At 64.8% G+C, this 57,671-nt stretch carries 44 protein-coding genes and 2 tRNA genes (2 of these 46 cut by a window edge); 17 read left to right on the forward strand and 29 right to left on the reverse strand.

The window, feature by feature from the left end:
- Positions 1 to 723 carry the start of a ferredoxin--nitrite reductase gene (gene nirA, locus FKZ61_RS15275; protein WP_170199792.1) on the reverse strand. 798 nt of this gene lie to the left of the window's left edge, so the window shows 723 of its 1,521 coding nt (coding positions 1-723); the start codon lies at positions 721 to 723; its stop codon lies beyond the left edge, outside the window.
- A gap of 779 nt (positions 724 to 1,502) precedes the next feature.
- On the opposite strand from nirA, the gene FKZ61_RS15280 reads away from it, so the two are divergent.
- The 4 genes from FKZ61_RS15280 (at position 1,503) to rph (ending at position 3,862) form a co-directional block, all read left to right on the forward strand.
- Entirely contained in the window at positions 1,503 to 2,366 is an 864-nt protein-coding gene (locus FKZ61_RS15280) for a hypothetical protein (protein ID WP_141610996.1), read from the forward strand.
- Between the two features lie 119 nt (positions 2,367 to 2,485).
- A tRNA-Ala gene (locus tag FKZ61_RS15285) sits at positions 2,486 to 2,558 on the forward strand.
- A 208-nt stretch (positions 2,559 to 2,766) separates the two neighbouring features.
- Positions 2,767 to 2,839, forward strand: a tRNA-Ala gene (locus FKZ61_RS15290).
- A gap of 270 nt (positions 2,840 to 3,109) precedes the next feature.
- Complete coding sequence (gene rph / locus FKZ61_RS15295) at positions 3,110 to 3,862, forward strand: ribonuclease PH (RefSeq protein WP_141610997.1); 753 nt, start codon at positions 3,110 to 3,112, stop codon at positions 3,860 to 3,862.
- Positions 3,863 to 3,866: 4 nt separating this feature from the next.
- Here rph and FKZ61_RS15300 read toward each other — a convergent pair whose 3' ends face one another.
- From FKZ61_RS15300 to FKZ61_RS15320, 5 genes are all read right to left on the reverse strand, one after another.
- Entirely contained in the window at positions 3,867 to 4,787 is a 921-nt protein-coding gene (locus tag FKZ61_RS15300) for a helix-hairpin-helix domain-containing protein (RefSeq protein ID WP_141610998.1), read from the reverse strand.
- 359 nt (positions 4,788 to 5,146) lie between these two features.
- Positions 5,147 to 8,398: a S8 family serine peptidase gene (locus FKZ61_RS15305; RefSeq protein WP_170199793.1), complete on the reverse strand. Its 3,252-nt coding sequence runs from the start codon at positions 8,396 to 8,398 to the stop codon at positions 5,147 to 5,149.
- 102 nt (positions 8,399 to 8,500) lie between these two features.
- Positions 8,501 to 11,302 (reverse strand): diguanylate cyclase, encoded by a 2,802-nt coding sequence (locus tag FKZ61_RS15310; RefSeq protein WP_170199795.1) that lies wholly within the window; start codon positions 11,300 to 11,302, stop codon positions 8,501 to 8,503.
- Positions 11,303 to 11,418: 116 nt separating this feature from the next.
- Positions 11,419 to 13,341 carry an ATP-binding response regulator gene (locus FKZ61_RS15315; protein ID WP_170199797.1) on the reverse strand — a complete coding sequence of 641 codons (1,923 nt, stop codon included), beginning with the start codon at positions 13,339 to 13,341 and terminating at the stop codon, positions 11,419 to 11,421.
- A gap of 496 nt (positions 13,342 to 13,837) precedes the next feature.
- On the reverse strand, positions 13,838 to 16,075 hold the full coding sequence (locus FKZ61_RS15320) for an HD domain-containing phosphohydrolase (protein WP_141611002.1): 2,238 nt from the start codon (positions 16,073 to 16,075) through the stop codon (positions 13,838 to 13,840).
- Between the two features lie 383 nt (positions 16,076 to 16,458).
- Between FKZ61_RS15320 and FKZ61_RS15325 the strand changes: the two genes are divergently transcribed.
- On the forward strand, positions 16,459 to 17,802 hold the full coding sequence (locus FKZ61_RS15325; RefSeq protein WP_141611003.1) for a universal stress protein: 1,344 nt from the start codon (positions 16,459 to 16,461) through the stop codon (positions 17,800 to 17,802).
- Between the two features lie 18 nt (positions 17,803 to 17,820).
- Here FKZ61_RS15325 and FKZ61_RS15330 read toward each other — a convergent pair whose 3' ends face one another.
- Together FKZ61_RS15330 and FKZ61_RS15335 are read right to left on the reverse strand one after the other, a co-directional pair.
- Positions 17,821 to 19,419 carry a sensor histidine kinase gene (locus tag FKZ61_RS15330; protein ID WP_141611004.1) on the reverse strand — a complete coding sequence of 533 codons (1,599 nt, stop codon included), beginning with the start codon at positions 19,417 to 19,419 and terminating at the stop codon, positions 17,821 to 17,823.
- Positions 19,406 to 20,194, reverse strand: coding sequence for a response regulator transcription factor (locus tag FKZ61_RS15335; protein ID WP_229964273.1), 789 nt, complete (start codon positions 20,192 to 20,194; stop codon positions 19,406 to 19,408). The genes FKZ61_RS15330 and FKZ61_RS15335 overlap by 14 nt, the downstream gene beginning before the upstream one ends.
- A gap of 324 nt (positions 20,195 to 20,518) precedes the next feature.
- Here FKZ61_RS15335 and FKZ61_RS15340 point away from each other — a divergent pair, with 324 nt between their 5' ends.
- Positions 20,519 to 21,034, forward strand: coding sequence for a hypothetical protein (locus tag FKZ61_RS15340; RefSeq protein ID WP_141611005.1), 516 nt, complete (start codon positions 20,519 to 20,521; stop codon positions 21,032 to 21,034).
- Positions 21,035 to 21,137: 103 nt separating this feature from the next.
- Here FKZ61_RS15340 and FKZ61_RS15345 read toward each other — a convergent pair whose 3' ends face one another.
- Both FKZ61_RS15345 and FKZ61_RS15350 read right to left on the reverse strand, forming a co-directional pair.
- Entirely contained in the window at positions 21,138 to 21,923 is a 786-nt protein-coding gene (locus tag FKZ61_RS15345) for a hydroxypyruvate isomerase family protein (RefSeq protein ID WP_170199799.1), read from the reverse strand.
- Positions 21,924 to 22,158: 235 nt separating this feature from the next.
- Positions 22,159 to 23,076 carry a histone deacetylase family protein gene (locus FKZ61_RS15350; RefSeq protein WP_141611007.1) on the reverse strand — a complete coding sequence of 306 codons (918 nt, stop codon included), beginning with the start codon at positions 23,074 to 23,076 and terminating at the stop codon, positions 22,159 to 22,161.
- Positions 23,077 to 23,421: 345 nt separating this feature from the next.
- Between FKZ61_RS15350 and FKZ61_RS15355 the strand changes: the two genes are divergently transcribed.
- From FKZ61_RS15355 to FKZ61_RS15370, 4 genes are all read left to right on the forward strand, one after another.
- Complete coding sequence (locus FKZ61_RS15355; protein ID WP_141611008.1) at positions 23,422 to 24,207, forward strand: SDR family NAD(P)-dependent oxidoreductase; 786 nt, start codon at positions 23,422 to 23,424, stop codon at positions 24,205 to 24,207.
- 27 nt (positions 24,208 to 24,234) lie between these two features.
- A complete protein-coding gene (locus FKZ61_RS15360) occupies positions 24,235 to 25,890 on the forward strand; it encodes an amidase (protein WP_141611009.1) in 1,656 nt (551 codons plus the stop codon).
- Positions 25,891 to 26,074: 184 nt separating this feature from the next.
- Positions 26,075 to 26,425 (forward strand): TraR/DksA family transcriptional regulator, encoded by a 351-nt coding sequence (locus FKZ61_RS15365; RefSeq protein WP_141611010.1) that lies wholly within the window; start codon positions 26,075 to 26,077, stop codon positions 26,423 to 26,425.
- 587 nt (positions 26,426 to 27,012) lie between these two features.
- The gene (locus FKZ61_RS15370; RefSeq protein WP_229964274.1) at positions 27,013 to 30,051 is read left to right on the forward strand and encodes a S8 family serine peptidase; all 3,039 of its coding nucleotides are present in this window, start codon (positions 27,013 to 27,015) and stop codon (positions 30,049 to 30,051) included.
- Positions 30,052 to 30,339: 288 nt separating this feature from the next.
- On the opposite strand, the gene FKZ61_RS15375 is transcribed toward FKZ61_RS15370, so the two are convergent.
- The 6 genes from FKZ61_RS15375 to FKZ61_RS15400 all read right to left on the reverse strand — a co-directional run bounded on the left by FKZ61_RS15375 (position 30,340) and on the right by FKZ61_RS15400 (position 36,670).
- Complete coding sequence (locus tag FKZ61_RS15375; protein ID WP_141611012.1) at positions 30,340 to 30,837, reverse strand: hypothetical protein; 498 nt, start codon at positions 30,835 to 30,837, stop codon at positions 30,340 to 30,342.
- Positions 30,838 to 31,058: 221 nt separating this feature from the next.
- The gene (locus tag FKZ61_RS15380; protein ID WP_141611013.1) at positions 31,059 to 32,141 is read right to left on the reverse strand and encodes an alpha/beta hydrolase family protein; all 1,083 of its coding nucleotides are present in this window, start codon (positions 32,139 to 32,141) and stop codon (positions 31,059 to 31,061) included.
- A gap of 63 nt (positions 32,142 to 32,204) precedes the next feature.
- Positions 32,205 to 33,098, reverse strand: coding sequence for a phytanoyl-CoA dioxygenase family protein (locus FKZ61_RS15385; protein WP_141611014.1), 894 nt, complete (start codon positions 33,096 to 33,098; stop codon positions 32,205 to 32,207).
- A gap of 51 nt (positions 33,099 to 33,149) precedes the next feature.
- The gene (locus FKZ61_RS15390; RefSeq protein ID WP_141611015.1) at positions 33,150 to 34,124 is read right to left on the reverse strand and encodes a zinc-dependent alcohol dehydrogenase; all 975 of its coding nucleotides are present in this window, start codon (positions 34,122 to 34,124) and stop codon (positions 33,150 to 33,152) included.
- Between the two features lie 42 nt (positions 34,125 to 34,166).
- Positions 34,167 to 35,147 carry a hydroxyacid dehydrogenase gene (locus tag FKZ61_RS15395; protein ID WP_141611016.1) on the reverse strand — a complete coding sequence of 327 codons (981 nt, stop codon included), beginning with the start codon at positions 35,145 to 35,147 and terminating at the stop codon, positions 34,167 to 34,169.
- Positions 35,148 to 35,356: 209 nt separating this feature from the next.
- A complete protein-coding gene (locus FKZ61_RS15400) occupies positions 35,357 to 36,670 on the reverse strand; it encodes an alpha-L-fucosidase (RefSeq protein ID WP_141611017.1) in 1,314 nt (437 codons plus the stop codon).
- A 125-nt stretch (positions 36,671 to 36,795) separates the two neighbouring features.
- Between FKZ61_RS15400 and FKZ61_RS15405 the strand changes: the two genes are divergently transcribed.
- From FKZ61_RS15405 to FKZ61_RS15415, 3 genes are all read left to right on the forward strand, one after another.
- A complete protein-coding gene (locus tag FKZ61_RS15405) occupies positions 36,796 to 38,196 on the forward strand; it encodes a cytochrome P450 (RefSeq protein ID WP_141611018.1) in 1,401 nt (466 codons plus the stop codon).
- Positions 38,197 to 38,401: 205 nt separating this feature from the next.
- On the forward strand, positions 38,402 to 40,174 hold the full coding sequence (locus FKZ61_RS15410; protein WP_141611019.1) for a hypothetical protein: 1,773 nt from the start codon (positions 38,402 to 38,404) through the stop codon (positions 40,172 to 40,174).
- Positions 40,175 to 40,240: 66 nt separating this feature from the next.
- A complete protein-coding gene (locus tag FKZ61_RS15415; protein ID WP_170199801.1) occupies positions 40,241 to 40,624 on the forward strand; it encodes a response regulator in 384 nt (127 codons plus the stop codon).
- A 54-nt stretch (positions 40,625 to 40,678) separates the two neighbouring features.
- Here the strand turns inward: FKZ61_RS15415 and FKZ61_RS15420 are convergent, their stop codons facing one another.
- Positions 40,679 to 42,118, reverse strand: coding sequence for an NADP-dependent isocitrate dehydrogenase (locus FKZ61_RS15420; RefSeq protein WP_141611021.1), 1,440 nt, complete (start codon positions 42,116 to 42,118; stop codon positions 40,679 to 40,681).
- 31 nt (positions 42,119 to 42,149) lie between these two features.
- Positions 42,150 to 42,536 (reverse strand): hypothetical protein, encoded by a 387-nt coding sequence (locus FKZ61_RS15425; protein WP_141611022.1) that lies wholly within the window; start codon positions 42,534 to 42,536, stop codon positions 42,150 to 42,152.
- A gap of 142 nt (positions 42,537 to 42,678) precedes the next feature.
- On the opposite strand from FKZ61_RS15425, the gene FKZ61_RS15430 reads away from it, so the two are divergent.
- From FKZ61_RS15430 to FKZ61_RS15440, 3 genes are all read left to right on the forward strand, one after another.
- Positions 42,679 to 43,767, forward strand: coding sequence for a mandelate racemase/muconate lactonizing enzyme family protein (locus FKZ61_RS15430; protein WP_141611023.1), 1,089 nt, complete (start codon positions 42,679 to 42,681; stop codon positions 43,765 to 43,767).
- Positions 43,768 to 43,834: 67 nt separating this feature from the next.
- Positions 43,835 to 44,896, forward strand: a complete 1,062-nt coding sequence (locus FKZ61_RS15435) for an alanine racemase (protein ID WP_141611024.1) — start codon at positions 43,835 to 43,837, stop codon at positions 44,894 to 44,896.
- Between the two features lie 10 nt (positions 44,897 to 44,906).
- Positions 44,907 to 45,773: an amidohydrolase family protein gene (locus tag FKZ61_RS15440; protein ID WP_170199803.1), complete on the forward strand. Its 867-nt coding sequence runs from the start codon at positions 44,907 to 44,909 to the stop codon at positions 45,771 to 45,773.
- A 13-nt stretch (positions 45,774 to 45,786) separates the two neighbouring features.
- Here FKZ61_RS15440 and FKZ61_RS15445 read toward each other — a convergent pair whose 3' ends face one another.
- The 9 genes from FKZ61_RS15445 to FKZ61_RS15485 all read right to left on the reverse strand — a co-directional run bounded on the left by FKZ61_RS15445 (position 45,787) and on the right by FKZ61_RS15485 (position 54,438).
- Positions 45,787 to 46,488 carry an NHL repeat-containing protein gene (locus tag FKZ61_RS15445; protein WP_141611026.1) on the reverse strand — a complete coding sequence of 234 codons (702 nt, stop codon included), beginning with the start codon at positions 46,486 to 46,488 and terminating at the stop codon, positions 45,787 to 45,789.
- A 126-nt stretch (positions 46,489 to 46,614) separates the two neighbouring features.
- Positions 46,615 to 47,661 carry an Ldh family oxidoreductase gene (locus FKZ61_RS15450; protein WP_141611027.1) on the reverse strand — a complete coding sequence of 349 codons (1,047 nt, stop codon included), beginning with the start codon at positions 47,659 to 47,661 and terminating at the stop codon, positions 46,615 to 46,617.
- A 42-nt stretch (positions 47,662 to 47,703) separates the two neighbouring features.
- Positions 47,704 to 48,180, reverse strand: a complete 477-nt coding sequence (locus FKZ61_RS15455) for a ribonuclease toxin HepT-like protein (protein ID WP_141611028.1) — start codon at positions 48,178 to 48,180, stop codon at positions 47,704 to 47,706.
- Positions 48,140 to 48,559 carry a nucleotidyltransferase family protein gene (locus FKZ61_RS15460; RefSeq protein WP_141611029.1) on the reverse strand — a complete coding sequence of 140 codons (420 nt, stop codon included), beginning with the start codon at positions 48,557 to 48,559 and terminating at the stop codon, positions 48,140 to 48,142. Before FKZ61_RS15460 ends, FKZ61_RS15455 begins: the two co-directional genes overlap by 41 nt.
- Positions 48,560 to 48,566: 7 nt before the next feature.
- The gene (locus tag FKZ61_RS15465; protein ID WP_141611030.1) at positions 48,567 to 49,763 is read right to left on the reverse strand and encodes a pyridoxal phosphate-dependent aminotransferase; all 1,197 of its coding nucleotides are present in this window, start codon (positions 49,761 to 49,763) and stop codon (positions 48,567 to 48,569) included.
- A 59-nt stretch (positions 49,764 to 49,822) separates the two neighbouring features.
- The gene (locus FKZ61_RS15470) at positions 49,823 to 50,674 is read right to left on the reverse strand and encodes a PIG-L deacetylase family protein (protein WP_141611031.1); all 852 of its coding nucleotides are present in this window, start codon (positions 50,672 to 50,674) and stop codon (positions 49,823 to 49,825) included.
- Positions 50,675 to 51,228: 554 nt separating this feature from the next.
- Complete coding sequence (locus FKZ61_RS15475) at positions 51,229 to 52,035, reverse strand: glucosamine-6-phosphate deaminase (RefSeq protein ID WP_141611032.1); 807 nt, start codon at positions 52,033 to 52,035, stop codon at positions 51,229 to 51,231.
- A 9-nt stretch (positions 52,036 to 52,044) separates the two neighbouring features.
- Positions 52,045 to 53,307, reverse strand: coding sequence for an N-acetylglucosamine-6-phosphate deacetylase (gene nagA, locus FKZ61_RS15480; RefSeq protein WP_141611033.1), 1,263 nt, complete (start codon positions 53,305 to 53,307; stop codon positions 52,045 to 52,047).
- A gap of 192 nt (positions 53,308 to 53,499) precedes the next feature.
- Positions 53,500 to 54,438 carry an aldo/keto reductase gene (locus FKZ61_RS15485; RefSeq protein WP_229964275.1) on the reverse strand — a complete coding sequence of 313 codons (939 nt, stop codon included), beginning with the start codon at positions 54,436 to 54,438 and terminating at the stop codon, positions 53,500 to 53,502.
- Positions 54,439 to 54,759: 321 nt separating this feature from the next.
- On the opposite strand from FKZ61_RS15485, the gene FKZ61_RS15490 reads away from it, so the two are divergent.
- Entirely contained in the window at positions 54,760 to 56,040 is a 1,281-nt protein-coding gene (locus tag FKZ61_RS15490; RefSeq protein ID WP_141611035.1) for a right-handed parallel beta-helix repeat-containing protein, read from the forward strand.
- 400 nt (positions 56,041 to 56,440) lie between these two features.
- Here FKZ61_RS15490 and FKZ61_RS15495 read toward each other — a convergent pair whose 3' ends face one another.
- Both FKZ61_RS15495 and FKZ61_RS15500 read right to left on the reverse strand, forming a co-directional pair.
- Entirely contained in the window at positions 56,441 to 57,553 is a 1,113-nt protein-coding gene (locus FKZ61_RS15495; protein ID WP_141611036.1) for a lactonase family protein, read from the reverse strand.
- 36 nt (positions 57,554 to 57,589) lie between these two features.
- On the reverse strand, positions 57,590 to 57,671 hold part of the coding region annotated (locus FKZ61_RS15500; protein ID WP_141611037.1) for an ATP-binding cassette domain-containing protein (this coding region is incomplete at its 5' end). 388 nt of the annotated region lie beyond the right edge of the window; 82 of 470 annotated nt are visible.

Raw genomic sequence — 57,671 nt, forward strand, 5'->3', positions numbered from 1 at the left:
GACGGTCAGGATGGCCCGGCAGAGGGCGGTGGCCTCCTCCGGCCGCACGAAGACATCCAGGGGCTCGGCCAGGTGGGGGGTGGTGCCCCCCAGGGCGCCGCCCACCAGCACGTTAAACCCCTTGATCAGGTGCTTGCCCACCCGACGCATGGCCGGGATCAGGCCGATGTCGTTACTTTGGGCGTGGGCGCAGTCGTAGCGGCAGCCGCTGATGGAGATGTTGAACTTGCGGGGCAGGTTCTCGAATTCCCGGCCCAGCAGAGAGAGGGCTGTGGCCACTGCCTGCTGTCGGGCATCCAGGAACTCATCCCGGCTCATCCCGGCCACGGGGCAGCCGGTGACATTGCGGAAGTTGTCCATGCCCGTCTGCTGGCAGGTGAGCCCGGCTTCATGGAGGCGTTGGAAGAGCTCCGGCACCTGTGTGATTTCAATCCAGCGCAGCTGAATGTTCTGGCGGGTGGTGAAGTCCCCCACTCCCCGGCCAAAGTCTCGAGAAATGCCGGCCAGGGTCCGCAGCTGGTAAGTATCCAGGAGGCCATTGGAAATGCGCATGCGCAGCATGAAGTACCCTGGCGTCTGTTTGCGATGAAACAGGCCATACCATTTCAGGAGGTCATACTGCTCCGGCGGAATGGCTTCGAACCCTTCTTCTGCCCAGCGATAAATGTCTTCAATGATATCCAGGGGGCGTTTGTGGGCCTTCAGGACCTCGATATTGTTCATGGTGAACGACTTCTCCTTTTGTTCCCATTCTTGTTTAATCTGCACATACATCTCTGTGAACAACACTTTGGGGCCCAATTTACCAGGCGATCTGAGGGCGATTCCATGGCAAAAGCACCGAAGGTGGATAATATATTTTGTGCATTTTGCATGATGATTGGCGCCGGAAAATCTGCTCGCGCGGGTGTTTTCGGCGCGATTAGGAGAGGTTTGGCCGTTTGTTAACGTGTGTTGAGTCGATTTTTGTGCAGATTGTCAGAGGGGAGATAGTTGTGGCTGCGGGGAACGGACAGGCAGCCGTTTTGAGGAGAGCTGTATGAGCCTTGCGCGGCCTTCGTTGGGGGCATCCCTTGAAATTTGACAGGATTTTGACGGTTTTGGTGACAGCGCGGGGTGGTATATTATGGAATCCTGTCAATCGTCGTGCGCTCCGGCAGACTCCAGATGGTCCAAAACTTACCTGGGTACCTTGCCTGGCCCGGCTGGCCCAGCCGTCGGCTGGGGGGCACTCGATGGTTTTTATCTTGCGTTTTATGTTTATTTTGAACTCATAGGAAGGGTTGTCTATGCGACCAGTGGGGTTAAAGCCCGCCTCTGCCTCGTCGCGGCCGCGGACCGGGCCGGGCAGCCGAGGTGCAGCCACCCATTGGGGGGCGCAGCTGTGGCGTCGCTCTCTACCTGGCCTGCTGCTGGCAGTGCTGTTGGCCCTGGGGTGGCGTCAGGTCGGCCAGGCACAGGGGCCGCGTGGCAGCGGCGAAACAGGGGATGGAGGCGCAGGGTTGTTCTATGAAGGTACCTTTCGCTATGTCCCTTCACCCACGCCGGAACCGGAGGATCCGAACTTTTATCGCAACAGCAGTTTTCGCTTTGTGCCGTCGCCGTCCGCGCCGTCACCACCCGCGGCGCCTGCTGGAACGTCCACGCCCACACTGCCGACGACGGAGCCATCGCCGCTACCCACCCGGTTCCCTGTCGCGACGGCCACGCCGCTCCCGCAAGCTGGCCCATCGCGAACGTCTGGGGAGCGACTGGCGGCTCTGGAGGAAGGCGAGGCCGGCACCACTTTTCTCGCCGCGGGATCCCAGGGCGATGACCGTTTCTACCCCGGCGCGTATCGTTGGACCGGGACGGGGCTGGTTTCGGCCGCGACCGCCATGCCTTTCCGGCTCCTGCCGGCGGATGAGCCTGTCGAGGAAGGGACCGCATCGCCCACGGTTGCCTCTGCCCTTCCCCGCCTTGGTAGCACCCGGCAGGCCGTGGGCACCGGGGAGACCTGGGAAACTCTTTCCCCTGCCTATAGTGAACGCTCGCCTTTGCCCCTCCACGGCCTGGCCATGTACTACAATCCCGGAATCATGCGGGAAGTGCTCGCGTATCGGCTTCAGATGGCCCAGATCGACCCCTGCCCGGAGTGCGTGGGATATGTGGCCCTGCTCCGGCGGGGCGATCTGAACCGCAAGGTCTGGATCCTCTGGCCGGATGGCACGGTGGAGGGCCCCTTTTTGGTGGTGGACGTAGCCGCCCGTCATCACGTTTCCCCCCTGTTGAAACGGGGGTGGGCGGTGGATGTGGATTACCAGACCGCTTTGCGCCATCGAATGAACCGTCCCCTGCCGGTGACTGTGCTGGCGGCCCCGCCCTAGGACCAGGAAAATGTGTCCAAAAAGATCCCTCGCCATTTTGACGGAAAAGACCCCCTTTGCTATACTGGAAAGCGGTTCGTCACGTTAACAGTTGCCTGTTGGCAAATACGTGTGAAGACGGGGCTGTAGCTCAGTTGGGAGAGCGCTACAATCGCACTGTAGAGGTCAGGGGTTCAAGTCCCCTCAGCTCCACTACCGGGTTTCAGATACGGACCTGTAGGCACCTGGCAGGCCGGAGAGGCCAGGATAGCCACCTCATCCCGGATAGAGGGTTAGAAATGAAATTGCCGGGTGTGAAATTTGACAGGTCGGCGAAAACCGGTAAAATATTCTCAAGCTGGATGAGCAAGCGGGCCGGAAATCAAGCATGGTTGACCGGCCATCATCCAGGCCATCATGTGGGGCTATAGCTCAGTTGGGAGAGCGCTACAATGGCATTGTAGAGGTCAAGGGTTCAAGTCCCTTTAGCTCCACCTCGAGACCCTTCCATGTGGAAGGGTTTTTTGTTGCCACCGGTTGTCGGCTACAGCTACATGCACCCCAGGCCCAGGAACGTTTCGACCGGGATCCGGCCTGGCTCGCCACTTGTCCAAAGCCCTTCCCTCTGGGATAATAGGTCAGTGGAACGCCCCCACCCTGCCCCCAGCGCCCCGGACTGCCCGGAACAGGGATGCTGCCTGGCCCCCACCCTGCAGCGGACTCCGGCCTGATCGCTGGTGTGGGCAGGGATGTTGGTACCCAGGATGATCACAGCAGGAAAGGAATCGCGTGTGTGTGCGACCAAGCGTGGGCCGGATGAGTTGCGGCCAGTGCAGTTTGAGCTGGACTATGTCATGTACCCGGAGGGATCGGTCCTGATCTCCATGGGCAATACCAAGGTCCTCTGCAATGCCACCGTCGAGGAGAATCTCCCCCGGTGGCTGCGCCACGGCAAGTTTCGCCATGGGTGGGTTACGGCGGAATACGCCATGTTACCCCGCAGCACCCAGGAGCGAAACAACCGGGAAACCTTGACCCCTAAGGGCCGAACCCAGGAGATCAAGCGGCTCATCGCCAGAAGCCTGCGTGGGGCTGTGGACCTGGAGAAGTTGGGCGAACGGCAAATCGTGGTGGACTGCGACGTTATCCAGGCGGATGGGGGCACGCGGACCGCCGCCATCACCGGCGGCTATGTGGCTCTGGCCCTGGCCATCCGACGTCTGGAGCACAAGAACCTGGTGCCACCTGGGGTGATTAAACAGGCCGTGGCCGCGGTCAGCGTGGGGCTGGTCAACGGCAAGGCGGTGCTGGATCTGGACTACGAGATGGATCTGGCCGCCGACGTGGATCTGAACGTGGTCATGACTTCCGACGGCCGATACGTGGAGGTGCAGGGAACGGCCGAGGGGCAGCCGTTCAGCCGGGGGGCACTCAACGCCATGTTGCTCCTGGCCGAGATGGGGATCAGCCAGTTGCTCACCCTGCAGAACGAGGCCCTGGCCCGGGCCAGGATTTGACGGCTCAGGTCGTGTCCTGGCCGGTCTGGGCCTGGTAGTAGGCCCGACATTCTGCTTCTCGCCCCCGCACAATGCGCTTGCCCCGCAGGGGGCCAAAGCGTGCCGTGACTACCGTCCACTGGCCGTTGCCCCGGCGATCATCCCGGTAGATCACCACCCAATCCCGGGTCATCCCCAGTTCATGGGCCCGGGCCGTGTTGGAGAAAAGGGCCGTGTAGTGGTGTTCCCCGCGCTGGGTGTGGAGGATGGGTAGCCACGCCTCACCGGTCGGGTTAAAGCGCCGGGGCGCGATGGTGGGCAGGCGGTTGGCCTGTGCTTTCTCCCGGTATTCCCGGTCGATGTCCAGCAGTTCGGCCACCGGTGGCTCCTCCGATTCGCCAGGCGGGGAGGATATCTGTGGCGCTTCCTGTCGAGGACGCCGATGCAGGCGGCCGGCTAGCGATTCCCGCACGGCCCGCAGGCGGCGTGGCCCAAAGCCCGGCACCTGTTCCAGACGGCCATCGTAGGCCGCGGCCAGCAGGTCGCCCAAGGTCTCAATTCCCAACTCCTCGTGGATTCGGCTGGCCAGGATTGGCCCGATGCCCGGGACGGTGGTCAGAACCCGCTCCGGGCGAATATTCCCGCGCAGGCGTTCCAGCAGCGGCGTAGTACCGGTGTGAATCAGCTGCTCGATGGAGCGGGCCAGGGACTTGCCGATGGTCGGCAGTCGCTCCAGCCCTTCCAGCCCTTCTTCTTCCAACAGCTGGTGGATCGGTCGGTTCAGGCCACGGATGGTTTCTGCCGCGTTGTAATAGGCCCGCACCCGAAATGGATTTGCCTGCTGGGCATCCAGCAACTGGGCAATTTCCTCCAGCCGGCTGGCGATTTCCCGGTTGCTTGGCGTCGTTTGGGGCTTCCCGTCAACTGGGTTTCGATTCCCCGTCATGGTTGTCTCCTCCACGCCACGGCTTTGACTCAAGCTCGGACCTCTGGACCCACCTTCCTGATTGAACCTCGATAGTCCCTGTTGCATCCAGCTTTCCACCTCTCCTTGAGTATACACCGGCTTCGTATAGGGCGTCATATCGTGGCGAATTCGTGTTCCTCTGTGGAATCTGGGGCTGAAAATGAAACAGGGACGAAACCCTGGGGCGGATTTCGTCCCTGCCTGGGACCTATTTCATGGCCTGGCCATCAGCTCACTGATGACTCTCCTGCAAAAAGCCACGGATTAGACGGTTCACACGGATTTTCTTTCTGGAAAATCTGTGTTCATCTGTGAAATCTGTGGTCTCTGCAGTGAACTCATTGTTGGATCACCGGCAAGAAAATCTGATGGTTCTGGCTGGGCCCAGCCGGACCCTCCGGATTTACTGGTTGACCATTGGTGGGCTCGGCCGGCTCCTCCGGCGCATCAGGGCTCTGCTCGGCCGGTGGCTGGCTGTCGGGCGCCGGCGCTTCTGGCGCTGTGGGTTCCTGGCCTGGATCGGCGGGAGCCTCTTCCTGAGGCGGCTCCGCCACAGGCTCTTCCTCGGTTGGTGCCGGCTCTTCTGCCACAGGCTCTTCCTCGGCTGGTGTCGGCTCTTCCGCCACAGGTTCCTCGACCGCGGGCTCCTCATCCGCCGGATCTTGTGGCGCCGGGGCGGCATCCGGTCCAGTGGGCGAGTCCTGAGGCTCTGGCCCCTGGATCGTCTGGTCCGTGGATTCCGGCCCGGGGAGGCTGACCTGCTCCCAGAAGAGGGGCGGGGCCAGGACTGGATTCGTCTCGTTGAGGGAAGGCCGGTTATTGACACTCAGCCCCTGCCCGTCGCTCGCCACGTCAGCAGGCTCGGGCGACGAATCCGTACCCGGTTCTTCCTGCATCTGGGGATCCTGCGGCGATGTGCTGTTCCAGTTGACGCTGTTCCAGTTGACACTGTTCCAGTTGACGCTATTCCAGTTCACGCTGTTCCAGTTGACACTATTCCAGTTCACACTGGTCCAATCCACAGGCTCGGAGCCGGTGGAGAGGAGCTGGCTGGGCTGGTAAGTGTTATTGGTTGTGGGCACAGCGGCACCGGAGCCATAGTTGCGCAGCAACTCGAGCGCCCGGGCCACGTTGATGATACCGGCGCCGGCGCCGGGTTCACCCGGAAGCGGGGTGGCCGAGGCGGTCAAGAGATACTTAACCTGGTCCGGGTTGAGGTCGGGCTGGGCCTGGAGCAGGAGTGCGGCGGCGCCGGCCACCACGGCGCTGGCCACGGATGTTCCCGAGGCCACAAAGCCTGTTCGGGTGCCATGGCCGCCGGGATCCAAATAGGTGGCCTGGTAATCCTGGAAATAGCGGTCAAAGTTGGAGCCTTCAGCCAGGCTGGAGACGATGTAGGCTCCCGGCGCGATCAAGTCTGGCCGGGTGACGCCATCCGGCGTGACGCCAAAGGCCGAGAAGGGGGCGATGGCATCATCGGTGGGGTCGATGGTGCCCTGGTCCTCGGCGGCTCCGACCGCGATAACGAAGGGATCGTTGGCCGGCGGGAAGACCTCCACCGGCTCACGGGAGCCGTTGTTGCCCCCGGCCACCACCACCACGATGCCGTTGAACCACAGGATCTCCACCGCCGCGTTCAGCGGACTGTTGTGGTAGGAATCGGCCCCCACGGTGCTGTTCAATGAGAGGTTGACCACCCGGATGTTGTAGGCATCCTTGTGATCCAGGATCCACTGGAGGCCGGCGATCACATCAGACTCCCGGGAGGCCCCCCACTGGTCGCTGACCCGGACGTTCAGGAGCTCCGCCTGGGGAGCCACGCCCCGGTAGTACCCACCGCTGGCGGCCCCGTTGCTGCCGATGATGCCGGCCACGTAGGTGCCATGGCCGTACTCGTCCGCTACGGCGCCCACCGGGGAATAGCTGGCAATGACCCGGCTACCTGCGCCATCGGGTCGGGCCAGGTCTGGCGCCATCTGCCAGATTCCACTGTCCACCACAGCCACCCGTACACCCTGGCCCTGGTAGCCGTGCTCCCATGCCTCCAGCGCGCCGATGGTTTTGAGGTAGGTGTGGGGCAGGAGCGGAGCCAGGGTCGCGTCCAGGCGGGCCGGGTATTGGCGCGTCCCGAAGGCCAGCCAGACGTCGCCTTCGGAAGCCCCGTCCAGGGTGACGGCCAGCTCCAGCTGGTCGCCGGCCGGTATGACGAACGGCCCATTGTTGAAGGCAAACTTGAACTTCTTCCATCCGTTGTCCAGATTGGTCGCGGCGGATGTGGCGGCCAGGGTCTGGACGGTACGGCCGGTGCTGTCAATCTGGTTCAGCGTTGCCTGGAGCTGGACCCGCTGCCCCGGGCTATCCTCTGGCCGGGTGACCCACAGTTCCAGGGAAGCCCCCGCGGCCACTTGCACCGTGGTGCTCAGGGTGGGGAGACGCCAGCGCTGGATCTGGTCCGGCGAGAGGGGGCCGCCTGGGGCGTCCAGACGTCGAATGCGGAGGCCCGGCCCAGAATCCCGGTCCGCATCGTAGTTATACAGCGGGCTGTCGGATGGCTCTTCGGGCGCCAGCGGTAGAATCGGGTGGGAGGAGGTATCCCCCTGGTTGGCCACCGGATCATTGTACAGATAAAAGCTCGACGCCTGAAGGTAATTGTTCGCCAGCCGGGCCGACACGTAGGAGGCCAGTTGCCGGGTGCCGAAAGCGAACACCAGGTCATTGGCAGAGCGCCCATCGACGGTCAAGGCCAGTTCCAGGCGATGGTGAGCAGGCAAGATATAGCTGACAGGCGGGAAGCTCAGGGTGACCCGCTGCCAGCGGTGTGTCCAGTTGCTCTTGGCCCGTTCTCCCCGGGCGATGGTGGCGACCCGGTTGCCCGCCTCGTCCACGTGGAAGAGGGCTGCCTGAATTCGGACCTCCGCATTGGGGTCGAGTGTCTGGTCTGGGGGGATGGCCGCGTAAACGCGGAGGGTCACATTGCCCTGCAGGATCTGGGCCGATGCCAGGGGCGGAGTGCGCCAGTATTGGATCTGGTCGCTACCGGCGGACGCATCCAGGTCACCACCCCGGCGGATCAGGAGGCCAGGTGCATTGTCTCGATCAGTGTCGTAGTTGAACAGGGTGGTGCCAGACGGCACCTCCTGGCGCAGAGGCAGGATAGGCTGGGCCGGGGTGTTTCCGTTGCTGCTGGCGTAGAGGTAAAACCGGTTCTCCACAACCCCCCTGGACTCCACCGAGGCGTCCAGGCTGATCCAGCGCACATCGGGCAGCTCGGCCAGGAGCGGCACTGCTTCCCCGGCCAGCTCTGCGGCGAAGGCGTTGATGATGGGCAGCTCCTTGGTGATCACGCCACCCTGTTGGCGAATCCAACTTTCAATCTCCTGGTTGACCCCGGCCTTTTGGACGATAATGGGAAGAGTGCTGCCAGGTTGGCGGTTGACCAGTTCGAGAAGGGCCGGCTGAATCTTGTTGGCGGCTACCGGTGAGGGAGCTACCAAGACCGAGGAGAGGATCAGGGCCAACATGATGGCCCATCGGATGGCGTTCCCCCACGACTTCCCTCCACTGAGCACGGCGATCTGGCTGTGAATCATCGGCTGAACCCCCTTCAATAGGTTCAATGCAGCGGTGAGCCCGTGCTGACCGGACTTGGATGGTGCATGGATCATCGTCACATGAATTCGTCTGTCTTGCATTTATCGTTCTCGGTGACTCAAAGATGGCGTCATCATATCCATCAGATAGGGTTCATCCCATGGCTGCCGAATGGGTTCCCCGGTCCGGGCGTAGGCCGTGTTGGCCGAGTTGACCACCAGATCGGGGCCGTGGGTTTCCACCAGCTTGCGGAACGCCTGGACTACCTGTGGATCGAACTGGGTGCCCTGATGCCGCTCCACCTCAGCCAGGATCTCCTCTACGCTCATGCCGCGGCGGTAAGGCCGATCCGAGGCCATGGCCTCCACCGCATCGGCCAGCCCCAGAATGCGGGCCTCCAGCGGGATTTCCTCGCCAGCCAGGCGGTCGGGATAGCCGGTGCCGTCATAGCGTTCATGGTGGTGGCGCACAAAGGGAACCAGCTGGTGGAGGGCCTGAAATTCCTTCAACAGATCTGCGCCGATGGTCACGTGATCTTTGACAATGCGATACTCTTCTGGCGTCAGGCGATCCGGCTTGAAGAGGATGGCCTCGGGAATGGCCAGCTTGCCGATGTCGTGGACGAGCCCTGCCTTGCGCACCAGTTCCACCCGCTCCGGCGGTAGGCCCAGGGTTTCAGCGATCAGCGCGGCATAGCGGGCCACATGCATGGAGTGCTCCAGAACGTATGGATCCCGCAGGTCGATGGAGCGGGCCAGGGCCAGCAGCAGGTCTTCGTTCAAAGTGAGGACCTGTTCTGTCTGCTTGCGAAGCTGGCTGTTGATCTCCCGGAGCCGGGCGATCATGGCCTTGGTGGTTTCAATGTACTGCCGCTGGCTGATCTGCAGCATGAGCAGGGGCACCAGGATGATCAACGTGCCCGAGGGGCCTGCGGTGGCGTAGCTGAAGATGAGGGCATAGGCCACCAACCCCAGGACCAGATAGTTGGGCCCCAGCCAGCGGAAACGTTCCATCCAGATGCGTTTGACCGGATGGCCGGTGTTGAGGCTCACCGCGACGGCCACGAGCCCGGTGGTCGATATGTAGACCAGGCAGGAGGCCAATAGGGTCATTCCCAGCTGGATGGGCAGCGGCCAGGTGGCCAGGGGGCGACCCAGCAGAGAGACCAGCCAGATGGTAAGCAGGCTGGCAATGGTATGGTTGCTGAAGTTGAAGATCAGTCGGCTCCACCTGGCGCCGTGCTTGATGTAGGCCACCGCCGTGATGACCAGGCTGAGCAGGATGGCGCCATAGGGCCCGAAGGCCAGGCTTCCGGCAATCAGGGGGGCAACCGACGTGGATACGGAGGTGTCTTTGGCGTAGATGTCGGTGGCCATCCCCTCCAACAGCACCGCCAGCAGCCCGAAGACCAATAACCCTACCCAGTCGGGCGCGCCGGCTTCCCGCAGGAAGAAAATGATCAACAGGCCGGCCACCGCAGCCGTGCCGGCGACAAAAACGTTGAGCAGCCGGGCAGATGGCGTAAAACTGGGGGCCTTTTCGCCATCCGCCTCTTCACTGTCCATCTCTGCAGAAGGCGAACCTTCCGGCCGACCGGTCCGATGCCAGCCCTGGCCGGCCCTTTCCTGTTGTTCCTGGCGGGTAAAGAGGGGCGAGTGCAGGAAGGAGGAATGCGGCCACGGTTCCGGCTCCGATGCCGTTTCTGTGGACTCCGTGCCTTCGGATACGCCGCCCATGACACCCAACAAAGTGTGGGTGGGGAGCGGCTCTTCCCCAAAAACAATGGTTCGATTACGCCCAAAGTGCTTGGCCTGGTAGACCGCCAGATCAGCCTGGTGGATCAACTCCTCGGCCGAAAGCTCGTCGGTCGGGTTGCGGGTCGCGATGCCAAAGCTCATGGTGGCCTTGATGGGGGCCGGATGGGTGGAGATGGTGAATTCCGCCGCCTCGATGGCCTTGCGCATGGCCTCCACCTGGATGAACGCCTGATCCGCGGTGGTGCCGGGCATCAAAATGGCGAACTCTTCGCCACCGAAGCGGGCCACCACGTCCACATCCCGGGCCGAAGCCTGGAGGATCTGGGCCACCTTCTTCAACACCTCGTCACCGGCTAGATGGCCGTAGGAGTTGTTGATTTCCCGCAACAGGTCCAGATCCGCCATGACAATGCTCAGGGGCCGGCTGAGGGAACGGGCACGCTCCAGTTCCCGGGCCAGGTAGGAATCCAGATAGCGGGCGTTGAACAGGCCGGTCTTGGGATCCAGTTCCGTCTGGCGCTGGAGGGCCGGGAGCCGGATGACCCGGTAGAGCAGATAGGCCACGAAAAGGACCAGCACCACGGCATAGGGGTTGACCATCCAGATGAAGGCAGAGCTGGCGCCCAGGGAGAGCATGCCGAAGTCAATGGCCAGGGTAGTCATGGTAAAGATGCCCGATTCAGACAGGCTCTGCCCCCGGGCCAGCTGTACGGCCAGCCCGACCATGAGGTGATTGACGACGGTGAAGGCCGCCAGGGCGCTGAGCAACGCCAGGGCGTCCACCAGCTGGGTGGGGCCGGGGAGGGTTTTAACCTGTTCGAAAATTGCTCCTGCAAAGGCCACTGTAATGGCGAAGGAGGCGATGTTGAAGCTCTGGATGTACCAGAGGTAGCGATGCCAGAGCCACTCCACCAGGTGCGCCACGGTGATCACCACGATGGTGGCGGGCACCCCCCAGAGGACGAAACTGGCGCCGTAGACGATCCAGCTCAGGTTGTAGCTGGTGCGGGCCGTGGCACCTTCGATCTTGAAAATTTGCAGCAGGGCCGCCAGTCCGCAGGTGACCGCAATCAGCCAGCCCGATGTGGGATCCATCTGACGCGCATACCAGGCGGTCAGGGTGCCGCCCAGGACGATGGTGCCCAAAATGTATATCTTTGCCAACAACGATATTTTGTGCATGGTGTGTGCTTCGTCCTCCAAAGCGGGCTCCTGTCCCCTGTTTCCCATCTCCCCTCCTTCTATCCCTCCAGGAGGAGAGGTTATTTCTGGCGGGCGTTCTGACGCCGTTCCAACTGCACCCCGATCATGGCCAGCAGAGTATCCACGTCGATGGGCTTGCTGATGTAGTCGTCTGCCCCCGCTTGGAGACAACGTTCCGCGTCCCCAGCCATGGCCAGGGCCGTCAAGGCGATAATGGGCATATCATCCAGTGATTTGTCTGCCCGGATTCGCCGAATGGCCTCCAGGCCATCCATCACCGGCATCTGAATGTCCATTAGAATCAGATCGGGTCCTTCGCTCCGGGCCCGGTCGATGGCCTCCTGGCCATTTTTGGCCAGGAGCACCTGGAACCCTTCCAGGTGCAGGTAGTCGGAGAGAGCCTCTGCGTTGAGATCGTTGTCTTCGGCCAGCAGGATACGGCTCGGCCGGTTTTGGGGTAGCTCGGAGGAGGTGCCGTTCCCCTGGGCCTCCTCCGTCTGCTCCACTCCTGCCGAGGCGGCCTGGATCCCCTCGCGCAGCTGGATGGTGCCTGCAACCGTCCCTTCGGCGGGCTCTGGCTCCCAGGGCAGGGAGACGGTAAAGCGGCTCCCCTGGCCCACCTGGCTTTCCACGGAGATCTCCCCCCCATGCATCTGGGTCATGCGATAGACCAGGGACAAGCCCAGGCCGGTACCGCTATACTGTCGGGTGTATCCGCTGTCGAGCTGGGTAAATGGCTTGAACAACTTGGGTAAATCTTCCTCGGCGATGCCGATGCCCGTGTCCCACACGGTGAAGTGGACCCGCTGGTTGGCTGGGTCCCCCTTGACCTCCAGACCGACGGACCCACCCGGATCTGTGAACTTGACTGCGTTGCTGAGCAGGTTCACCAGGATCTGGGTCAGCCGCTTGTCGTCCGCCCGTACGGTGGAGACGGCCGGATCCAACTGGAGGGAGACGGCGATTTGCTTTTTCTCTGCCATCTCCTTGATGAGGCGCAGGCTGGCCTGGGCGATGGGCTCCACCGCCACGGGCCAGATGTCCAGCTCCAGGCGGCCGGCTTCGATCTTGGCCACGTCCAGGATGTCGTTGATCAGGGAGAGAAGGTGGCGGCCGCTCTCTTCGATGTTGAGCACAGAGCGAAGCTGTTTGTCGCTGATGGGCCCGTACACCCCTTTTTTGAGGGCCTGGGCCAGAAAGAGGATGGCGTTCAGGGGGGTGCGGAGCTCATGGCTCATGCTGGCCAGAAAGTCATCCTTGGCCCTGGAGGCCCGGGCCAGTTCCGCATTGGCGGCGCTCAGTTCGGCCGTTCGTTCGGCCACCCGCTGGGCCAGGGAGGCCCGTTCTGCGGCCAGTGCAGCTTCTGCTTCCCGGCGCAACTGTTCATTACGGTGGGCCACCACCAGCTGTCCGCAGGTGGAGAGGACCGGCTGCAGAAACTTGACCCACGGTTCGCCGTAGCCGCCGGGACGATTGGCGATGCCCACCACGCCCACGGCCCGTTCTCCCTGGTAAAAGATGAGGCCCAGGTAGCTGTCCGGCAGCCAACCCTGGATCTTCTCATCCCCGATCTGGCCAGGGCGCTGGCTCCAGCTCAGCGGTTCCCGGTTGCGCAGGGTGAGCCGATAGAGCTTCTCCATGACCCGGGCCAGGTCATTGTGCCGCCCCCCGCGGGCCAGGTGAACCCGGATGGGTCTGGGGGGGCCTGTCTGGCCTTCCACAGCCGGCACTTCCCAGATGAAGCCCTCTTCGCTGGCGCTGAGATCCAGCAGGCCATCCAGCAGATTGGCGAAGATGCGGTCGGCATCCATGCCCGAGACGAATTGGAGCTGGGCGTTGCTGAGGAGGGTGAGGAGCGCGTTATTCATGCGCAACTCCGCCTCTGCACGCCGTCGTTCCGCCATCTCGTTGTAGAGAAGGGAGTAGTAGTGGGTTTTGGTCGCAGCGACCAGGGCGGCAGCCGACTCAGATGATGCTGACACAGAGGGGCCCCTCGTGGATTGGGATTCAGGTACAGACGATTCGAGGTTCATTTGTATAAAAAAGCCGGCCAAGCATGCCGGAGTGATAAATTCTCAGTCCGTGCAGAATAAGAATATACGAAAACCAATTCCTAGCATAACCCGACACCCCTAACGGCGTATCGTCCAGATGTGTCGTTATCATTTACGACAAAAGTATGAGATGGACTAATGAATTTGATGGGTTGACGACGAGGCCGGGCTCCGTTCAGAGGGATCCCTGCTGGAGCCACGGAAGTGCCACAAGGATAGATCAAACCAGGCAGAAATGCAACTCACCTGGCTGGAGGGCTGGAGGGGGTATGGCTCAAGAGCGTCGGCGCAGGATGTAGGGACAGGGGCCCGGGGCGGGAGCTCTCCTGGGCGCCGCCCTGCCCGTGATTCCTCCGTGATTCCGACGATTGTGATGTGAACTATACCTGGCTGTAGGCTGGAGGCCAGAGGAACTGCAGGAAGTTTATTGGAGCGCCGTGGCCTCTTGACCCACGGCGTTGACGATCAGTGCCGTACCGTACTGGCGAATCACCCGGCCAAAGCTTTCCACGACCCGGGGATCGAACTGGGTCCCTGCCTGCTTCTCGACCTCAGCCAGGATCTCCTCCGCAGCCAGCCCCCGCCGGTAGGCCCGGTCCGAGGCCATGGCCTCCACCGCATCGGCCAGACCGATGATGCGGGATTCCACCGGGATCTCCTCCCCAGCCAGGCCGTCCGGGTAGCCCAGGCCATCATAGCGTTCATGGTGATGCCGGATCAGGGGGGCCAGACCTCGCAAGTGCTGGAACTTGGATAACATCTCCGCGCCGATGATGGGATGGTGCTTGATGACCTCGTACTCTTCCGGCGTCAATCGCTCGGGCTTCATCAGGATGGCCTCGGGAATGGCGATCTTGCCGATGTCGTGAAAGAGGGCGGCCCGCCGGGTCCGCTCCACCTGCTCCGGGGGCAGACCCATAGCCTGGGCTGTCAATGCTGCATAGGCGGCCACTTGCCGGGCATGGGCCAGCATATTGGGGTGCAGCAGATATTCGGCCAGGGTCTCGTCATCCAGCTCTTCCAGGCGAGTGCCAAAGAGGAGCGCGCGCCGGGGCGGCGAGGACGCCTCCTGACGCGCCGGCTGACCCAGGCCCGGAGCCTGACTCATCTGGCTGGCCTCAGGCTGGGGATGCCAGGGCAGGCTCAGGATCAGGCATTCCCGTCCATCCTCTCGGCGCACCTGGATCTGCCCGCCGTGGAGTTCTGCCAGGCGTCGGGCAATGGCCAGCCCCAGCCCCCGGCTGATTTTTTCAGCCTCCGGGTCTTCGGCCCGGCCGATTCCCCCCGTTTCTTCCTCCTGGCGGGACGAGGAGACGGCATGGACGGCGATGCCCTCGTCGGCGTCCAGACCGTTCTCGCCTTTGGCCGTATGCCAGATGGTAAAGAGGATCTGCTCGTTTGCCTCGTGGACCGTCACCTCCAGGCCCAGCTGGCCATCGGCAGGCGTGGCGCGGGCGGCGGCGGTGAGGAGGTGTACCAGGATCTGGGTCAGCCGCTTTTCGTCGCCGACCAGGGTTCCGACCCGGGGATCCATCTGCAGCGCCAGGTGGAGGTTTCGCGCCTGGACGGCTGGACGGATGGCGTGGGTGCTGGCCGCGCAGAGGTGGGCCACATCCACGGAGTGCCGCTCCAGGGACAGGCGATGGGCGCCCAGCCGGGCCACGTCCAGAATGTCGTCGATGAGTTGGAGGAGGTGTTCGCTGCTCTGGCGGATGTTGCTCAGGGCACGCTTCTGGGCGTCGGTCAGCGGGCCATAGGCCCCCCGCTGGATCATCTGGCAGGTGAGGAGGATGGCGTTGAGGGGGGTACGCAGGTCGTGGCTGATGCCGGCCAGGAAGTCGTCTTTGGCGCGCAGGGTGTGGAGGAGGGTGGTGTGGGCGCGGCTCAGCTCGGCGGTCTGTTCGGCCACCTGCCTGGCCAGCAGGGCTCGTTCGGCCAGGAGGGCGCGCTCACTTTCCCGACGCCGTTGTTCCTTCTCTTCGGCCAGCAAGATCTGCGCCAGGGTAGCCAGGGCCGGTTGCAAGAGGGAACTCCATAAGGGATCGTAGCCCTGGGAGCGGCCGGCCAGCCCCAGGATGGCTATCACCTGATCCCCGCGAACAATTGGGAGCAGCAACAGGCACAGGGGCGCGGGCAAATGGGGCTGTGCCTCGCCCTCCTGCTGGGATGCCGTCGACGGGTGCTCCTCGATGGGGAGGGTAAGGATCTGGGGCCACGACCGTTGCGAAAACGTCGCTGCCAGTTCCCCCAGATCCAGCTGGTGTAGCCCGGCGGGGGCAGGCTGCGGCCGCACCGCCCGGACGCGCGGGCGTGTCGTCACGGATGCAGGGACAGGCTGCAACACGGCTAAAAATCCCCAACGGCTCTGGGTGACCTCGACCAGTCGGTGGATCAGGTCGTCCAGGACAACGCCCGCGGGTTGCCCTTCCAGATAGTCCCGTTGGCTGGCGTTGAGGGCCTGGAGCAGCGCATTCTGTTGTTGCAATGCCTGTTGGCGCTGGCTCCACCCGGGATCGCTCTGGTGGAACAGGGCGAAGTAGCTGCACCGCTGCGCAAGCAGGCGAATAGCCCGGGCGAGCGGTCCTTCCGGCGTTATGAGGTCTGTGGGAATCACAAACGGTATGGGCAGACTGGTGAGTGTGTCCACCTCGTAGGCATCCATTGACGCATCCTCTACTGTTTCCAACAGTATACCATCATTATTCTGATGGACAATCCGTCAAAAACCTGTCAGATGGTATCCCGGGCAATGCACAGAACGTCATGGACCTCCAGAAGAAATCCGGAAAGCGAGGTGAGCACGGCAAGAAGAAGCGGGGAAGAGGCAACAGGGCGAAAAGCAGGCGATTGCAATCCCCTGTACTTCACGGTAAGATTTACGGTAGGATTAAGGCATGCCTTTTGCAGGCTCCTTCCTGTGCGAGTGCAGTCTGGTGCTCCTACTGTCTGGTGTCAATACCACGGCAGAAATTCGGCGGCCCTGCCTCTGGTGGAAACCATCGACGAATCTCTGCCGGGATTTCACTACTACCCAGGAGGTGAACGATGGCCGTACGGAAAGTACTCGTGCCGCTGGAGATTTCCGAAATCAGCGACGAAATTCTACCGGTGGTGACCAACCTCTTTGAGCCGGGCAGCATCCAGTTGACGCTGCTGGCTGTAGCCCAGCCGGCTGAATCCGCCATCACGACCGACCCCTATGCCACGGCGGCGCTCCCTCCCTCCGTTTACACCACCATGGTCAACACCGCCGAATGGGAAAGGTACCGGGCCGGCCTGCGGGAACAGCTTCAGCAGAAAGCAGAGCGCCTCCGGGAAGCAGGGTACCAGGTTTCCATCGAGCTGCTGACCGGTGATACGGTGCGGGAAATTGTCAACTATGCCGAACAGGGGGATTTCGACCTTCTGGCCATGGCCACCTACGGACGCAAGGGGCTGAGTCGGCTGGTGTTCGGGAGTGTGGCCGAGGCGGTGCTCCGTTCGGTGACTGTGCCCATGCTCCTGGTACGCCATCAGCCCAAGGTGAGCGAGACGCCCGTGGCCGAAAAGCTACAGCCCGCCCAACCGAAAGCATCGACCTTTACCATCGTGGCCGTGACCGATGGCACGGAACACACCCAGCGGGCTGTGGTGCTGGCTGGCCACCTGGCAGAGGCCATGCAGGCCCAACTGAAGGTGCTGGTCTCCGTCCGGGGGCGCGCCGGCTCCGCCCACGCGCAGAAGGTCATGGGGGAAGTCCATCAACTGCTCCAGGGGCTGAAGATCCGCCCAGAGCTGGTCCCGCTGGTCGGGCCCACAGACGAAGTGGTGGGGCGCTACCTGGATGAACATGCGGCGGACATGCTGGTGCTGGCTGCTTTCAAGGATCGGGGGGCGGGAGGAACGGCAGATATCGGCGTCACGGCCCAGCGCCTGGTCCAATATGCCAGCATGCCGGTCATCGTGGTCAAGGGGCCCCAGCCCCAGATCCGGCGGGTCCTGGCCTGCATCAACCTGGATGATGCGCCGGTGTTGGACAGCGCCATCCAGGTCAGCAAGGCCCTCAAGGCCGACCTGCAGCTGCTCCACGTCCTGCCGCCGACCGATCGCCGGCAGGCGGAGCCGGCCCCGCGTTCCCTGGACATTGCCCTGGCCCAGGATGAACCCCGCAGCCTCTTCCTCCAGGATGCCATCTCCCTGCTGGAACGGGAAGGATACTCTCGGGATGCCCTCCAGGTGTGGCAGGGAGATCCGCTGAAAACCATCCTCCATGTGGCGCAGAAGGGACAGGTGGATCTGGTGGTGGTGGGCAACCAATCCTTTGGCGGCTTCTTCCCCGCCAGCGTGGCCAACTCGGTGGTGCGTTTTGCCCCCAAGTCGGTGATGGTGGTGCGGATTCGTCCCAGCTAGTCGGGGATGCCGTGGGGCTCAAGGGTGGTTCGCGCTCGAGTTGGGGAATTCGACGATGAAGGTCGTGCCGGCTCCTGGTTGGCTCTCTGCCCAGACTTTGCCGCCGTTTCGGGTCACCAGGGTCTTGACGATGGACAGGCCGAGCCCTGCACCACTGCCTGCGCCCCAATAGCCATCTCGTCGGCTGCGGGCCTTGTCCACCCGATAAAAGCGGTCGAAGATGTGCGGCAGGTTTTCACGATCGATGCCGGGCCCGGTATCCTGCACTTCGATCCGGCAATAGGCGCCGCGGGTCCAGGCCCGTAGCCGGATCTGACCGCCGGCCGGCGTGTATTTGATGGCATTGTCCACCAGGTTGATCAGGATGGTCTCTAGATGCTCAGGCCATACCTGCATCTCAAGTTTGGGTGGGATGGCCAGGTCAAGATGCAGGTCGGCTTGTGCGGCGCGTCCCTGCATCGTCTCGCCCACGCTGTGCAGGAGTGGTGCCACGTCGATCACCTCGGGGGCCGCGTCGGTCTCCGTGCCGGCCTCCAGACGGGAGAGATCCAGCAGCGTGTTGGCCAGCCGTGCAAGTCGGTCAACTTCCCGGTCAATCTCCAGCAGGTAGCGATCGGCCACGGCGGGGTCGTCTTTGGCACCCCCCAGCAGCGCTTCCGATCGCAGCTTGATGTTGGTGAGCGGGGTACGCAATTCGTGGCTGGCGTTGGCGATGAAGGCTTTCTGCTGTTCCATCATTTCCCGCAACTCCCGGACCATGGTGTTGAACGCCTTCGCCACCGCGCCCAATTCGTCATCGGTCTCCACCGGGGCCTGGCGGGTCAAATCGCCCTGGGCGACGGCCAGGGCTGCTTCTTCGATGGCCTGGAGAGGGTGCACCAGGCGGCGGCCGAGCCAGAAGCCGATGCCGGTCATGGCGGCCAGAGCCAGCAGGCCGGTGAGGACGAGGGAGAGGAGCAACGCCCGGATTCGGTCTGTGACCTGGCTCATGGGGCGGGACAGGCGTACGATGCCCAGGATTTCGCTCCCCAGCTGGATTGGCGCAGCCACATACAGGGTGGGTTCGCCAGTGACAGGATTCGGGCGAATCGCGTGTTGCTCTCGTCCGTTCAGCGCTGCCTGAATCTCCACATGGCTGGAGGGGTCGGCGGCGTCGATGACATCCGCGGCATCGGCCTGACTGTCGGCGATGAGATTGCCATGGTGATCCAGGATGGTGACCCGGGCGCCCGTGTCCATGGCGTAGTTGGCCGCGACGGATTGCAAGCGTGCAACGATGGGCGCTAGGCCACCTTCACCATTCCCCCTGTTTCTGCCCTCCTCCACAGCCTCCTTCATGATTTCACCCTCATTGTGGTGCCGGCGGCTATATTCTCGAAACTCCTCTGCATAGCCGCTCAGGGGATCTTCGAAGGCGTTTGCGGCCAGAAACGCTTCCAGCTCCAGGTGATTTTCCACCTCCTGGAATTGGGCCGCGTAGACCACCTGGCCGACCCGTGCCATGAGCAGGGCCAGTATCAGGAAGAACACCAGGCTGTAGGTGCCAATAATGCGGTACTGAAGACTTCGTTCCCAAGGCCACCGGGCTTGGGGAGCATGGGGTTCATGCGCCGCCATCTTCCTGTGGTGCCTCCAGTTCACCGGGTGATACCAGCCGATACCCGACACCGCGTATGGTCAAAATCAGGCGAGGGGCGCCCGGGTCGTCCTCCAGCTTCTCGCGCAGCCAGCGAATGTGGACGTCCAACGTGCGAGGGTCGCCGATCCACTCCTTCCCCCACACCTGGTCCAACAGATCTCCCCGTGGAACCACGGCTCCCTGGGCGTCAACCAGGGCCAGCAGCAAGTCGAATTCACGTTTGGAGAGGGCGATGGGCTTGCCCTGGCGGGTGACCGTGCGCCGTTCCCGGTCGATGACCAGGCCCCCCAGCGCAATCTGGGGCGTGGCCTCCCCAGCGCCGGACGGCATGACCCCCTGCCGGTCATAGGCGACCCGGCGCAGGTTGGCGTGGATACGGGCCAAGAGCTCGCCGAAACTAAAGGGCTTGACGATGTAGTCGTCGGCTCCCAGCTCCAGCCCCAGCACCCGATCCGCTTCCTGGCCCCGGGCCGTGATCATGAGGATGGGCACGGTACTGGTCGCTCGGATCGCCCGGCAGACTTCCCATCCTTGCATCTTGGGCATCATCACATCCAACAGAATCAGGTCGGGGTGGCCTGTGCGCGCTGCCTGGAGGGCGGCTTCGCCGTCGTAGGCGGTGAGCACCTGGTAGCCGGCTCGCTTCAGTTGATAGGTGAGGGCGTCGACGATCAGTTCGTCGTCGTCCACCACCAGGATCGTCTCGTTGGCCATGGGTTCGATCCGTTCATCCGAGATTGTGTCAGCCATCATGTCCACCATCCCATTGTATCATGAAGCGTCTCCCCGGCCGGGTGCTGTTTGGCTACCCACACCTGCATAGGGTACGTCAGATCGGATGCGCTTACATGAAGGGAAGGCTGTCTGCAGGTTAAGAGCATGTTAAGAGCTGTCGATGCTCCAGGCTTAACATGCCCATAACGCGGTCATAAACCGGCCTTAGCCTCTCTCTTCCGCCTCCGTGGCATAATCTCCAGCATGATGGCATGCGGGGGCACAGTGCCCTCGCAGCCTGGCAATCGGTTTTGGCGATGGACTTTGGATGTCCTTTGGACAAGTAATTTACGGGAGATAACCATGAGCCGACTTCGCGCTCTCATCCAGAAGCATTTTGGGTCCGTGGTGATGGGATTTGTTTTGGTGGGTTTTGTGGTGTTGCTGGCCGAGCTCCTCTTGACCGGTCACACCCGAGACATCCAGCTGGTAGCTGTGGTGGCCACGGTCATCGGGGCCCTGTTGGCCCTGGCTGCCCTGCTGTGGGGACACCGGGCCCGCATGGCCCTGGCGGTCCTCTTCCTGCTGCTTTCCATTACCGGTCTGGTGGGGGTCTTTGAACACGCGGAAGAGGGCGGGGGTAGGGCGGAAGCCTTTGTCCCTGGGACCCAGGCGCGGGCCTTGAGCCAGGCGTCAGCCCCTATCCAGGTGCGTTTTTCGTACGATGAAGAGAGTGGTGAGCGGAGTGAAAGTGGATTCGTTCGTCGGGAAGGCTCTCCGCCTCCCCTGGCGCCCCTGAGCCTGACTGGCCTTTCGCTGCTGGGCGCAGCGGCAGTCTTCGCCGGGCGGGAATCTGCGGATCAGGAGGCCACCGACTGAACGCATTTCCGGGGACACGCATATCCATGGCCCCATCACATCGGCGGGGAGATGCCAGACTGCCGGCGTCTCCCCGCCTGTTTTTTTCAGATTTCGTACCCCCTCACCCCCGGGCTTCCCGGGGCAACCAGGCCAGGGACTCGTCCGTTTCGCCCAAGGGTCGATACTCCAGGCCGATGTATCCCGTGTAGCCCAGCTGCTCCAGCGCGGCGAAGATGTTGGGGAAGTGGATCTCCCCCGTGCCCGGCTGGTGTCGGCCCGGCACGTCGGAGATCTGGATGTGGCCGATCTGGGCGAAGTGTTCGGTGATGGTGTGAATGAGGTTCCCTTCCTGCATCTGTCCGTGGTAGACATCATACTGGAGCCGAACCCGGGGATGGTCCACCGCGCGCACGATCTCCATGCCCTCAGCCGTGGTGTGGATCAGGTAATCCGGCATGTCGAAGGCGTTCAGGGGCTCCAGCAACAGGGTGACATCGGCTTCGTCAGCCAGAGGGGCCGCCCAGGCGAGCTGCTCCACCGCGCAGGCCACCTGCCGTTCTCGCTCCAGGTCCGGGCGCCGGTTGCCCAGCATGGCGTGGATCCGGTGGCAGCCGATCTGCCGGGCGAACTCCAGGGCTTCCTCCACTCGACGGCGGGCCTCATCCCGCCGGTCTGGGTGGCTGAGCAGACCCCGTTCCCCGGCCGCAAAATCGCCGGGATAGAGGTTGAAGAGGACGGCCGTCAACCCCAGGTCATCCAGCCGCTGGCGGATGGCCTCCGCCCCCACGTCGTAGGCGAACAGGAACTCCACCGCCCGGAAGCCGGCCGCCGCGGCCCTGGCGAAGCGCTCCAGGAACGGCACCTCCGTGTAGAGCATGGACAGATTGGGCGCAAATCGCAATGCCACGATTTCCCTCCTGAAGAAACCACAGATTCCACCGATGAACACAGATTTTGCAAGTGATTGCGGACTTCCCCTGCAAAAAGGGCATGATTTAACGCAAGGGCGCAAGGAAACCGAGAAGTTCGGGAGAGAATGGCCGTGATCCGGGTCCATCTGCGTGGGTCAGCGGCCTACATTGACCTTTGTGCAGTAGAGCCACTTGCAGCAGAGCCGTTGACGCCACTGCCAAAAATGTCCCTCAAAGCCGCAGACGGCGGAAGATTTCGTCTGCGGCCTGGTGGAGCAGGCAGTGGCGTCGGGCCAGGCGCTGGATGTCCCTGGCGTAGCCTCCGCCGATGACGCAGGCCACCGGATACCCCCGCGACAGACACGTGCTTAACACCAGCTCGTCCCGCCGGAAGAGCCCCTCATCGCTCAGGGACAGCTTGCCCAGCTCATCCTCCCGGTGAGGGTCCACCCCCGCATCGTAAAAGACCAGATCCGGCCGCACCTGGCTGAGCAAGTCGGGCAGGATCCGCCCCAGGGTGGCCAGGTAGGCCCCATCCTCCATGCCCACGGGCAGGGCTATGTCCAGGTCGCTGCACTGCTTCCGAAAGGGGAAGTTGCGGCCACAGTGCATGGAAAAGGTGAAAACGGTGGGGTCATCCTGGAAGATGGCCGCGGTGCCGTCCCCCTGGTGGACATCCAGGTCGACGATCAGCACCCGGCGGGCCAGCCCCTGGCGGCGGACGTAGCGGGCTGCCACGGCCAGGTCGTTGAAGATGCAGAAGCCAGAGCCAAAATCTCGGTGGGCGTGGTGGGTCCCGCCGGCAGTGTTGCAGGCCAGCCCGTGCTGCAGGGCCAGCTCGGCGGTCAGGACTGTGCCGCCCACGGCCGTGCGGCTGCGGTGGACCAGGCCCGGGCTCCAGGGCAGCCCGATGCGCCGGATGGCCCGGGCATCCAGCGTCCCCTGGCAGAAAGCTTCCACGTACTCAGGCGCATGGGCCAGCTCCAGCCAGGCCCGGGGCGCCGGCTGGGGGCAGTGGAACTGGTCCAGGCTGGCTGTGCCATCGCGGATCAGGGTTTCATAGACCTTGCCGAACTTGGGCATGGGAAAGCGATGGCCAGGCGGCAAAGGTGTGACGTAGTCGGGATGGTAGACCAACGGCAGAGACATGGCGTCTCAAATCATACTCCCGAAAGCCCGATCCGCCAAGCCGGCCAGGGAATCGGGAGCAGGCCCCATCCGGCCGGCGCGTTTTCCAGAGTTGCAGGGATGGCTGACTCGGGTACAATGCAGGCGACGAATGAACGTTCCCCGACCTCCTTGATGCAGTTTTTTTGATCCACACATGGCTCTGCTGTACAAAGGTCAGATGAGGACGCTGACCCACGCAGATGAACGCTGCTTCGAGAGATTCTCTCCTGCGCTTCTTTGCGCCTTTGCGTTCACAAAAACGCCCTGTTTGCAGGGGATCCACACATTCCACAGATTGAATTGCACAGATAGAGAGGAGCTATCATGCCTGTGGAGTATGGCACACTGTTCGACCTCAAGGGGAGGAATGCCCTGGTGGTGGGCGCAGGCAGCGGCATTGGCCGGGCGTCCGCCGAGGGGCTGGCGGCATTCGGTGCCCGGGTCATCTGCGCCGATATCGACCTGGCCCAGGCCGAGGCTACCGCCGCCGCCATCGGCGGTCAGGAAGGCCAGGCCCAAGCCCTCCACCTGGACATGCGGGACGGCGACGGCATTCGTCAGGCGCTGGCCCAGTTACCTCCCCTGCAGATTCTGGTCTGTACCCCCAGCATCAACGTGCGCAAGCCCTTGCTGGAGATCACCGACGACGAGTTTGACCGCATCGTCAGCCTGAACCTCAAGGGCACCTTTCTGCTCCTGCGGGAAGTGGGGCGCCGCATGGCCGAGCAGGGCCAGGGCAGCATCATCGTCTTCTCCAGCATCCGGGCCCAGGTGATCGAGCCGGGGCAGGGCGTCTACGCGGCGACCAAGGCCGGCGTGGTCCAGTTGGTGCGCACCCTGGCCGCGGAGCTGGCGCCCCAGGGCGTGCGGGCCAACGCCATCGCCCCGGGCATCGTCGAAACACCCCTCACCGCCCAGATCAAGAACCACCCCGCCTGGTACCAGGCCTATGCGGACAAGAGCATGCTCAAACGCTGGGCCCAGCCGGAAGAGCTGGTGGGTGCGGTGATCTACCTGGCCTCCGACGCCAGCTCCTACGTCACCGGTTCGCTCCTGTTCGTGGACGGCGGCTGGACGGCCGCTGATGGTCGCTTTACGCCGCCCTTATAGGCCCCATACCCAACCCAAGGAGAACCCATGTCCACCCAGATCCATCCAGAAGAGCCGCGGGAGCCGGCGGGCTCCCCAGACCCTGTGCCGGCCATCGCCGATGAAGCCATCCAGGCTGCCGTCCACCTGGTAGGGCTGGACTTCACGCCGGAGGAGCGGTCCATGATGGTCAACGGGCTGGTGCAAAATCGCACCCGCTACGAGGAGCTGCGCCGGGTGCCCCTAGCCAATTCGGTGCCCCCGGCCCTGCGCTTCGACCCGGCACCGCCCACCCCGGCCTCGGCCGCTCCCCACCGGCGCCCCCTGACCCCCGGGCCGGTCACCCTGCCTCCCTTGCCCGCGGATCTGGAGGAACTGGCCTTCCTGCCGGTCACCCACCTGGCCCAGTTCATCCGCACCCGACAGATCACGGCCCGGGCTTTGACCGAGATGTACCTGAAGCGGCTGAAGCGGCTGGGTCCACAGCTGGAGTGCGTGGTCACCCTCACCGAAGAGCGGGCCCTGGCCCAGGCGGAGCGGGCCGACGCGGAGATCGCGGCCGGGCGCTATCGGGGGCCCCTCCACGGCATCCCCTGGGGCGTCAAGGATCTCCTGGCCACCCGGGGCATCCCCACCACCTGGGGAGCGCCCCCCTACCGGGAGCAGATCATCGACGTGGACGCCACCGTGATTCAGCGGCTGGAGCAGGCCGGCGCCGTCCTGGTGGCCAAGCTGACCACCGGCAGCCTGGCCTGGGGCGATGTGTGGTTCGGTGGGCGGACCCGCAGCCCCTGGAACCTGGAGGAGGGCTCCAGCGGTTCATCGGCCGGCTCGGCGGCGGCCACCGCGGCCGGGCTGGTGGGCTTTGCCATCGGCACCGAAACCCACGGCTCCATCGTCTCCCCGGCCACCCAGTGTGGCGTCACCGGTCTGCGCCCCACCTTCGGCCGGGTGAGCCGCTACGGGGCCATGGCCCTGGCATGGAGTCTGGACAAGATCGGCCCCCTCTGCCGTAGCGTAGAGGACTGTGCCCTGGTCTTCGACGCCATCCACGGGCCGGACGGCTTCGATCCCACGGTGGTGGATCGCCCCTTCGAGTGGGCGCCGCCGGCCGACCTCTCCCGCCTGCGCATCGGCTACGTGGCGGATGCCTTCGCCCAGGAGCAGGAAATGCGGGAGCAGGATGAGGCCACCCTGGCCCGGCTGCGGGAGTTGGGCGCCCACCTCATCCCCATCCAACTGCCGGACTTTCCCATCGACGCCGCCCAGATCATCCTGTACGCGGAGGCGGCTGCCGCCTTTGATGAGCTCACCCGCAGCAATCAGGATGACCTGCTGGTGCGCCAGGGAGAGGAGGCCTGGCCCAATCGTTTCCGGGTGGCCCGTCTCATTCCCGCGGTGGAGTACATCCAGGCCAATCGCCTGCGCACCCTGGTGATCCAGGCCATGGACGCGCTGCTGCAGGAGATCGATGTCTACGTGGCGCCCTCCCGCAGCCAAAACCTGTGGCTGACTAACCTGACGGGCCACCCGGCGGTGGTGGTCCCCAACGGCTTTCGCCCCAACGGCCTGCCCACTAGCATCACCTTCACCGGCCGCCTGTATGACGAGGCCACCGTGTTGGCCGTGGCCAAGGCCTACCAGGACGCCACCGACTTTCACCTGCAGCGGCCACCCCTCCCTGACCCCGGCCGGGAAGCCTGAACGTTATATCCTGGTCTATATCTGCAACCTGTATCTGGATCTATCGACTTCATCGCCCAGATGGGTTAGGTTGAAGGGGCCTGAAGAGTATCTGGATCCCAAGATGTTGACTTTGATCCCTGTGAGTAGCTTCCAGGCCCCGGTTGCAGAGACCGGGGGCTTTTTCGTATAGGAGTGCAATGTGATGACGTCTCAATTGGATTTGAATGAAATTCGCCGCCAGCTGGAAGAGGAGCGGGAGCGGCTCTTGGAAAAAGTGCGCGTCCGCAACGGCAACGACAGTACTGGCGCGGGTCGCAATCCGAACCGTACCGATCTGGCCAGCGATTACCTGGCACGGGAACGTCGGACCGCGCTCCTCTCCATGGAGCAGAAGATGCTGGCCCAGATCGACGAGGCGCTGCAGCGGCTGGAAGATGGCACCTATGGCCGGTGCGAGTCCTGCGGGGAACCGATTCCGCCGGAGCGCCTCGAGGCCTTGCCGTACGCGACCCTCTGCGTTATCTGCCAGGAGCGCAGCAGCAGCTCATCGTAGGGGTGGGCCGCCGTGCCCGCCCGTTGTCCCTGGCCGGAATGGGGCGAATCATGGTTCGCCCACAGTTCGCCCACACCGATTGGCCCCGGGCGGATGAAGGGACGGCGATGTAGGCGCAGCTACGAGCTGCGCCTACGTCGGAGCACTGTTTTTCGTCGGGGCAGCCCCCGTGCCCGCCCAATGCCGCCGGAAAATTGACAGTAAATTGTAAGGATTTCTTCTTCTCATCAGGCGTATTGTGTACTATTCTAACCGTTAGTGGTTTAAGCCGCGCTTTGCCATTCGTTTTCCCTTTATTCGCTTTCCCTTTCCAAGTTCCCTGTACACGCCTTTAATTTATTATCCCGCCTGGACGGATCCACTCCGGGTTACAACCCACAGCTAGCTTCTTGTACCACGAAAACGCAGCGTTTTCAGTGAGTGCGCACCGTTCCTGTTCCTGTGCTTTCCCATGGTGCCTTTGTCCGTCTGTCTGTCTTGTCTCGACCTGTCCCGCTTCCGCAGTTCTAACCGATTTTTCCGTCGAGTACTACAAGGAAAAGTGATTCATGAAAGTCAGTGAAAAAGCCAGAAGACGTCTTTGGAGCTTGACCGCATTGCTTCTGGTGGCCATGCTCCTCTCCACCACCGTGGTTTCCGCCCAATCGGGCGGGTCGGATATTTTCTTGCCCTTTGTATCGTCGGGCAGTCAGCCCGCTGGTCTGGGGAACAATGGGCCGGTTCCAACGGCGCCCACCCGCACCCTGGACGACATTCAGATCGATTCGTACATCGTGGTGATGGCCCTGGATCCGGTGATTGCGTTTGAGGGGAACGCCTCCTTCGCAGCCACCAAGCCGGGCAAGGGCCAAAAGATCAACCCCAACAGCGCCCATGTCAAACGATATCAGGCTTTCCTCAGGGAAACCCACGACAAGGCCCTGGCCGCGGCCGGCATCCCGGCCACCAACAAGCTGCACGACTACACGGTGGCCCTGAACGGCTTCGCAGCCCGCATGTCGGAAAAGCAGGCCCGACAGCTTGCCCAACAGGACGGGGTGGTGCTGGTGCAGCAGGATGAACTGCTACAGCTCCAGACGGACAGCAGCCCCACCTTCCTGGGGCTGACCGCGCCCGGCGGCGCCTGGCTGAAGGGTTACAACGGCGAAGGCGTGGTGGTGGGCGTCATCGATACGGGCATCTGGCCGGAGCACCCCAGCTTTGCCGACGACGGCAGCTATGCCCCGCCCCACACCGGCCCCCTCCCCTGTGAATTCGGCAACACCGCCCACAACCCCAACGACGCCCCCTTCACCTGCAACAACAAGCTCATCGGCGCCCGCCAGATGCTGGCCACCTATCGGGCTCTCATCGGCGCCGACCCCGATGAATTCGACTCGGCCCGGGACGACAACGGCCACGGCACCCACACGGCGGCTACCGCAGCCGGTAACGGTGGCGTGCCTGCCAGCATCTTCGGCATGCCCCTGGGCACTGTCTCGGGCATCGCTCCCCGGGCCCACATTGTGGCCTACAAGGGACTGGGCAATCTGGGCGGCTTCACCTCGGACCTGGCGGCGGCCATCGATCAGGCCGTGGCCGACGGGGTGGACGTGATCAACTACTCGGTGGGTGGCGGTGCCAGCCTGACCGGCGCCGATGAGATCGCCTACCTCTTCGCCGCCGACGCCGGCGTCTTCGTGGCCACCTCGGCCGGCAACTCCGGCCCCGGCCCCGGCACCATCGGCGGCCCGGCCTCCGCACCCTGGCTGACCACCGTGGGCGCCAGCACCCAGCGCCGCTTCTTCCAGGGGACGGTCCACACCGCGGACGGGCGCAGCTTCTCCGGCGCTTCCATCACGCCCGGCCTCACCGCCCGGCCCCTGGTGGATGCTGAATTCGCCGGTGGGGATCTCTGCATTCCCGGCACCCTGGCTCCCAACATCGTCGCCGGCAAGATCGTCCTCTGCCGGCGGGGGGCCATTGCCCGGGCGGCCAAGAGCCTGGCCGTCTACCAGGCCGGGGGCGCCGGCATGGTGCTCTACAACAACAGCGACGACGACAACCTCTTCACCGACACCCACTGGGTGCCTTCGGTCCACATCGACAACACGCCGGGCCTGGAGATCAAGGCGTACATCGCCTCCACGGCCAAGCCCATGGCCAAGATCACCACGGGCGAGCGGGGCGTCTGGGAGAGCGCGCCGTCCATGACCATCTTCTCCTCCCGGGGCCCGGATCCGGTGGCCGAGGACATCATCAAGCCGGATGTAACCGCGCCGGGCATGCAGATCCTGGCCGCCTGGTCTCCCTTTGGCGACGTGGGTGAGGTCTCTGGCCAGCTCTTCGCCGCCATCGCCGGTACCTCCATGTCCAGCCCCCACGTGGCCGGCCTCTTCGCCCTGATCAAGCAGGCCCACCCCGACTGGACGCCGGCCATGGCCAGATCGGCCCTCATGACCACCGCCTACCAGGACGTGCGGGACAACGACCGGGTGAGCCCGGCCGACCCCTTCGACATGGGTGCAGGCCACGTGGACCCGGGCAACAAGGCCGGCAAAGGCTCCATCTTCGAGCCCGGTCTGGTCTATGACGCCGGCTTCCTGGACTACCTGGGCTTCCTGTGTGACGCGGCGCCCGAGGTCTTCGCCAATCCCGCGGCGACCTGCGCCTCCCTCCAGTCCATCGGCATCCCCACCGACGCCAGCGACCTGAACCTGCCCTCCATCGGCATTGCCGAGCTGCCCGGCCGCCAGACGGTCCGGCGCACGGTCACCAGCGTGGCCAAGGAGCAGGGCTGGCGCAACTACAAGGTGTCGGTGGAAGCGCCTCCCGGCTTTGAGGTCACGGTGGATCCGCCCCGGCTGCGCCTGAAGAGCGGTGAAACGGCCATCTACTCGGTGACCATCACCACCGTGGATGCGCCCATCGGCGAGTGGCGCTTCGGCTCCCTGACTTGGACGGCGGACAACAAGCACTACGAGGTCTACAGCCCCATCGCCGTGCGGGCCGCGCTCTTCAGCGCCCCGGCCGAAATCTCCGGCAGCGGCGAGTCGGGTTCGGCCAGCTTCGACATTCGCTTCGGCTACACCGGTTCCTACACGGCAGCGCCCCATGGCCTGGAGCCGGCCACGGTCACGTCAGACACGGTGGTCCAGGATCCGGATCAGACCTTTGACCCGGCGGATGGCTTCAGCAACGCCCATGTCTTCAACCTCTCCGGCGTGGCCCACTTCCGCATCGCCATGCCGCCAGAGGCCACCGAGCCCGACGCGGACCTGGACATCTACGTGCAAGATCCCAACGGCGACATCGTGGCCTCCAGCACCAGCGGCGGCACCGATGAGCTGATCGACATTCCGTTGCCCATGGACGGCGCCTGGACCGTCTGGGTTCACGGCTGGTCGACGCCGGGTGGCGATTCGGACTACAACATGTGGACGTGGGCAGTGCCCCTGGCCAGCGGCGGCAGCCTGACTGTGGATGCAGCTCCTGCAGCTGCCGTCCTGGGCACCACTGGCACTGTCCAGGTGAGCTGGTCCGGCGCGGGCACCGGCACCCTGTCCGACTGGTACCTGGGCGCGGTCTCCCACACGGGCGACAGCGGCCTCATGGGCCTGACCCTGGTGGAGGTGGACAACCGGTAAGCGGCTCCCCGCCGCCAGGTCGGCAAGGGGGCAACCGCCCCCACAGCTTGTCATAACAAAGGGACCCGCCAGCCTGGCGGGTCCCTTTCGATTGGGCGTGGGAGTGGGCGTGATGGAACTCAGCTCATGATTTCGCAGGTCCGGTTTCCATACCGGACCTACTGGTTGGCTCTACTGCAAAAAGGTCAGATGAGGACGCTGACCCACGCAGATGAACGCCGATTCGGGTTAGGCTCTCCTGCGTTTCTTCGCGCCTTTGCGTTCAAAAATGCCCTTTTTGCAGGGGAGTCACTGGTTGGGTGTCCCCAGGTTGCCGCCGGGCGCCTCCTTGGCGCTGCCCGCCGGCGGCTGGGTGCAGAGGAAGGGAGGACGGTTGCCGCCACTGTGGTAGACGTAGGTCTGGCCGCCGGCCTGCAGGACGATACGGGCGCCATCCTGGGGGACCTGGATGTAGGCCATGCCGGGCTGAGGGCAGCCCATACTGGCATCCGGCCAGACCACTTCCTCGTAGGAGACCAGGGTGATCTCTTCGGTTGGGATGGAGAGCCGCTGGGCCAGGTCGGCCATGGCCTGTTGGACCAGCGGGTTCGACACAGGGGCTGAAGTGGGCATGGGTGCCTCCTGGGATGTGGGTGTAGGCTCCTGGGGGGCCGGGCTGACCACGGCCGTAGCGGTGGCCGCCGGTGTGACTGCTTCTGCACCGGGCGCAGGGATGGGTTGGCAGGCCGCCAGGAGCAGCAGGAGCAGGCTGAAAGCGAGCCAAAGGCCGCGCGAGATGGCATTCATGGTTACGTCGCCTTTCTATCCCGGGTTGCCGGGGGATGTCCCTCCCCGGGATGATTCATCCTGGTAAATCCCGGCAGAAATTCGTCCACAGGTTCCACCAGAGGTAGTGCGCCCAGAGGGCACCCGGAATTTCTGCCGTGGTATTTACGCCAGACTGTACCAGGGCACGAAGAATACACCCAAGAGACGGATTCCCGGCGGTCCTGGTTCCCGCCTGTCCCTCACGCCCCGGCGCCCAGCCGCTCCCACAGGAAGTCGTAAGCCAGGCGGCCGCTGATGCGGTGGCGCCCCTCGAACTCATCCAGCACCACATCCGTTTCTGGATTGCCCCCCAGGATGGCGCAGATCTCCCGGGCGCGGGCCACGCTGCGGCGCACCGCGGCCAGGGGAAAGATGGGGTCCCGGGTGCCCGCTTCCACCAGCATGGGCCGGGGCAAGATCAGCCCCACGATGTCGGCCATCTCGCCGATGTTGAGGAGGCCGGGCACGAAGTTGCAGGTGCAGTGGTGCATGGCCAGGATGCTCTCCCGGAAGGAGCTGTAGTAGCCGCTGACCACGCAGGCCTGGATGCGGGGATCCAGCGCGGTGTGGAAGAAGGTGGCCATGCCGCCGCCGGAAATGCCCATGGCGCCCAGCCGGTTCACATCCGCCTCCGGCAGGGTGGCCAGGAAATCCACCAGGCGCATGCCATCCCGCACCCGCAGGCCCACCAGGGACTTGCCCAGCATGAAGGCGTAGGTGGCGGCGTTGTGGCAGGTGGTGGGCTCTGGCTGGCCCAGCTCCCGGTTCAGGTAGCTGTAGTCGGTGCGTCGCTCGCCGAAGCCGGCGATTTCGGGCACGGCCACCAGGAAACCCCGCCGGCAGAGGGCCACGCCGAAGTCCTTGTGGTAGCCGTCTGGCTCCAGGCGCTCGGTGCCATCTTCCCAGAGGCCCACCACGTCCTTGGCGCCATAGCCGTGGCCGTGGTAGGCGATGACCACGGGGAGGGGCCCGCGTGCGCCCTTGGGCGTCAGCAGGTAGATGGGCATGCGGGCATGGGGCGAGGTGTGGATCACCACCTTGCGACGGATGAAGTCCCCTCGATCCACCTCCTCGATCCAGCTGGGCGCCGGGTCCACGGGCGGATCGTCCAGGAAGCCCACCGTTTCGGCCAGGGCCCCACGGCAGGCCTGCTGCCAGGCCTGGGCGCTTTCCCGGTCGGTGGCGGTGAAGGCATAGCGGGCCGCACCCTGGGCGCGGGCAGCCAGCTCCACCGTCGGCTGTAGTTCGGGCATTTCACGGGGCGACAAACGTCGACTCACCATCAGGCAACAATCCTTCCCGTATCTTCAATTCCCAATCTTCAATCTTCAATCTTGAACCTTCCCTCACAGCCCCCACGCCGCGCGCGCCTCCTCCATGGACCGCAGGGGCTCCTTCCCCAGGGCCGTGTGGCCGGTACCTTCGCCAACCCAGCGGGGATCGGCCGGCTCGCTGGCCGGCTGGAAGCGCACGTCGCAGCTCAGGCGGAAGCGGTTGGTCAGGTTGGTGGTGGAAGCGTGCATGGTGTGCATGCCAAACAGGATCACGTCCCCGGCGTAGAAGGGCGCGGTGAGCCAGCGGCCGCCGAACTTTTCCACAATCTCCATGGGATCCCTGGTGAACCACCCCTCGGTGCGGTCCCGGTCCACGTCCATGCGGCCGTAGGTCTCCCGTAGGATCGCGAAGCTCTCCAGGTTGTGGGAGCCCACACACATGGCCAGGGTCCCTTGATGGACCGGGATGTCGCCAAAGGGGATCCAGACGGTGTGGAGGCGGGGCGAGCCCCGGCCCATGTAGACGAAGTCGTAGTGTGCGCCGGTGTAGCGCTCGTTGCCCACGGCCCGCAGCCACTTGTAGTTGAAGGTCAACGCCGGCTCGCCGAAGTAGGCGGCGAAGAAGTCGAAGAGGCGGGGGTGCTCCACCACCGCCAGCACGTCTGGATGGTGGGCGATGCCCTTGCGTCCCATCATGGGCACTGTACGGCCGCCCCGGGGCATGACGCCCTCCAGCACGGGCTCGCCGGGCGTCAGGGCTTCCTGGGCGGCCATGTACTCCAGGATGGTCCGCCGTGCCTGGAGCACGGTGGCTCGAGGCAACAGGCCCCGCAGCAGCAGGTAGCCGTCTTCTGCCATGCGGGCCTGCAGGGCGGGCAGGTCGCCCAGCAAGTCGCTGCTATCCCGGAGTTCGCCCAGCTCTGGGCTGGGAAAGGCCAGGTCCCGATAGCCGAAGCGGATGTTCATGGTTTTGCTCCTTGGTCTGCTCGCCCTGGGGCTACATGGGGGGGATGGGCCTCACGGCGCAGGCATGTCGATCACGATCTTGACGGCTCCCTCGTCCCGGGTGCGTTGGAGCTCGTAGGCATCCAGCACCTGGTCGAAGGGGAAGCGGTGAGTGAGCATGGGCGCCGCATCGGCGATGCCGGTGGCCAGCAGCTCCAGGGCCATGTGGGTGCAGGACTGGCCGGGGTCGGCCATGGCGCCCACGATGGTCTGGCACTGGACGCACTTGCGGAACAGGCCCATCATGTCAAAGGGCATCCGTTTGCCCACCCGGGGCACGCCGAAGTAGAGGATGAAGCCGTAGCGCTTGACCAGGTCGATGGCCAGGTTGATGGAGTCGATTTCGCCCGCGGCTTCCACCACCACGTCCGCCATCTGGCCGCCGGTGATGGCCGCCACCGCCTCCACCGGATCCACCTCGCCGTTGTGGACCGTGTGGGTGGCGCCGTAGCGGGGGGAGAGCTGGAGGCGGTGGGCCTGGAGGTCCAGGGCGATGACCCGCCGCGCGCCCAGTCGGCGTACCATGAAGGTCCACCAGAGGCCGGCGGAGCCCTGGCCGATCACGGCCACGTCCTTGTCCACCAGGTTGGGCAGGCGCCTGGCCGCGTAGATGACGGTGCCCAGCTGTTGCGCCTGGAGCAGCTCTTCCACCGGCTTGCCCGGCGGCAGGGGCAGGACATGTTCCACCGGCGCCAGATAGTATTCGGCCATGGCCCGGTTGTCCCGGACCAGGGTCAGGGCTATGTCGCCCACTTTCAGCGGCCCGGCTGCGCCGTTCACCGCCTCGACGACCCCTACCATCTCGTGGCCGCTGGCGCCTGGCGGCAGGGGGTAATTCTCCTGGGGGGAGTGGTAGAAGGTGTGAATGTCGCTGCCGCACAGGGAGAGATGGCGGGTTCGAATCAACGCGTACCCCGGCTGGAGGGTGGGTTTGGGGACTTCCACAAAGACGGCCTCCCCTGGGGCCAGGATCTGTACTGCGCGCATGGGTGTATCCTTCTGCTGGTTGCGGTGCGGAATGGGCGCTGCTCAAGCGGAGCGGGATTGCGTCTGGGGCACCCGGCCCGGCCAGACCTGGGCATTGACGATGAAGGGCGGTCGCTCTCCCCGCAATACCTGGACCACCTGCTCGGCTACCCCGTAGTTCATGGCCCGGATGCCCCGGTCCGTGTTGGAGGCGATGTGGGGGGTGACCACCACGTTGCGCATGGACAGGAGGGGGTTGTCCGGCGCCGGCGGCTCGGGGTCGAAGACGTCCAGCCCGGCGGCGGCCAGGTGTCCATCCTGGAGGGCGCGGATGAGCGCAGCCTCGTCCACCACAGGACCCCGGCTGGCGTTGATCAGGTAGGAGCCGGGCTGCATCAGGCGCAGCTCCCGCTCGCCGATGAGGTGGCGGGTGGCCGGCGTGAGGGGCACGTGGACGGTCACGAAATGGGCGCGGCGCAGCAACTCATCCAGGTTGTCGGTCAGGGTGACCCGCTCCGGCGTGGGCAGGTTCTTGTCCACGAAGGGATCGAAGACGAGCACGTTCATGCGCAGCCCCAGGGCGCAGATCTCCGCCACCCGACGGCCGATGCGCCCGTAGCCCACCACGCCCAGGGTGCGGTCCAGCAGCTCGGTGCCCATCATCTCCTCCCGGCCAATGCTGCGGTCGTGGCGCAGGTGCATGTCGCCCACCATGACCCGTTTGGCCACGGCCATCAGCAGGGCCACCGCGTGCTCGGCGGTGGATTCGGTGGGTGCGTCGGGGGTGTGGATGACCAGGATGTTGCGCTCGGTGGCCGCGTCCACGTCGATGTTGTCCACGCCGATGCCGGGCTTGGCGATGGCCTTGAGGTTGGGGCCGACCCGGTCCATGAAGGCGGCGTCGGCGTACATGCCACCCACGACCACCACGTCGGCGCCGGCCGCCTGTTCCATGGTGGGGTCGATGATCACATCCGCCACTTCCCGCACCAGATCCGCGGCGCCCATGCGCAATTCAAACTGCATGACAACTTTTGGCTTCATACTCCTCTGGTTCTCCGTGATTGTTGTGTGTGGGGTTGGAACGTTGTGAGACTGATTCCATCCGGCTCCGCGCACCCCGATGGGCAGAAATCCTCTAGGCGGGGCGTCCCGCAAGACAGGGGCAAGAAGGGATGGGGTTTGGATGAAATCGCTGTGGGCTCCCATTGTCGCGCCATTTGCCAGGATGACCAAATACGCCCCGGGGCGCTTCAGGGGGTGGCCGGGTGGGTGATTTTCAGGGTGACCGGGTTGGGCCAGCGCCGGTCGTTGTAGAGCCGTTGGGCGCGCATGGCCGAGATGTGCAGGCCCCGCTCGTCCTGCTCCCAGCGGGCCTCCGGGTTGACATCTGGGCGGTATTCCAACACCCGGCCCGATTGGCCCAACAGGCTCACCGTGCTCTGGTCGCTGGCCCGCACGTTTTTCAGGGTGAGGACCTTGCGCTCGCCGTAGGTCCAGGGGGAGCCGGTGATGATGGCGTAGATGGCGCTGCCATCCCGGGCCTGGGTGTACCAGGCGGTATGGTCCAGGGTGAGGGTTTCCCGGATGGGGTTGTAGGGCCGGACCTGATAGATGGCCTCGCCGTTGACAAAGAGCCACAGGCCCATCTCCTGGATGCGAGCCTCCTGTTCCACGGGGAGGGTGCCGTCGGGCTTGGGGCCCACGTTGAGCAGGAGGTTGCCGCCCTTGGCCCGGGTTTCGATGAGCATCTGGATCAGCTGGGTGCCGGATTTGTAAACTTCGTTGGTGGGTTTGTAGGCCCACTGGGTCCCCAGGGTGAAGCACGCCTCCCACGGCCCGGGGATGGCCTGGTCGGGGATGTGCTGTTCGGGCGTGGCCAGGTCGCCCCGGGTCACCACGATGTCCGGCTGGAGCTCCCAGGCCAGTTGCTTCAGCCCCTCGGCCTGGCCGTCGAAGAAAATGACGTCCACCGGGCCGTATTGGGTCAGGAGCTCCCGCACCTGGGCCTGGTTGTGGGCCATGAGCTCGGGGTTATGGCGGGGATCTGCTTCGACGCTGTCCCGGCTGATCTCATGCCCCTGGCGATGGAGCATCCAGAAGTCGTCGGGCGAAAAGTAGAAGCCGATGGCGATCCCCCAACGGCGGAAGGCCTCCACCACCTCCCGGGTTACGTCCCGGCCGAAGGGGGTGTTCAGGACGTTGAAGTCGGTGGTCTGGGTTTCAAACATGCAGAAGCCGTTGTGGTGCTTGGTGGTGAAGACCACGTAGCGCATGCCCGCCACCTTGGCCAGCCGCGCCCACTCGTCCGGGTCGAAGCGGGTGGGGTTGAAGGTGCGGGGGAGCTCGTTAAAATAGCGGTGGCAGTAGTCGGGCGAGGCGCCCACCAGGGAGTGGCTGATGACGGAGCCCAGCTGGACATCCACGCTCCAGTGGATGAAGAGGCCCAGGGCCTGATCCTGGAACCATGCCAGCCGCTCCGGGCGGTTGCCGGTTTGGGCGGCGGCCGCCTGGAAATTGCGGGCGGCGCCGGCGCTTTCCTGCACAGATGATGAAGAAGTGGACATGATGTTTCCTCAAGTGGCTGAATCGGGTATGATGGTTGGTGGATAGTAAATCCCGGGAGCTGTTCCATCAGTGTAGCCAAAGGCTGGCGCTCTGCCAAACGGCGACATAGACGAAGGAGTCTCTCATGTCGGACACTGCCACATCGGACGCTGTTTTTCCCGCGGGGCCACGGTTTCGCCACCCGTTGATCTCCTACTGGAAGTTCCGCCGGGACCCAACGGGCTTTCTCACCCGGCTGGCGCGCCAATACGGCGATGTGGTCTATTTCAAGCTGGCCGGTCGCGATACCTTCCTCCTCAGCCACCCCGATTTCGTCCGGGACGTGCTGGTCACCCACGACCGCAGCTTCATCAAGAGCCGGGGGCTTCAACAGGCCCGCTGGCTGCTGGGAAATGGCCTGTTGACCAGCGAAGGGGAGCTCCACCGCCGCCAGCGCCGCCTGATCCAGCCCCTGTTCCACCGGCAACAGATCGGGCGTTACGCTGACACCATGGCCACCTACACGGACCGCCTGACCGGCCCGGCCTGCTGGCAGGATGGCGCCATGGTGGACATTCACCAGGAGATGATGCGCCTCACCCTGGCCATCGTGGGCAAGTGTATCTTCAACCAGGATATCGAGGCAGAGGCGTCGGAGATCGGCGCCTGCATGGATATCCTGACCCGCAACTTCCAGCGGATGCTTTTACCCTTTTCCGATTGGCTCATGCGCCTGCCCACGGCAGAAAACCGGCGCATTCGTCAGGCCGCGGCCACCCTGGACCGCATTGTTCTGGGGCTGATCCAGGAGCGCCGGCAGGCTCAGGCGAATCCCGACCAGGCCGAAGACCTGCTCTCCTTGCTCCTGGCTGCCCGGGATGTAGAGGGCGATGGCGGCGGCATGGATGACCGGCAGGTGCGGGACGAGGCGCTGACCCTGCTGCTGGCCGGCCACGAGACCACCGCCAATGCCCTCACCTGGACCTGGTACCTCCTCAGCCAGTATCCCGAAGTCCAGACCCGGCTGCAGGCGGAGGTGGATCGGGTGCTGGGCGGCCGGTTGCCCACGGCGGACGACGTGGCCGCCCTGGCCTACACCCGGATGGTCTTGGCGGAGGCCATGCGTCTCTATCCGCCGGCCTGGATCATGGGCCGGGAGGCGCGCGAGGACGTGGAGATCGGCGGCTACCGGATTCCAGCCGGCTCAACCGTGCTGGTGAGCCAGTGGGTCGTCCACCGGGATCCCCGCTACTATCCGGAGCCGGAGCGCTTTGACCCCATGCGCTGGACGGCGGAAGCCCAGGCCGGGCGTCCCCGGTATGCGTACTTCCCCTTCGGCGGGGGATCCCGCATCTGCATCGGCGAGCACTTTGCCTGGCTGGAGGGGATCCTGATCCTGGCCACCGTGGCCCGGCATTGGCAACTGGAGATGGCGAGTCCGCGGCCGCCCCAGCCCCAGGCCACCATCACCCTGCGGCCCCGCCATGGCCTGCCCATGGTGCTCCGCCGCCGGGTTGAGACGCCTGTCGCCGCCCTGGCCAAGTAACCGAGCGGGGGCAGGTGCCGGGAACGAGGCCTCTCGTCGGAAACGCCAGAAGCCAGAAAAGCCAGAATCCGGCCTTGACAAGAGAGTCCCTCTTGTCTACCATGAAACGGATTTCAGGCTGTAGCATGAGGAACATCTGAACAGGTCCATCCGCTGGCGATAGCCTCACGAATCTGTCGCCAGCTCACCCCAGGGAGAGCGCCCCATGTCATCTGGCCTGCCGGCACGCATACCGACTGTCAGCCTGGATGTGAACACGCCGGTTTCCCCGCCCTACTGGGCTCTGCTGGAACGGGAGCTGCTGCGGGCCCAGACAGACGCGTGTCAGGAATTTTTTGCCCGCTATTTCGATGAACGGGGCTATCTCCGCTGCGTACCCCGATGGGGGGGCGACGACGGCCCGGACGATGCGGCCGAGAACCTGCTCAACTGGACCCTGCTTCATGCCCTGGGCGCGCCGGACGTGATCCTGGACCTCTACCGGGTGGGGTGGGAAGGTCACCTGCGCCAGTACACCGAGGCCAAAACGGTGGAGGTGCCCCTGGCCCGGGATGGCATGTACTACCGGGAATTCCCGGTCATGTTTGACTGGTTCCACCACGGCGAGGGCTTCTCGGCCTTTTTCCTCCAGGGGCTTTCCACCCCGGACGACCGCCTCCTGCGACAGCGTATGGAGCGCTACGCGGGCTTCTACATGGGGGAGGATCCCCAGGCCCCCAACTACGATCCCCAACACCGCATCATCCGGAGCCTCTTCAACGGCAGCCGGGGGCCCCTCCTGCGCAAGGCCACCGGCCTGGACTGGGCCGGCGATCCCATCGAGGTAGAGGGGCGTTTTCACCTGGGGCACGGCGAACGCAGCTACGCGGAGATGGTGGCCCACTTCAAGGATTACAACGACGTGGTGGGGGATCACCCCCTCAACCTGGCCGCCACCACCCTGGGTGTCCTGGCGTACACGCTCACCGGGGATGAAAAGTACCGGCGCTGGGCGCTGGACTACCTGGACGCCTGGGTGGAACGCACCCGGGCCAACGGCGGCATCATCCCCACCAACATCGGCCTGGACGGCACCATCGGCGGCGCCTGCGATGGCAAGTGGTACGGCGGCGTCTACGGCTGGGGCTTCACGGTGGAAGTGCCCCAAACCGGCGAACTGGCCCACCGGCCGGCCTTCCAGTCCCGCACCCACTACGCCTTTGCCAACGGCCTGCTCCTGACCGGCGACATGGGCTACATCCAGGTCTGGCGGGAGATGTACGACCGGGTCAACGCCCACGCCAGGCAGGAGGACGGGCGGATCCTCTACCCCCATATGTACGGCGACCAGGGCTGGTATGACTACACGCCCGAGCCGTTTCAGCCGGGCGCCCGGGAGGTCTACTACTGGACCATGGACCCGGCGGACCGGGAACGGGTCGCCGACGATCCCTGGTTCGCCTTCCTGGAAGGGAGGCGAACCGATTATCCCATCGAAGCCCTCCAGCGGGATCTGGCCGCGGTCCACGACAAGGTGGTGGGCATGCGCCACGACACTTCCACGCCGGATACCCGCCTCTCCGATGACATGAACCACCTCAACCCGGCCACCACGGCCGCGCTGACCGAGCTGATGCTGGGCGGGCTACCCACCGGCCGGGTGGGCTATCCCCTCCACTGCCGGCTGCGTTACTTCGACCCGGCCCGTCGCCGCGCGGGCCTGCCTGAGGACGTGGCCGCGCTGGTGGATGGCATGACGGCTGACACCACCTCGGTACAGCTGGTCAACACCAGCCAGACAGCCGCGCGCACGGTGATCGTCCAGGGCGGCGCCTATGGCGAGCATCAGATCGAGCGGGTCCAGGTGGAAGGACAGGGAGGGTTTGAAGTGGGCCACCGGGCTTTTGTGGTGCATCTGGCGCCGGGCTGTGGCACCCGGCTGACATTGTCCATGCACCGTTACGCCCATCGGCCGACCATGGGCTTCCCGTGGCCTTGAAACGAAAAACTCGAAGTCAATAAGAGCCGGATGAAGGGCATCCAAAAGAAAAGAAAGGAGACGATTTTGGCCCGGATCCTGGTGATCGACGATGAATCCGAAGTGCGAGCCGTGGTACAGGAACTGCTGGAGTCGGTGGGATACGAGGTCGAAGGCGCGCCCAACGGCAAAGTCGGGCTCCAGCTCTTCCGCAAAAAACCGGCGGATCTCATCATCGCCGACATTCTCATGCCGGAGCAGGATGGGTTGGAGACCATATTGACCCTCCTGCGGGAACGGCCGGATACCAAAATTGTGGCCATGTCGGGCGGCGGCCGCTACGGTCTGATGGACTATTTAGAAATTGCCCGCCGTTTTGGCGTGCGCCACACCATCCGAAAGCCCTTCACCCTGGAGGAGCTGGTGGAGACGGTGCAGGCGGCCTTGGGCGAACCATCGGCTGGGCCGTGAGTGGCGCGGCCGCCCGGGCCTGTGTCACTGGATTCGCTTCCCATCTCCCCTCGTTCATTCCCCCTGGCCCAGGGAGTAGCCCCGTTCGCCGTCGAAGAGGTACAGATTCTCCACCTTGATCACGTCATACCCGGCTCCATGCAGGCGTTGTAGCAACCGTAACACCTGGTCATAGGTCACCTGGTCGCTGCTGGCCATGAAACGGCAGCGCCAGTGATCGCTGCGGTAGGTTTCCGGCAGGCCTTCCGGATAGACCTTCACCCCCCGGTTGCTGATCATGCTCAGGGCCAGCCCCTCGCCGTTCAACGCCTCCAGCCGCTGTCCCAGCTCGTTGGGATCCCGCTCTCCTTCGGACCAATCCAGGAAGACGTCCACGCCCACCAGGCGCTTCTCCTGGCGGGGACTGGGCGCGACCTGCACCTGAATGCCCCCTTGCCGGTATTGGACCGGCCGCAGATAGCGGGGCTCCCGGCCCAGGCGTTCGATCACGGCCTGGGTGAAGCCTTCGGTGCCCACTTCTCGACGGCTCAGCCCCTCTCGATAGATGTCCGCGGTATGGATGCCGTCCTCCAGGGTGGTCAGCCAGGCGTTCATGATGGTGGTGGCCACCTCTGCCTCGCCCAGGTGGACCAGCATCTGGGTGGCGGCCACCAGCAGGCCGGAGGGGTTGGCCACGCCCTTGCCCGCGATATCTGGCGCGGAGCCGTGGACCGCCTCGAACATGGCCATCTCCATGCCCACGTTGGCCGAGCCGGCCAGCCCCACCGAGCCCGCGATCTGGGCGGCGATGTCCGAGAGGATGTCGCCGTACAGATTGAGGGTGACGATGACGTCGAAGCGTTCGGGCTGGGCGGCCAGCCGCGCCGCGCCGATGTCGATGATCTGGTGATCGCTGGCAATATCCGGGTATTCGGCGGCAACCTCGTTGAAGATGCGGTGGAAGAGGCCGTCGGTGTGTTTCAGGATGTTGTCCTTGGTCATGCAGGTGACCTTGCGCCGGCCATAGGCCCGGGCATATTCAAAGGCGAAGCGGATGATGCGTTCCGTGCCGGGGCGGGAGACCAGCTTCAGGGCTTCGATGGCCTCGGGCGTCTGCTGGTACTCGATGCCGGCGTAGAGATCCTCTTCGTTCTCCCGGATGATCACCAGGTCCATGCCTGGGTGGAAGGAGGCCACAAAGGGGGCGTAGGATTTGGTCTGGCGCACGTTGGCAAAAAGGCCCAGGGCCTTGCGGATGGTCACGTTGAGGCTTTTGTAGCCGCCGCCCTGGGGCGTGGTGATGGGGCCCTTGAGCAGGACCTTGTTGGCCCGGATCACATCCCAGGCCTCCGGCGGAATCCCCGAGAGGATACCCCGGCGGTAGACACTTTCACCTACTTCGATGACGTCGTAGGCCAGGGGCGCGCCGGCGGCCTGCAGGATCTCCAGGGTGGCTTCCATGATTTCCGGCCCGATGCCGTCGCCGTAGGCCACGGTGATGCGTTTCTGCTGCATGGATGAACTCCTTGGGCGTCTCATGCCCGATCTATGGCTCCAGGAGGCTTCCCCAAACCTCCATATCCAGCTCAATATCGGCCCGGTTGAGGATGTTGTCCAGCTCCGCGTCCACCGCCGGCAGGTCTGCCAGATCTTCGGTCACCAGCTCCAGATCCTGGGGCGTGGCATCGGTCACGTAGGCCCGCTCGAACATCTTGCGGGGATCCAGCCAGTAGCCGCCCACGGCAAACTTGCCCCAGCGGGTCATGAAGTAGAGGAGCACGTAGCGCCGCCCGCTGGGATGACGGTCCGCGATGCGGGAGCCGTTGACGCTGATGGGGTAAAGAAAGTCTACCCCAGAAGGCGTCCGGGCTGCGCGATAGTAGCGGAGCTCGTTGGTCCGCTTGAAACGATAGATGGCGCCGGGTGTCAACATCGCACTTACCATATCTGCCAAAATCTGGGTCGGACCCGTCCCGTTTCTACCTTGGCCTGTCCCGTCTATGATACAATAATCCCGGGCATCCCCCAACCGCACATCCTCCGCCACCATCCATCCTGTCACCAGGAGATGCACCATGCAGATCACCGATATCACCACGGAAGTCTACCGTTGGCCGCGCGCCAGGCCCATCACCAACGGCAAGCACACCTACACCCACGTCACCCTGGGCCTGGTGAAGATTGACACCGACGAGGGGGTCCAGGGCATCGGGCTGGGCGCAGGCAATTCCATCGTCCAGGCGGCCATTGAACACTTCAAACCCCACCTCCTGGGCGAAGATCCCCTGAACGTGGAGCGCCTCTGGCACAAACTGTGGGTGCCCAAACTGGTGGGGCGCCGGGGGCTGACCACCCGGGCCATCAGCGCCATCGACATTGCCCTGTGGGACCTGCGGGCCAAGGTGGCGGGCATGCCCCTCTACAAGCTGCTGGGCGGCTACCGGGACCGGGTCCCCACCTACATCGCGGGCGGCTACTACGAGGAGGGCAAGGGGCTCAAGGAGCTGGCCCAGGAGATGGCCGACAACGTGGCCATGGGGGCCCGGGCCATCAAGATGAAGGTGGGCGCGCTCTCCATCCGGGAGGACGCGGAGCGAGTCCGGGTGGTGCGGGAGACGGTAGGGCCGGATGTCAAGGTCATGGTGGACGCCAACTGCGCCTACCGGGTGCATGAGGCCATCCAACTGGCCAAACGCATCGAGGAGTACGAGCCCTACTGGTTCGAAGAGCCCATCGCGCCGGACGACTACGCCGGGCATCGCCGCCTGGCAGAAGCCACCACCATCCCCATCGCCACGGGCGAAAACGAGTACACCCGCTACGGCTTCCGGGACCTGATCCAGCAGCAGGCAGTGGCCATCCTCAACGCGGACGCGGTCATCCTGGGTGGTGTGACCGAGTTCATGAAAGTGGCCGCGCTGGCCCAGGCCTTCGACGTGGACATCGCCCCCCACGGCCCCCAGGAGATCCACGTCCACCTGGTGGCTGCCATCGCCAACGGCCTGATCCTGGAGTTCTACCGGGATACGGTGGATCCCATGTGGGGCAAGGTCTATCACCACACCCTGCGCCTCAACGACGACGGCACCGTCAGCCCGCCGGATGTGCCCGGCATCGGCATCGAACCCAACGACGAGGCCCTGGCGCCGTACCGGATCGCCTGAAGGACGCCTGTGAAATCTGTGCATCGAATGAAATCTGTGCATCGAAATAGAGGGGAACATACGAGCCATGCGTGTCGAAGAACTGGATACACCCGTTTTGACCATTGACCTGGATGCCCTGGAAGAAAACCTGGACCGCTATCAGCACTATTTCAACCAGCACGGCATCGGCCTGCGCCCCCACATCAAGACCCACAAGACCCTGGCCGTAGCCCGCATGCAGATGGACCGGGGCGCCATCGGCCTGACCTGCCAGAAGATCGGCGAGGCCGAGGTGCTGGTCTCCGGCGGCCTGGCGGTAGACATCCTCATTCCCTACAACATCATCGGCAAGCAGAAGCTGGAGCGCCTCTGCGCGCTGGCCCGCCAGACCACCATCACCGTGGCCGCGGACTCGGCCTACACGGTCAACGGCCTCTCTGAAGCCGCCAGCGCGGAAGGGGTCACCCTGGGCGTGGTGGTGGAGATCGAGACCGGCCAGGAACGCACCGGCACCATCACGCCCGAGCAGACCCTGGCCCTGGCCCAGCTCATCGACCGTTCCCCCGGCCTGGAGTTCCGGGGCATCATGGGCTTCCCCACGCCGCCTGAAACCCGTCCCCTGATCCAGGAAACCCTGGCCCTCCTGGATCGCCACGGCCTGCCCCACCCCATGGTCAGCGGCGGCAGCACCAAGTACGCGCTGCAGGCCCACCTGATCCCGGAGCTGACCGAATACCGGATCGGCGAATACCCGGTGGGGGGGTATGGCCACCTCCTGGCCGGCCGCCACACCCTGGAGCAGTGCGCGCTGCGGGTCATCGCCACCGTGGTCAGCCGACCCACCGAGGGCCGGGCCATCCTGGACGCCGGCAGCAAGACCATGAGCGCATCCACCCTGGAGACCGAACGGGGCACCAGCATTGGCTACATTGTGGAATACCCGGACGCCCATTTCTATGGCTTCTCCGAGGAACACGGCCACGTGGACGTTTCGGCCTGTGCCCGCAAGCCGGAGATCGGCGAGCGAGTCCAGGTGCTGCCGGTCCACCCATGCCCCTGCGTCAACGAGCACAACGAGATCGTAGCGGTACGCCAGGGCCGGGTGGAGGCCATCTGGCCCGTCTATGCCCGAGGTAAAATTCGATAAGGAGGGATCCATGGCTGGCCAGGGCGTTTCTCCACCGGTGGTGGATACCCATGTCCACATTTGGGCCATCGACCCACCCCGCTATCCGGTGGGGCCTACGGCGCCCGGCTGGAAGACCCTGCCCGATGAACCAGGAACGGCAGAGGAGCTCCTGGCCGAGATGGACGCCAACGGCGTGGACTGGGCTGTGCTGGTGCAGACCAGCTGGTCTACCTGGGATAACGGCTACATCGCCGATTCGGTGGCTCGCTATCCCCACCGGTTTGTTGGGCATGGGCTCATCGATCCCCAGGATCCGAACAACGCCTCCCAGGCCCGCTATTGGGTGAAGGAGCGGGGGCTGGCAGGCTTCCGCTTTCACCCCATGTACTACCCCGGGCAGAAGATCCTGCTGACGCCGGAGAACGGCCCCCTGTGGGAAGAGATCGCGGCGCTGGATGTGGTGATACAGTTTCACCTGCGCGCAGCCGATGCGGATCAGGTCGCGGCGATTGCCCGGCGCTACCCCCATCTCCGGCTGATCGTGGATCACATGGGCTATCCGGAGGTGGATGCCGGCATGGAGGCCTTTCGGCCCATCCTGGAGCTGGCCCGCTACGAAAATGTCTACATCAAGCTATCCGACATCAAGGGACGCTCCCGGCAGCCCTTCCCTTTTCCCGATGTCCATCCCTACATCCGTGCCCTGTTGGATGCCTTCGGCGCGGATCGGGCTGTCTGGGGCACCGGGTACCCAGGCCACCATCGTCTCAGGCACAACTGGCTCACCCTGGCGGATGAGCTGCGCCTGATTCGGGAAGGGCTGCCGTTCCTGTCCGAGGCGCAGCGGGAGCGGATACTCGGGGGCACGGCCGTGGAGCTTTGGGGCCTGGGCTAGGTACGCGGCCCCATCACAGCCAGATGCGTACCACCCACCCCGATGTGGCGTCGCAGTAGAGCAGATCCTGGCCGAAGATGGAGAGCCCGTGGGGTTCGGGTAGGGAGGCGGGCACGTCGATCCGGTCCAGGACGCGGCCATCGTGCAGGTCCAGCTTGACGATGGTCCGCTCACTGGTGTGGACCACCCAGATCCCGTCCGCCACCCGCACCACCCCGTGGGCCCGGCCGTAGGGCAGGGGAAGCACCTGTTGTACGCTCCAGTCGGCGATGCGCACTTTGGTGAGGGTCTGGCTCTTGAGGGTGGTGAGCCACAGCACGCCCTCTTCATAGCGGTCATACTCCAGGCCGTGGGTGCCGCCACCGCCCGGCAGGGGATAGCGGGCCAGGGTGGCGCCGCTGGCCGGATCCACCTGAAGGATTTCGCCCGTGCCTGCCTGGGCATCGGTGGGGCGGGGCAGGCGCCAGAGGGTGGCCGGGCCGTTGGCGGCCAGCCACAGCGTGCCCCCGCCGAAGGTCAGGCCGCTGGTATTGGACGACTCGGTGGGAATGTCCCGCACCAGCCGGGTCACGCCGTATTCGTTGGGGTTCTCCAGTTCGATCAGGGCCACCCGGTCGGTGATCTGGTCCACGATCCACAGACCCTCGTCGGTGACCTGGAGGCCGTTGGGGACGCTGTACGGCGCGCGAAACCACGCCTCGATCTTCCTCGCCATTGGGTTCGCTCCTTGGGATAGAAGGACGGGGGACGGACGACCGAGGACCAGGGACGAAAGACCAGGGACCGAAGACGGGCCCGGTACGGACGCGCCTCCGCCTTCGTCTTTCGTCCCTGGTCTTCCTCACGCCAGGCTGGGCACCGGCACGCCCAGACTGGCGGCTGTGGCGCAGATTTCCTCCCAGGTGGTCTCCTCCAGCGGAATTCCTTCGGCCTCCCGCTGGCGCCGGCGCTCCTCCTCGATCTCGCCGGGCACGTAAATCTTGTCCACGCCAGGCAAGGTGGGCGACGACTTGACCCACTCCACCAGGGTTTTGACTTCCCGCTTGAACTCCGCGGGGTCGATGAAGCTCTCGATCCGGATGGCCAGGGCCAGGTAGCCACTGCCTCCCCGGGTGGGCTGGGCCGCGCTACAGCCAGCCCAGGAGAGGCCGCCGGCAATGGCGTCGATCATCATGGCCAGGCCGAAGCCCTTGTAGCCGAAGGGGCCGCCCAACGGTAACATGGCCACGTCGCCATCCCGGAAGAGGTTGGGGTCGGTGACCGGGTTGCCGTGGCGGTCGATGAGCCAGCCTTCGGGCAGGGGCAGGCCCCGGGCCCGTTGCACGTCCACCTTGCCGCCGGCGGCCACGCTGGTGGTGATGTCCAGCATCAGGGGCGGGCCATCCCCCCGGGGGACGCTGATGGCGATGGGGTTCGGTGGGAGGCGCCGGGCCACGCCGCCGAAGGGCGCGGTGAAGCGTGCGCCGCCGTTGAGCATCAGGATACCGATACAGTCCTGTTCCGCGGCCATGGGCGGGAAGGCCCCCAGCCGGCCGATGTGGCCGGAGTGGTGGACGGCCACAGCGCCGAAGGTGTGCTGTTGGGCCCGCTGGATGGCCATCTCCATGGCCTGGTAGCAGAGGACGATGCCGAAGCTGCGGTTGGCGTCGATGACCAGGGAGGCGGGCGTCTCCCGCACCACCCGGTGCTGGCCCACCGGCCGCAGGTCGCCTGCCTGCAGGCTGCGCACATAGCCCGGGATGCGGATGATGCCGTGGGAGTCGTGGCCCACCAGGTTGGACTCCACCAGATGGTCGATGGCGATCTGGGCCTGGTCCGTGGGCAGCCCGGCCGCCTCGAAGATGGCGCGGCCAAAGTCTTGCATCATGGAGGGTGGTATGGTTGGCATGGGGAGCGCTCCTGTCAGGTCGCTGAAGATTGAGCGTGGATATTAAATCAGCTCATCTAAAAACTGGAGCAGCCGACTCAGTTGCTGGTGATAGATATCACGAAGCAGCAGGGCTTTCCGGTAGACGAGCATGAGCCGTTCCGGGTCGATGGTCATGGTGTAGGCGTGACGAAAGAGGTGTCGAAATCGCCGTAGCTCGTACAATGCCTCGTACATGCCGTCATCGATGACTGCAGGTCGCAGGGGAGTGAGGTCCAGCCGCATCCTATCGAGAAGTTGGGAATGCCATCGACCTCGTGGATCGAGCTGATTCTCAAAGGTCCTGGCAATATTGAGAAAGATGTTCTCAAAGGCGTTGTAGAGATTGTGCAAGCGATAGGCCAGCGTAATCTGGGCGCGTTCATCCTCCAGGACGTTTTCACCCTCCTGGAAGAGCCGATCCATGGCACTGTAGATTTCATCGATGGCCTCCAGATCCTTACGGATGCTGGCGATCAGGACCACAATCGGTTCGTTCATAGATCAGAGCTCCGTATCTCTGCACCTCGGACCGGATGGGTTCGACCAGCGGCCGCACGTCGCAGTCCCGGCCCAGCCGCTGTTCCAGTGCGCGCCAGAACCTGCTTTCGGCTTCCAACGACTGGCATTCCACGGCCAGGTCGATGTCCGAGTGGGGGCCAAAACAGCCCGGCCTGCAAATGGAGCCATACAGCCAGACCCGCTGCACCTCCGGGTGGTCGGGGGCAATCTCGGCCACGGCCCGGCGCACCTGTTCCAACCAGTACAGCCGTTCCGTTTCGAGGGCGTGGCGTCTGGCTTCGGTCCGCTCCTTGAGCCAGGCCCGGGCGATTTTGATTTGCCTTTCTGGATGTTGGGTGTCACCTGCTGCTTCCGTCATGGCCCCATTATAGCACTTCTTGCTTCCCACGCCGGGCCACCTCTCCCATGGCCAGCAACCGCTCCCCGGCCTCCCGCAGGGTCTCCAGCCGTTTGGGGAAGGCAAAGCGCACCCGACCTTCACCGTGGCCGGGTGTGGAATAGAAGCTGCCCATGGGCACCACCGCCACGCCCACTTCCCGGGTCATCCACAGGGAGAAGTCCATGGGCGCCCACCGGGCCTGGGGAATGGGCAGTTGCGTGTAGTCCGCGACGGTGTAGTAGGCCCCTTCTGGCTGGAGGGCCAGGAAGCCCGCCTCTTCCAGGTAGCCCAACATGACATCCCGCCGTCGGTGATAGTCCCGGGTCATCTCCGCGTAGTAGCTCTCTGGCAGCTCCAGCGCGGCCAGGGCCGCGGCCTGCAGGGGCGTGGGCGCGCAGATGGTCAGGTAGTCGTGCGCGCTGTGGACCGCTTTGGCCAGGGAGGTGGGGGCGATGACGTAGCCCAGCCGCCAGCCGGTGACGGCGTAGGTCTTGCCCAGGCCACTCACCGTGATGGTCCGCTCCCGCAGGGGCTCCAGGCTGCCCGGCGAAACGTGAACCCGCCCGTCGTACAGGATGCGGTCGTAGATCTCGTCGGTGATGAGCACCAGGTCGTGGCGGACCACCAGCTCTGTCAGTCCGGCCAGCTCCTCGGCATCGAAGACCCGGCCCGTGGGATTGTGGGGGGTGTTGAGGATCAGGGCGCGCGTCCGCGGGGTGATGGCCGCGGCGATGCGCTCGGGATCCAGTCGGTAGCCCGGCGGCTCCAGGGGCACCGACACCGGGGTGGCGTTGACGAAGATGGCCGCGGGGCGGAAGTTCTCGTGGGCCGGCTCGATGATGAGGATCTCGTCGCCGGGGTTGAGCACGGCCGTCTCCGCCACCACGATGCCTTCGGTCACGCCGCAGGTGACGGTGACATGGACGTCAGGATCCACGGTCCAGCCCAGACGGGCGCTGTAGATCTGGGCCAGCTTCTCCCGCAGGGGTGGATAGCCCCAGGTGACGGTATACTGGTTCAACCCCTGCTGGATGGCCTGGATGGCCGCCTGGAGCACCGGCTCCGGCGGGTCAAAGTCCGGGTAGCCCTGGCTCAGGTTGATGGCGCCGTGGGCCATAGCATGGCGGGTCATTTCCCGGATGGTGGACTCGCCGAAGCGGGCGAGGCGGGCGGCGGGCTGCATGGCACCTCCTTTTGTGGCGCTCAAAGTGGCAACTCAGTCCGACGATTCAATGGGACGACTCAATGGGATGATTGCTCTGATACGCTTGCGCTGAAGAAAGGGAAGAGCCGCCGCATGGCCTCCGGCGTCAGCGGCGCACCATATTCGCACGCCTCGAAGGCTTCGGCGTACTGCACCCGGCGCCCCTGCTCCTCGCCGTAGAGGGCCACCAGTTTCTCCCGATACAGGTCCGCAATCTGGCGGAAGCGCCCCTCCCGCCGGGCCCGAAGCCACTGTCGCCGCTCGGCCGGGGTGGCCGGCACTTCGTCCAGGTAGCCGCCGTTGTAGGGCAGCCACTCATACATCTGGGACTCGTGGCAGTGGAGGGCGTCGAACTTGGCCTCGATGACCTCGTCGATGGCCACCACCACGTCCGCCTGGAAGGGGTAGGGCTTCTGGAAATGGTCCCAGGTATGCACGATGACGGGCATGGCGCGCAGGTGGGGCACATGGGAGACCACGTTGGGCACCGTCACCATGTAGGAGGCGTCCTGGACCAGCTGGGAGGCGTAACGGTGGTCCGGGTGATAGTCGTTGGGGCGGTGGACTGTGATCAGGTCGGGCTGGAACTCCCGGATGATGGCGATCACCAGGTTGCGATTTTCCAGGGTGGGCAGCAGGGCGCCGTCGTGGATGTCCAGGGTGATGTACTCCGCGCCCAGACAGCGGCCCGCGGCGGCTGCTTCCTGGCGGCGGCGCCAGGCCAGGGGCGCGCCGCCCATCTCGTGGTGGCCGGCGTCGCCGTTGGTCAGGCTGACCATCTTCACCACGTGGCCCCGCCGGCTGTAGAGGGCTGCCAGCCCACCGGCGGCAAAGTCGGGATCGTCCGGATGGGCGCCAAAGATGAGCAGTCGCAAGGGTTGGTCCGTCATTGATTCCTCCTCCCGTGTGCTGGCGACAGATGGGCCACTGCGAGCGGCGCCTACAACGTGGCATCGGTTCCCGTAGGGGCGGGGCTTGCCCCGCCCGCCTGATGCCGGACCCCAGGTGGATGAAGGGGCGGCGACAGATGGGCCACTGCGAGCGGCGCCTACAACGTGGCATCGGTTCCCGTAGGGGCGGGCCTCCGTGCCCGCCCGCCCGACGTCGGACCCCAGGCGGATGAAGGGGGGGCGACAGATGCGCCGCTGCGAGCGGCGCCTACGACGTGGCACCAATTCCCGCAGGGGCGGGCCTCCGTGCCCGCCCGCCTGACGTCGGACCCCAGGCGGATGAAGGGGGGCGACAGATGCGCCGCTGTGAGCGGCGCCTACGACGTGGCACCAATTCCCGCAGGGGCAGGCCTCCGTGCCCGCCCGCCTGACGTCGGACCCCAGGCGGATGAAGGGGGGCGACAGATGCGCCGCTGCGAGCGGCGCCTACGACGTGGCCCCAATTCCCGTAGAGGCGGGCCCCTATGCCCGCCCGTTGTTGCTAAAGCCGGCGTTCAGAGAAGACCGGCAGCCAGGACTCGCGCCGCCGAGTCGCCGTCCAGATAGAGCCGGGCGTGCTCCACCGTGCGCAGGATGGAGCCGGGCCGGCTTTCGTCCACCGGCTGGGCCAGGCAGGCGTAAACTGCGTCCGCCTTGCGGGACTCGGGCACGATGGCCAGGATCTGCCTGGCGGCCAGCAGCGCGGGGATGGTCAGGGTGATGGCATGGGTGGGAACCTCCTCCAGGCTGGCGAAGTGACCTTCCCCCACCTGCTGTCGACGGCTCACCGGATCCAGCCGCACCACCTTCACCCAGACCGGGTCGTTGAACTCGGCAAAGGGTGGGTCGTTGAAGGCCAGGTGCCCGTTTTCGCCCCACCCCAGGGCCACCAGATCCGCGGGGTGGCTGCGCAGCAGCGCGGCATAGTCGGCGCACGCCTGCTCCACGCTGGTGGATGAGCCGGCCCCGCAGCTCGGGACCGGGTAGAACGCGGCCGGCTGCACATGGTCGATGATGTGCTCCCGCAGGAAGCGGGGGAAGCTGGCCGGGTGGTTGGGGTCGATACCCAGGTACTCGTCCATGTGAAAGACGTGAACCTTGCTCCAATCGATGCCGTCCAGTTCTCGCAGGGCATGGAGAAAGGTGAGTTGGGAATTGCCGGTGGCCAGGATCAGGTTGGCCTGGCCCCGTTCAGCGATGGCCTGACGCAGGATGGACCGGGCATCCCAGGCAGCCGCACGTCCCAGCTCCTGATTGCTGGCGTAGACGGCCACCGGGAGCCGGTCTACCTGGCCCGTTCGTTGAGGTTGTACCGGGTTCATGATCTGCTCTCACTTTTTCTGTGAAATCTGCATCATCGATGGATCTCCCGAACCGTCGCCTGCCTGCATCGCCTCGCCGGGGCCATGCACCCAGCGGCCCCGGACCAGGGTGCCCCAGGCACTGAAGTCGGGGTTGAAGATGGCCACGTCGGCGTCCTTGCCTGGCGCCAGGCTGCCCTTCCGATCCGCCAGGCCGATGACCCGGGCCGGCGTCAGGCTGGCCATGCGCACCGCCGCTGCCAGGGGAATCCCCACCACGTCGGTCAGGATGGGGAGCATCTGGTTGAGCAGGGTGGTGCTGCCGGCAAACGCGGTACGGTCCAACAGCATGCCCACGCCGTCGTGGACTTCGTACTCCATGCCGCCCATGCGAAAGCGGGCACCCTCGGGCAGGCCGGCGCCGCTGGTGGCGTCGGAAATGGCGCAGAGGCGGTCCGGCCCGATGCACTTGTAGGCCAGCTTCATCAGGGTAGGCGGCAGATGGCGGTTGTCGCTGATCATCTCTGCGGTGAGGTTGTCATAGGTGAGGGTGACCTCCAGCAGGCCGGGCTTCCGCCAGGGGCCTTCCCGCACGGTGGTGGATTGGGCGCTCCAGATGTGGATGGTGTGGCGCAGGCCAGCTTCCAGCGCGGGCAGGAGATCCTCTTCCCGGGCTGCGCTGTGGCCGGCTGCGGGTACGATCTCCAGCGCCACCAGGCGCCGGGTCAGCGCGACGGCGCCGGGCAGCTCAGGCGCGTAGCTCATGATGCGGATGACATCGTGATGGGCCAGCAGGGCCTCGGGGCTGCCGTCGTCCGGCGTGCGCAGATGGGCCGGGTCTTGGGCGCCAGCCTGGGCCGGGGCGAAGTACGGCCCTTCCACGTGAACCCCCAGGATCTGGGCACCCGGCTGCGGGTTCTGCATCCAGGAGCGGGCCCGCTCCAGAGAGGCCACCAGCGCCTGGATGGGCGCGGTGGCCGTGGTGGCCAGAAGGCCAGTGACGCCCCGCCGGGCGTTTTCGGCGGTGATGGTGGCGAAGGCCTCGTCTGTCGGTTCGTTGAAGGTGTGGCCCAGCGCGCCGTGGATGTGGATATCTACCAGACCTGGCGTGATCAGGCGTCCGCCCACATCGATCCGGCGAATCTCGTCGCCTAGCTCGCCAGGTGCGGCGATGCCGGCAATGCGTTCCCCGTCGATGACCAGCGCCTGGCCGCTGAGGACGCTGTCGGGAAGGACAAGCCGTCCGTTGACCAGGGCAAAGTGTCCAGCAGTATACCGGTTGATTTCGTTCATGGTGCAGGCAAGCCTTGCTAGGAAGCGGGGGCTCTGGTTGTGGCGGGGGCAATGGGCCCCTGGACCGTTTTGTGACCTTACAACGTTGTATACTTGTCCGGCCCGTTTCTGGTAGAATTTACGGGATTGACAGGTTACCCTCTTTGTGTTAACAGCTATCCTGTATGAAAGCGATTGGTGCCGGCGGAGCTGTCAGAAGCCCATGCCAGGCGGCGTGGAGACTTCGTCCAGGCGTCGTCGCACGTCGGCATCCAGATGCCAGCCCAGGGCGCCCACGTTTTCCAGCAACTGGGCTTCGGTATCGCTGCCCGTGATGGCCACGGTGATCTCCGGGTGGGAGAGTACCCAGGCCAGGGCCACCTGGGCCGGCGTCCTGCCCAGCTCCCGGGCCACTTCCTGAACCGTCCGGATCACCGCCCCGGCCGGCCCCTGCATGATGCGGTCGAACTGTTCCCGGCCTCGGGTGGCCCAGTAGGAGCCGGCGGGGGGATCCTGCCCCGGCTGATACAGGCCGCTCAGCAGGCCGATGGCCAGGGGGCTGTAGGCCATGGCTCCCAGGCCCTGATCCCGGATGAGGCCGAACATCTCCTTTTCCAGGCTGCGGTCCAGCAGGTTGTACTGGTTCTGGACGCACATGAAGGGCGTGGCCAGCAGCCGGTCTGCGATCCAGAGGGCCCGGCAGACCTGCCAGGCCTGGAAGTTGCAGCAGCCAACGTAGCGCACCTTGCCGGCCCGCACCAGGTCGTCCAGGGCCCGCACCGTCTCCTCCAGGGGCGTCGAGGGATCGAAGACATGGACCAGGTAGATGTCGATGTAGTCGGTCTGGAGGCGGGTGAGGGAACGTTCTACCTCCCGCAGGATATGCAGCCGGGAGAGGCCGTAGTCGTTGGGCCCCTGGCCCACCCGGCCGGCCACCTTGGAGGTGATGACCACCTGGTCCCGGCGGCCCTGGAGGACCCGTCCCAGGATCCGCTCCGAGCGGCCAAAGTGAATGTGATCGTCGGTGGGGGAGTAGATGTTGGCGCAATCGATGAGGTTGATGCCCAGGTCCAGGGCGCGTTCGATCATCCGTTGGGCGGCCGCTTCATCGGCCTGCCCCCGCAGCCCCAGTCCCAGGGCCAGCCTGCTCACTCTCAGCCCGGCTGATCCAAAATTCACGTAGTCCACAGGCGGTGATCCTTCCTGGTGAGGGAATCAGAAGTGGAAGTACAGTGTAGCGAAATCCGACCAACTTGACAAACCTGCCCCCCCGAAAAGTTGGTGTAGAGGCGGCGGACAGGAGGAGGTGATAGCCAAACCATTGGACGTCTGTACCTGCCAAACGTGGGCCTTCTCTGGATAGGAGACTGGAGAAGCGCCCGATGTGCGGAAGCCACAGGACCCCATGCCGGGCAGCGGAGCACCAACCCAAACGCCCCCCGTGGCTTCCCACGGTATGGAGAGGAGAACATAATGCACCATGGTTTCAAGCGGGCGCGGGCTGTCAGCTGGCCCCTGCTCATCTGTGCATGCCTGCTCACGGTGGGAGTCAGCCTGCTGGCCTACACCCGGGCCGGCGCCCAGGAAAATGTCCACGACGAAGATGTGGACTTCCTGGATGTCTGCCCAGCCGGATGCCCCTACGACTCGATCCAGGCCGCCGTGGATGCGGCGGCGCCGGGCGACGTGGTCCGCGTGGCGGTGGGAATCTACACGGACCTCCACGCCCGGGGACAGGTCACCCAGGTGGTCTACATCTCCAAGAGCGTGACCATCCGGGGCGGCTATTCCCTCCAGTTTACCGATCCCCCGAATCCGACGGCCTACCCCACGGTGTTGGATGCCAGGGGACAGGGCCGGGTTTTCTTTATCACCGGCGACATCCATGTGACCCTTCAGGGTCTGCGCCTGACCGGCGGCCACATCGAGGGCGATGGAGGGGGGCTGCGTGCCTCCGGCGCCAACGTGGTCCTGGAGCAGGTGGAGGTGAGGAGCAATGAAGCCCACCGGGGGGGCGGACTCTACTTCGACAACTGCCAGGTCCGCCTCTGGAGTAGCCTGGTGCAGGACAACCAGGCTACAGGCAACGGCGGCGGCCTCTACCTGTACAACAGCCCGGCTGTCCTGGCCCGCAACTGGCTTCTGGACAATGGGAGCGGCGAAGACGGCGGTGGCATCTACATGTTGCTGCAGCATCTCTACCTGGCCAACAATGTCATCGCCCACAATCGGGCGGACGGCCGGGGCAGCGGGATCTTCCTAGCCGGCGATGCAGACATGATCCACAACACCCTGGCCCGTAACGGTGGCCCTGCCGGCCAGGGTCTCTACCAGCTCTCCAACACGGCACGCCTCACCAATACCATCATCGTCGACCATCCGGTCGGCATCTTTGTGGCCGGCAGCGCCACAGTCAACTTGGAGGCCACCTTCTGGGGCCATGAGACCTGGGCCAACGGGACCAACTACATCGCTCGGGGTACCATAGAGACCGGCACCATCGAAATTTCGGCTGCACCGGGCTTCCGGGCACCGGATGCCGGCGACTACCATCTCACCGAGAGCTCCAGCGCCCTGGACGTGGGCATCCAGACGGCTGTCACCCGAGATCTGGATGGAGAGGAACGTCCCTTCGGCCCGGCCGTGGACATGGGCGCGGATGAGTACCACCCAGGGCCGGCCATGCAACCGGCCAGCTACCTTCCCCTGATCGTCAATCGCCGGAGTGCGGCCACCGGCAGCCAGGATCCCTGAAGCAGCCGATAAGACGGAACGCCGGTGCCCTTGTCCGGCCAGGAGGCCGGACCTGCGGCTTGCCGGGCGAATTGGGGCCGTCTGGCCGTCCCGTAGGTCACCCATCCTTGCGTGACAGCGGTGCCGGCGACGGAACGCTGGCGCCCTTGTCCGGCCAGGAGGCCGGACCTACGGCTTGCCGGGCGAATGGGGGCTGCCTGGCCGTCTCGTAGGTCACGCATCCTTGCGTGACAGTGGTGCCGGCGACGGAACGCTGGTACCCTTGTCCGGCCAGGAGGCCGGACCTACGGCTTGCCGGGCGAATGGGGGCTGCCTGGCCGTCTCGTAGGTCACGCATCCTTGCGTGACAGTGGTGCCGGCGACGGAACGTCGGTGCCCTTGTCCGGCCAGGAGGCCGGACCTACGGCCAGCGCATCTGGATGCAGACGGGCGTGGGCACCTGGGCCACGTGGCCGGTGGGCGTCAACCGACCGGAGCGGGTGTCGATCCGGAAGACGACGATGTTGTCGCTGTTCTGGTTGGCGGCCAGCAGATAGGTTCCCGTTGGATCCAGGGCAAAGTCGCGGGGGATGGCGCCCTGGGTCGGCTCGTGGCCCACCAGCTCCAGCTCCCCGCTCCCTTCGTCACAAGCGTAGATGACGATGCTGTCGTGACCCCGGTTGGAGCCGTACACAAACTTGCCCGAAGGGTGGACGTGGACGTCGGCGCAGTGGCTACGGCCCTGGAAGTCCTCCGGCAGGGTGGAGAGAGTCTGGATCTCCTTGAGGGTGCCCCGCTCACCGTCGTAGGCAAAGGCGGTCATGGTGGAGTCCAGCTCGTTGATGACGTAGACGAAGCGGCCGTTGGGATGAAAGGCCAGGTGCCTGGGGCCGGCGCCGGCCTTGACCCGTGCCCAGGGTTGCTCCGGATTGGGGGTCAGCTTGCCTGCCTCCAGGTCCAACCGGTAGATCAGGAGCTTGTCCAGCCCCAGGTCCGCGGCCAGGGCAAAGCGGTTGTTGGGGTCCACGTTGATGGAGTGGGCATGGGGACCCTCCTGGCGTTGGGGGTTGACGCTGGAGCCCTCGTGTTGCACGAAGTCGCTGGCCACGCCCAGCCGGCCGTCCCGCTGGATGGGGAACATCACCACGCTGCCGCCGCCGTAGTTGGCTGCCAGCACGTAACGGCCGGAGGCTTCTACCGTCACATAACACGGCGCAGCACCCTGGCTGGGCTGCTGGTTGATGAAGGTCAGACCCCCCGTCTCCGGGTCGATGGCGAAGGAGCTCACCGCGCCGCTGGATCTGCCGCCGAAATCGCTCACCTCGTTGACCGCGTAGAGATGTTGCCCGTCTGGCGCCAGGGCCAGGTAGGAGGGGTTGTCCACGCCGGTGACCTGGCCGGCCGGGCGGAGTGTGCCCTGCTCCAGATCCAGATGGAGCAGATAGATCCCCTCGCTCTTTCCCTGGACATGGGCGGCCCGGCGGGTGTAGGTACCGATGTAGAGCCAAAGCACCGAATCGTTTTGGGTGGACATGGTGGTTTCCTCTGGAATGGGTTGAACAAACTGGCATTAACTGGACGACGCACACTGGCCCCGTAGTTTGAGGGGCTGTTCCAGCAGGCGGGCGTCCTCTTCCTGGGGGCGTAGCTGT

Source organism: Litorilinea aerophila, assembly GCF_006569185.2.
GTDB classification, from domain to species: domain Bacteria; phylum Chloroflexota; class Anaerolineae; order Caldilineales; family Caldilineaceae; genus Litorilinea; species Litorilinea aerophila.

What these genes read in the sequence shown, in the direction of transcription:
- FKZ61_RS15445 (WP_141611026.1), bottom strand. Translation starts at nt 46,488, where the DNA reads ATGGCGAGGAAGATCGAGGCGTGGTTTCGCGCGCCGTACAGCGTCCCC.
- FKZ61_RS15490 (WP_141611035.1), top strand. Translation starts at nt 54,760, where the DNA reads ATGCACCATGGTTTCAAGCGGGCGCGGGCTGTCAGCTGGCCCCTGCTC.
- FKZ61_RS15330 (WP_141611004.1), bottom strand. Translation starts at nt 19,419, where the DNA reads ATGGCGGCGCATGAACCCCATGCTCCCCAAGCCCGGTGGCCTTGGGAA.
- FKZ61_RS15355 (WP_141611008.1), top strand. Translation starts at nt 23,422, where the DNA reads ATGCCTGTGGAGTATGGCACACTGTTCGACCTCAAGGGGAGGAATGCC.
- FKZ61_RS15380 (WP_141611013.1), bottom strand. Translation starts at nt 32,141, where the DNA reads ATGGTGAGTCGACGTTTGTCGCCCCGTGAAATGCCCGAACTACAGCCG.
- rph (WP_141610997.1), top strand. Translation starts at nt 3,110, where the DNA reads ATGATCACAGCAGGAAAGGAATCGCGTGTGTGTGCGACCAAGCGTGGG.
- FKZ61_RS15375 (WP_141611012.1), bottom strand. Translation starts at nt 30,837, where the DNA reads ATGAATGCCATCTCGCGCGGCCTTTGGCTCGCTTTCAGCCTGCTCCTG.
- FKZ61_RS15360 (WP_141611009.1), top strand. Translation starts at nt 24,235, where the DNA reads ATGTCCACCCAGATCCATCCAGAAGAGCCGCGGGAGCCGGCGGGCTCC.
- FKZ61_RS15305 (WP_170199793.1), bottom strand. Translation starts at nt 8,398, where the DNA reads ATGATTCACAGCCAGATCGCCGTGCTCAGTGGAGGGAAGTCGTGGGGG.
- FKZ61_RS15450 (WP_141611027.1), bottom strand. Translation starts at nt 47,661, where the DNA reads ATGCCAACCATACCACCCTCCATGATGCAAGACTTTGGCCGCGCCATC.
- FKZ61_RS15395 (WP_141611016.1), bottom strand. Translation starts at nt 35,147, where the DNA reads ATGAAGCCAAAAGTTGTCATGCAGTTTGAATTGCGCATGGGCGCCGCG.
- FKZ61_RS15475 (WP_141611032.1), bottom strand. Translation starts at nt 52,035, where the DNA reads ATGAACCCGGTACAACCTCAACGAACGGGCCAGGTAGACCGGCTCCCG.
- FKZ61_RS15440 (WP_170199803.1), top strand. Translation starts at nt 44,907, where the DNA reads ATGGCTGGCCAGGGCGTTTCTCCACCGGTGGTGGATACCCATGTCCAC.
- nagA (WP_141611033.1), bottom strand. Translation starts at nt 53,307, where the DNA reads ATGAACGAAATCAACCGGTATACTGCTGGACACTTTGCCCTGGTCAAC.
- FKZ61_RS15435 (WP_141611024.1), top strand. Translation starts at nt 43,835, where the DNA reads ATGCGTGTCGAAGAACTGGATACACCCGTTTTGACCATTGACCTGGAT.
- FKZ61_RS15465 (WP_141611030.1), bottom strand. Translation starts at nt 49,763, where the DNA reads ATGCAGCCCGCCGCCCGCCTCGCCCGCTTCGGCGAGTCCACCATCCGG.
- FKZ61_RS15385 (WP_141611014.1), bottom strand. Translation starts at nt 33,098, where the DNA reads ATGAACATCCGCTTCGGCTATCGGGACCTGGCCTTTCCCAGCCCAGAG.
- FKZ61_RS15420 (WP_141611021.1), bottom strand. Translation starts at nt 42,118, where the DNA reads ATGCAGCAGAAACGCATCACCGTGGCCTACGGCGACGGCATCGGGCCG.
- FKZ61_RS15425 (WP_141611022.1), bottom strand. Translation starts at nt 42,536, where the DNA reads ATGTTGACACCCGGCGCCATCTATCGTTTCAAGCGGACCAACGAGCTC.
- FKZ61_RS15430 (WP_141611023.1), top strand. Translation starts at nt 42,679, where the DNA reads ATGCAGATCACCGATATCACCACGGAAGTCTACCGTTGGCCGCGCGCC.
- FKZ61_RS15470 (WP_141611031.1), bottom strand. Translation starts at nt 50,674, where the DNA reads ATGACGGACCAACCCTTGCGACTGCTCATCTTTGGCGCCCATCCGGAC.
- FKZ61_RS15455 (WP_141611028.1), bottom strand. Translation starts at nt 48,180, where the DNA reads ATGAACGAACCGATTGTGGTCCTGATCGCCAGCATCCGTAAGGATCTG.
- FKZ61_RS15390 (WP_141611015.1), bottom strand. Translation starts at nt 34,124, where the DNA reads ATGCGCGCAGTACAGATCCTGGCCCCAGGGGAGGCCGTCTTTGTGGAA.
- FKZ61_RS15340 (WP_141611005.1), top strand. Translation starts at nt 20,519, where the DNA reads ATGAGCCGACTTCGCGCTCTCATCCAGAAGCATTTTGGGTCCGTGGTG.
- FKZ61_RS15405 (WP_141611018.1), top strand. Translation starts at nt 36,796, where the DNA reads ATGTCGGACACTGCCACATCGGACGCTGTTTTTCCCGCGGGGCCACGG.
- FKZ61_RS15320 (WP_141611002.1), bottom strand. Translation starts at nt 16,075, where the DNA reads ATGGATGCCTACGAGGTGGACACACTCACCAGTCTGCCCATACCGTTT.
- FKZ61_RS15350 (WP_141611007.1), bottom strand. Translation starts at nt 23,076, where the DNA reads ATGTCTCTGCCGTTGGTCTACCATCCCGACTACGTCACACCTTTGCCG.
- FKZ61_RS15300 (WP_141610998.1), bottom strand. Translation starts at nt 4,787, where the DNA reads ATGACGGGGAATCGAAACCCAGTTGACGGGAAGCCCCAAACGACGCCA.
- FKZ61_RS15495 (WP_141611036.1), bottom strand. Translation starts at nt 57,553, where the DNA reads ATGTCCACCCAAAACGATTCGGTGCTTTGGCTCTACATCGGTACCTAC.
- FKZ61_RS15325 (WP_141611003.1), top strand. Translation starts at nt 16,459, where the DNA reads ATGGCCGTACGGAAAGTACTCGTGCCGCTGGAGATTTCCGAAATCAGC.
- FKZ61_RS15335 (WP_229964273.1), bottom strand. Translation starts at nt 20,194, where the DNA reads ATGATGGCTGACACAATCTCGGATGAACGGATCGAACCCATGGCCAAC.
- FKZ61_RS15400 (WP_141611017.1), bottom strand. Translation starts at nt 36,670, where the DNA reads ATGTCCACTTCTTCATCATCTGTGCAGGAAAGCGCCGGCGCCGCCCGC.
- FKZ61_RS15410 (WP_141611019.1), top strand. Translation starts at nt 38,402, where the DNA reads ATGTCATCTGGCCTGCCGGCACGCATACCGACTGTCAGCCTGGATGTG.
- FKZ61_RS15460 (WP_141611029.1), bottom strand. Translation starts at nt 48,559, where the DNA reads ATGACGGAAGCAGCAGGTGACACCCAACATCCAGAAAGGCAAATCAAA.
- FKZ61_RS15365 (WP_141611010.1), top strand. Translation starts at nt 26,075, where the DNA reads ATGACGTCTCAATTGGATTTGAATGAAATTCGCCGCCAGCTGGAAGAG.